The sequence below is a fragment of the Ruminococcus sp. MSJ-25 genome (genome assembly GCF_018917825.1).
Taxonomy (GTDB): Bacteria; Bacillota; Clostridia; order Oscillospirales; family Ruminococcaceae; genus Hominimerdicola; species Hominimerdicola aceti.
On the sequence record NZ_JAHLPI010000012.1, the window covers coordinates 57,672 to 115,342 of the forward strand.

45 protein-coding genes and 1 pseudogene (2 of these 46 cut by a window edge) are annotated in these 57,671 nt (G+C 42.3%); 33 read left to right on the forward strand and 13 right to left on the reverse strand.

Features of this window, described 5'->3' with window-relative positions; translation table 11 throughout:
• Positions 1-325, reverse strand: partial view of an NAD(P)/FAD-dependent oxidoreductase gene (locus KQH97_RS03625; RefSeq protein WP_117897044.1) — the start only. Its footprint begins 1,055 nt before the window's first position; only the first 325 of its 1,380 coding nucleotides appear in the window; it begins with the start codon at positions 323-325; its stop codon lies off the left edge, out of view.
• Positions 326-430: 105 nt separating this feature from the next.
• Positions 431-1,798 (reverse strand): magnesium transporter, encoded by a 1,368-nt coding sequence (mgtE, locus tag KQH97_RS03630; protein WP_215649257.1) that lies wholly within the window; start codon positions 1,796-1,798, stop codon positions 431-433.
• 434 nt (positions 1,799-2,232) lie between these two features.
• Here mgtE and KQH97_RS03635 point away from each other — a divergent pair, with 434 nt between their 5' ends.
• The gene (locus KQH97_RS03635; RefSeq protein ID WP_216552776.1) at positions 2,233-3,477 is read left to right on the forward strand and encodes an adenosylhomocysteinase; all 1,245 of its coding nucleotides are present in this window, start codon (positions 2,233-2,235) and stop codon (positions 3,475-3,477) included.
• Positions 3,478-3,630: 153 nt separating this feature from the next.
• Positions 3,631-4,077, forward strand: a complete 447-nt coding sequence (locus KQH97_RS03640) for a putative ABC transporter permease (protein WP_242988920.1) — start codon at positions 3,631-3,633, stop codon at positions 4,075-4,077.
• A gap of 186 nt (positions 4,078-4,263) precedes the next feature.
• On the opposite strand, the gene KQH97_RS03645 is transcribed toward KQH97_RS03640, so the two are convergent.
• Entirely contained in the window at positions 4,264-5,232 is a 969-nt protein-coding gene (locus KQH97_RS03645; RefSeq protein WP_216552778.1) for a hypothetical protein, read from the reverse strand.
• A 3-nt stretch (positions 5,233-5,235) separates the two neighbouring features.
• Positions 5,236-6,087 (reverse strand): putative RNA methyltransferase, encoded by an 852-nt coding sequence (locus tag KQH97_RS03650; RefSeq protein ID WP_253286357.1) that lies wholly within the window; start codon positions 6,085-6,087, stop codon positions 5,236-5,238.
• Positions 6,088-6,113: 26 nt separating this feature from the next.
• Between KQH97_RS03650 and KQH97_RS03655 the strand changes: the two genes are divergently transcribed.
• The 10 genes from KQH97_RS03655 to KQH97_RS03700 all read left to right on the forward strand — a co-directional run bounded on the left by KQH97_RS03655 (position 6,114) and on the right by KQH97_RS03700 (position 18,145).
• On the forward strand, positions 6,114-6,416 hold the full coding sequence (locus KQH97_RS03655) for a hypothetical protein (protein WP_216552780.1): 303 nt from the start codon (positions 6,114-6,116) through the stop codon (positions 6,414-6,416).
• 24 nt (positions 6,417-6,440) lie between these two features.
• Positions 6,441-9,098 carry an alanine--tRNA ligase gene (gene alaS / locus KQH97_RS03660; protein WP_216552782.1) on the forward strand — a complete coding sequence of 886 codons (2,658 nt, stop codon included), beginning with the start codon at positions 6,441-6,443 and terminating at the stop codon, positions 9,096-9,098.
• A gap of 72 nt (positions 9,099-9,170) precedes the next feature.
• Positions 9,171-9,512: a histidine triad nucleotide-binding protein gene (locus tag KQH97_RS03665; protein ID WP_022286776.1), complete on the forward strand. Its 342-nt coding sequence runs from the start codon at positions 9,171-9,173 to the stop codon at positions 9,510-9,512.
• Between the two features lie 60 nt (positions 9,513-9,572).
• Entirely contained in the window at positions 9,573-11,573 is a 2,001-nt protein-coding gene (locus KQH97_RS03670) for a ComEC/Rec2 family competence protein (RefSeq protein ID WP_216552784.1), read from the forward strand.
• Positions 11,542-12,600, forward strand: a complete 1,059-nt coding sequence (gene holA, locus KQH97_RS03675) for a DNA polymerase III subunit delta (RefSeq protein WP_041337271.1) — start codon at positions 11,542-11,544, stop codon at positions 12,598-12,600. The genes KQH97_RS03670 and holA overlap by 32 nt, the downstream gene beginning before the upstream one ends.
• Before the next feature lie 3 nt (positions 12,601-12,603).
• Positions 12,604-13,227, forward strand: a complete 624-nt coding sequence (locus tag KQH97_RS03680; RefSeq protein WP_117891662.1) for a toprim domain-containing protein — start codon at positions 12,604-12,606, stop codon at positions 13,225-13,227.
• Positions 13,220-14,608 (forward strand): MBOAT family O-acyltransferase, encoded by a 1,389-nt coding sequence (locus tag KQH97_RS03685; RefSeq protein ID WP_216552786.1) that lies wholly within the window; start codon positions 13,220-13,222, stop codon positions 14,606-14,608. Before KQH97_RS03680 ends, KQH97_RS03685 begins: the two co-directional genes overlap by 8 nt.
• 20 nt (positions 14,609-14,628) lie before the next feature.
• Positions 14,629-15,726, forward strand: coding sequence for a DHHW family protein (locus KQH97_RS03690; protein WP_216552788.1), 1,098 nt, complete (start codon positions 14,629-14,631; stop codon positions 15,724-15,726).
• 109 nt (positions 15,727-15,835) lie between these two features.
• On the forward strand, positions 15,836-16,924 hold the full coding sequence (pyrB, locus tag KQH97_RS03695; RefSeq protein ID WP_041337276.1) for an aspartate carbamoyltransferase: 1,089 nt from the start codon (positions 15,836-15,838) through the stop codon (positions 16,922-16,924).
• A gap of 210 nt (positions 16,925-17,134) precedes the next feature.
• Positions 17,135-18,145 (forward strand): N-acetylmuramoyl-L-alanine amidase, encoded by a 1,011-nt coding sequence (locus KQH97_RS03700; RefSeq protein ID WP_216552790.1) that lies wholly within the window; start codon positions 17,135-17,137, stop codon positions 18,143-18,145.
• Positions 18,146-18,214: 69 nt separating this feature from the next.
• Here the strand turns inward: KQH97_RS03700 and KQH97_RS03705 are convergent, their stop codons facing one another.
• The gene (locus KQH97_RS03705) at positions 18,215-18,496 is read right to left on the reverse strand and encodes a hypothetical protein (protein WP_022286784.1); all 282 of its coding nucleotides are present in this window, start codon (positions 18,494-18,496) and stop codon (positions 18,215-18,217) included.
• A gap of 212 nt (positions 18,497-18,708) precedes the next feature.
• On the opposite strand from KQH97_RS03705, the gene KQH97_RS03710 reads away from it, so the two are divergent.
• The 10 genes and pseudogenes from KQH97_RS03710 (at position 18,709) to KQH97_RS03760 (ending at position 29,789) form a co-directional block, all read left to right on the forward strand.
• Complete coding sequence (locus tag KQH97_RS03710; RefSeq protein WP_118123662.1) at positions 18,709-19,704, forward strand: LacI family DNA-binding transcriptional regulator; 996 nt, start codon at positions 18,709-18,711, stop codon at positions 19,702-19,704.
• An 87-nt stretch (positions 19,705-19,791) separates the two neighbouring features.
• Positions 19,792-21,252, forward strand: coding sequence for a sodium:alanine symporter family protein (locus KQH97_RS03715; protein ID WP_216552792.1), 1,461 nt, complete (start codon positions 19,792-19,794; stop codon positions 21,250-21,252).
• Between the two features lie 236 nt (positions 21,253-21,488).
• On the forward strand, positions 21,489-22,916 hold the full coding sequence (locus KQH97_RS03720; protein ID WP_216552794.1) for an ABC transporter substrate-binding protein: 1,428 nt from the start codon (positions 21,489-21,491) through the stop codon (positions 22,914-22,916).
• A 176-nt stretch (positions 22,917-23,092) separates the two neighbouring features.
• A complete protein-coding gene (locus tag KQH97_RS03725; protein ID WP_216552796.1) occupies positions 23,093-23,800 on the forward strand; it encodes a response regulator transcription factor in 708 nt (235 codons plus the stop codon).
• Positions 23,775-26,243 carry a sensor histidine kinase KdpD gene (locus tag KQH97_RS03730; protein WP_216552798.1) on the forward strand — a complete coding sequence of 823 codons (2,469 nt, stop codon included), beginning with the start codon at positions 23,775-23,777 and terminating at the stop codon, positions 26,241-26,243. The genes KQH97_RS03725 and KQH97_RS03730 overlap by 26 nt, the downstream gene beginning before the upstream one ends.
• Positions 26,244-26,411: 168 nt before the next feature.
• Positions 26,412-27,560 (forward strand): CRISPR-associated endonuclease Cas3'', encoded by a 1,149-nt coding sequence (locus KQH97_RS03735; RefSeq protein WP_216552800.1) that lies wholly within the window; start codon positions 26,412-26,414, stop codon positions 27,558-27,560.
• 8 nt (positions 27,561-27,568) lie between these two features.
• Positions 27,569-28,192, forward strand: a pseudogene (gene cas6e, locus KQH97_RS03745) (type I-E CRISPR-associated protein Cas6/Cse3/CasE).
• 260 nt (positions 28,193-28,452) lie between these two features.
• Positions 28,453-28,872 carry a hypothetical protein gene (locus KQH97_RS03750; protein WP_216552805.1) on the forward strand — a complete coding sequence of 140 codons (420 nt, stop codon included), beginning with the start codon at positions 28,453-28,455 and terminating at the stop codon, positions 28,870-28,872.
• Between the two features lie 33 nt (positions 28,873-28,905).
• Positions 28,906-29,352 carry a DUF4869 domain-containing protein gene (locus KQH97_RS03755; protein ID WP_117897024.1) on the forward strand — a complete coding sequence of 149 codons (447 nt, stop codon included), beginning with the start codon at positions 28,906-28,908 and terminating at the stop codon, positions 29,350-29,352.
• Entirely contained in the window at positions 29,352-29,789 is a 438-nt protein-coding gene (locus tag KQH97_RS03760) for a hypothetical protein (protein WP_118159797.1), read from the forward strand. Before KQH97_RS03755 ends, KQH97_RS03760 begins: the two co-directional genes overlap by 1 nt.
• A gap of 420 nt (positions 29,790-30,209) precedes the next feature.
• Here the strand turns inward: KQH97_RS03760 and KQH97_RS03765 are convergent, their stop codons facing one another.
• From KQH97_RS03765 to KQH97_RS03775, 3 genes are all read right to left on the reverse strand, one after another.
• Positions 30,210-32,732 carry a heavy metal translocating P-type ATPase gene (locus KQH97_RS03765; protein ID WP_216552807.1) on the reverse strand — a complete coding sequence of 841 codons (2,523 nt, stop codon included), beginning with the start codon at positions 32,730-32,732 and terminating at the stop codon, positions 30,210-30,212.
• 14 nt (positions 32,733-32,746) lie between these two features.
• On the reverse strand, positions 32,747-33,076 hold the full coding sequence (locus KQH97_RS03770; RefSeq protein WP_138338925.1) for a metal-sensing transcriptional repressor: 330 nt from the start codon (positions 33,074-33,076) through the stop codon (positions 32,747-32,749).
• A 163-nt stretch (positions 33,077-33,239) separates the two neighbouring features.
• Entirely contained in the window at positions 33,240-34,622 is a 1,383-nt protein-coding gene (locus KQH97_RS03775) for an LCP family protein (protein ID WP_051706880.1), read from the reverse strand.
• 364 nt (positions 34,623-34,986) lie between these two features.
• Here KQH97_RS03775 and KQH97_RS03780 point away from each other — a divergent pair, with 364 nt between their 5' ends.
• The 9 genes from KQH97_RS03780 to KQH97_RS03820 all read left to right on the forward strand — a co-directional run bounded on the left by KQH97_RS03780 (position 34,987) and on the right by KQH97_RS03820 (position 48,344).
• A complete protein-coding gene (locus KQH97_RS03780; RefSeq protein ID WP_216552809.1) occupies positions 34,987-36,615 on the forward strand; it encodes a CTP synthase in 1,629 nt (542 codons plus the stop codon).
• A 181-nt stretch (positions 36,616-36,796) separates the two neighbouring features.
• Entirely contained in the window at positions 36,797-38,833 is a 2,037-nt protein-coding gene (gene recG, locus KQH97_RS03785) for an ATP-dependent DNA helicase RecG (protein ID WP_216552811.1), read from the forward strand.
• Between the two features lie 88 nt (positions 38,834-38,921).
• On the forward strand, positions 38,922-39,488 hold the full coding sequence (locus tag KQH97_RS03790) for a hypothetical protein (protein ID WP_216552813.1): 567 nt from the start codon (positions 38,922-38,924) through the stop codon (positions 39,486-39,488).
• A 287-nt stretch (positions 39,489-39,775) separates the two neighbouring features.
• Positions 39,776-40,972: a type II secretion system F family protein gene (locus KQH97_RS03795; protein ID WP_046441446.1), complete on the forward strand. Its 1,197-nt coding sequence runs from the start codon at positions 39,776-39,778 to the stop codon at positions 40,970-40,972.
• Between the two features lie 102 nt (positions 40,973-41,074).
• Entirely contained in the window at positions 41,075-42,559 is a 1,485-nt protein-coding gene (gene pilM, locus KQH97_RS03800) for a pilus assembly protein PilM (protein WP_117876524.1), read from the forward strand.
• 2 nt (positions 42,560-42,561) lie between these two features.
• Positions 42,562-43,278 carry a type II secretion system protein GspM gene (gene gspM, locus KQH97_RS03805; protein WP_118123669.1) on the forward strand — a complete coding sequence of 239 codons (717 nt, stop codon included), beginning with the start codon at positions 42,562-42,564 and terminating at the stop codon, positions 43,276-43,278.
• Positions 43,279-43,425: 147 nt separating this feature from the next.
• Positions 43,426-45,630 carry a hypothetical protein gene (locus KQH97_RS03810; RefSeq protein WP_216552815.1) on the forward strand — a complete coding sequence of 735 codons (2,205 nt, stop codon included), beginning with the start codon at positions 43,426-43,428 and terminating at the stop codon, positions 45,628-45,630.
• Between the two features lie 17 nt (positions 45,631-45,647).
• A complete protein-coding gene (locus tag KQH97_RS03815) occupies positions 45,648-46,457 on the forward strand; it encodes a type II secretion system protein (RefSeq protein WP_216552817.1) in 810 nt (269 codons plus the stop codon).
• 18 nt (positions 46,458-46,475) lie between these two features.
• Entirely contained in the window at positions 46,476-48,344 is a 1,869-nt protein-coding gene (locus KQH97_RS03820; protein WP_216552819.1) for a type II secretion system protein, read from the forward strand.
• A gap of 125 nt (positions 48,345-48,469) precedes the next feature.
• On the opposite strand, the gene KQH97_RS03825 is transcribed toward KQH97_RS03820, so the two are convergent.
• Positions 48,470-49,294 carry an A24 family peptidase gene (locus KQH97_RS03825; RefSeq protein ID WP_216552821.1) on the reverse strand — a complete coding sequence of 275 codons (825 nt, stop codon included), beginning with the start codon at positions 49,292-49,294 and terminating at the stop codon, positions 48,470-48,472.
• A 335-nt stretch (positions 49,295-49,629) separates the two neighbouring features.
• On the opposite strand from KQH97_RS03825, the gene KQH97_RS03830 reads away from it, so the two are divergent.
• Together KQH97_RS03830 and KQH97_RS03835 are read left to right on the forward strand one after the other, a co-directional pair.
• Positions 49,630-51,309, forward strand: coding sequence for a GspE/PulE family protein (locus KQH97_RS03830; protein ID WP_117904380.1), 1,680 nt, complete (start codon positions 49,630-49,632; stop codon positions 51,307-51,309).
• Between the two features lie 27 nt (positions 51,310-51,336).
• Positions 51,337-52,407, forward strand: a complete 1,071-nt coding sequence (locus tag KQH97_RS03835) for a type IV pilus twitching motility protein PilT (RefSeq protein ID WP_022286804.1) — start codon at positions 51,337-51,339, stop codon at positions 52,405-52,407.
• Between the two features lie 69 nt (positions 52,408-52,476).
• Here the strand turns inward: KQH97_RS03835 and KQH97_RS03840 are convergent, their stop codons facing one another.
• From KQH97_RS03840 to KQH97_RS03855, 4 genes are all read right to left on the reverse strand, one after another.
• Positions 52,477-53,358: a DMT family transporter gene (locus KQH97_RS03840; RefSeq protein ID WP_216552823.1), complete on the reverse strand. Its 882-nt coding sequence runs from the start codon at positions 53,356-53,358 to the stop codon at positions 52,477-52,479.
• A complete protein-coding gene (locus KQH97_RS03845) occupies positions 53,348-53,752 on the reverse strand; it encodes a DUF3783 domain-containing protein (RefSeq protein WP_216552825.1) in 405 nt (134 codons plus the stop codon). The genes KQH97_RS03840 and KQH97_RS03845 overlap by 11 nt, the downstream gene beginning before the upstream one ends.
• 157 nt (positions 53,753-53,909) lie before the next feature.
• A complete protein-coding gene (gene yicI, locus KQH97_RS03850; protein WP_216552827.1) occupies positions 53,910-56,252 on the reverse strand; it encodes an alpha-xylosidase in 2,343 nt (780 codons plus the stop codon).
• Between the two features lie 348 nt (positions 56,253-56,600).
• Positions 56,601-57,671 carry the 3' portion of a CapA family protein gene (locus KQH97_RS03855; protein WP_253286358.1) on the reverse strand. It continues 177 nt past the right edge of the window, so 1,071 of the gene's 1,248 nt are visible here — the last part of the coding sequence; its start codon lies beyond the right edge, outside the window; the stop codon is at positions 56,601-56,603.

Below are 57,671 nucleotides of genomic sequence, written 5' to 3' on the forward strand. Positions count from 1 at the left end.
TTATCTTGTCAACATACTGCATAAGCTCGATAGCCTTTTCCTTGCCGGTAAAAGTGTAAAGGTCACCGCCGAAATTGTTTGTGATGTTATATTTGCCGTCCGACATTCCGCCTGCACCGCCGAAGCCGTGCATAATGGAGCATACCTTGCAGTGAATGCAGGACTTAACTTTTTTGCCATCTATAGGACACTTACGCTTGCTGACAGGTCCGCCCTGATCAATAATGCAAACTCTTATGTTTTTGTCAAGCTTGACAAATTCGTATGCCATGAATACGCCGGCTGCACCTGCACCGACAACAACTACGTCATAATTCTGAGCCATAACTATTTCCTTTCAAATCAAAATCCAATTTATTTTTTTCCATAAAACGGGCGGCCGCACCTTTGCAGAAGATAGCCTGAAAGGAGATAACCGCCATATTTTTTTCTATTTTATATCAAATACGATAGTAGCCAATGTGAAGAATATCAGTGTTGAGCAAGTGTCAACGATAGTGGTGATAAGCGGGGCAGCCATGATAGCAGGGTCAAGATGAAGCTTCTTGGCAGCCATTGGGAGCATACAGGCGATGAGCTTTGAAAGCACAACAGTTGCCATGATAGCCATACTTACCGTGAACGCAAGCTTGTAGCAATCCACAGATGTGTCACCGTGATACACCAGAACTATTCTTATAGCATTGACTATAGCGAGGATAACGCTGCAAAGAAGCGCGACTCTGAACTCTTTCCACATGACCTTGAAAAAGTCTTTCATTCTTATCTCACCAAGCGCCATGCCTCTTATAACAAGGGTCGAGGTCTGAGAACCGCAGTTTCCGCCTGTGCCACTAAGCATTGACAGGAACGATACCAAAACAGGAACAGCCGCAAAAGCAGACTGATATTTGTTTACGATAGCACCCGTAAGGGTAGCCGACAGCATAAGTATCAAAAGCCATGCTATTCTGTTTTTCGCATGAGTGAAAACAGAGGTCTTGAAATATGAATCGTCACTTGGCGCAACGGCAGCCATTTTCGAGAAGTCCTCAGTGGTCTCCTCCTCGATAACGTCCATAGCGTCGTCGAATGTAACGATACCGACCATGCGGTTTTCTCTGTCAACAACAGGCAGAGAAAGAAAGTCATATTTTGAGAACATGGAAGCAACATACTCTTTATCCTCAAGAGTATCAACGGAAATAACGTTGTCCTCCATTATGTCCTCTATTTTATCGTTATCATCAGCAGTTACGATATCAAGCAGTGAAAGCACGCCCACGAGCTTTCTGTTTTCAGTGACATAAAGTGTATTTACAGTTTCCTTGACCATACCAACGTGTCTTATCCAATCCAAAGCTTCCTTGGCAGTGTAGCTTCTGTGAAGATAAACATACTCGGTGGTCATAATAGAGCCTGCGCTGTCTTTAGGATATTTGAGTATCTGATTTATCTGCTTTCTCGTTTCAGTGTCAGCAGACTTGATTATCCTTGCAACAACATTTGCAGGCATTTCCTCGATAATATCTACCGTATCATCAAGATAAAGGTCGTCAACGATCTCCTGAAGCTCCCTATCCGTAAAGGCATTGATAAGCATCATTTGTGTATCGCTGTCCATGTAAGCGAAAACGTCAGCCGCAACGTCCTTGTTCAAAAGACGGAACAGCAACGGAAGCTCGTATTTCTCGACCTCGTGATCGTCATAAAACTGTTGCAAAAGAGCAGCCACGTCGGCTTCGTTCATATCCATAAATATTTCACGGATAGCCTTGTAGTTTCTGCTTTTGAGCAACTCCAATACTGTGTTAAACATTATATTCCCCCTAACAGCAGCGGTAATAAGCACAACAGTACAAATAATTGTACTTATACCAACTCTGTACAAATATAAGGATCTACCAAAACACAGATCGTCCTATTCAATTAAAATTGATATTTAGATCACAAAAAGGCTGCCACAAACGGGCGAGCCGCTCTGCAATCGAGGGGCGATCGTATTCTGACTGGCGTCGTCCATTTGTACACACTCCTTAAAAATCATGATTTATGCACGTTTTTACTATTCGCACACATAATATTATTATACGCTTACCTTGTTTTTTTGTCAAGAAATTGTTTAATTTAATTTTATGAACGTGCTGTAAATTTGCGAAGTATAATGAATTGCTTTTGACCTCTTGCCAAATGGGGAGAAATAGGGTATAATTATTATATGGATCGAATAATAAACCGAAAGGAATTGATAAAATGAGCGAAATAAGAGATGAAAGCTTGTGGGAAAGCGGTAAAAGAAAGATAGAATGGGTAAGACAGAATATGTCATTGCTCAGAAGCGTCGAGGAAGATTTCAAGAGAGATCAGCCTTTTAAGGGGCTGAAAGTTGCACTTTCTATCCACCTTGAAGCTAAGACCGCTTATCTTTGCAAAGTCCTTGCAGCAGGCGGTGCTGAAATGTACATCACAGGAAGCAATCCGCTGTCTACTCAGGACGATGTTGCGGCAGGTCTTGTGCATGACGGCTTGAACGTTTTTGCATGGCATGGTGCAACTGACGAGGAGTATCACAGACATATATCCGAGGTAGTCAAGGTAGGTCCAAACATTATTATAGATGACGGCGGCGACCTTGTAAACCTTATCCACAATGAATACCCTGAGCTGATACCGAACGTTATCGGTGGCTGTGAGGAAACTACTACGGGCATTATCCGTCTTATTGCAATGAACAAGGACGGTCAGCTCAAATTCCCTATGATGCTTGTAAACAATGCAAAGTGCAAGTATCTTTTTGATAACAGATACGGCACAGGTCAGTCTGTATGGGACGGAATAAACAGAACAACTAACCTTATCGTTGCAGGCAAGAACGTTGTTGTTGCAGGCTATGGCTGGTGTGGCAAGGGCGTTGCGATGAGAGCAAAGGGTCTTGGTGCAAGCGTTATCGTCTGCGAAGTCGACCCGATAAAGGCTATGGAGGCTGTTATGGACGGCTTCAAGGTAATGAAAATGGTTGACGCCGCTAAGGTGGGCGACTTCTTTGTTACTGTAACAGGCTGTAAGGACGTTATTACTGAGAAAGCTTTCATGAACATGAAAGATGGTGCTATACTCTGTAACGCAGGTCACTTTGATTGCGAGGTAGACGTGGCTGGACTTAAAAAGCTGTCTGTTGAAAGCAAGCTTGCAAGAAACAATATTGACGGTTATAAGCTTCCAAACGGTAATTGGCTGTATGTTATCGGCGAGGGCAGACTTGTAAACCTTGCCGCAGGCGACGGTCACCCTGCCGAGATAATGGATATGTCCTTTGCTATCCAAGCCCTTTCTGCGGCTTATCTTGTTAAAAACAAAGACAAGCTTACAGACAAGATAGTTTATGTTCCTGATGAGATAGACAAGGAAGTTGCAAACAGAAAGCTTAAATTCTGGGAGCTTGAGATAGATAAGCTTACACCTGATCAGGAGAAATATCTTAACAGCTGGCAGGTATAAAATATCATATTAGTACAATAAAACGGACAGCTTGAGTTGTCCGTTTTTTTGTATCTTGAAATTGCCATAAATTTATTTTGTCTTCAAGGTTTTAAATCACTGATTTCTGTACATTTTAATATTAGGGCGATAAAAAAACAGGGCGGTGAGAATGTGGCGGCAAAGATGTATAAGATACTTACGCTTTTTTCAGTGGGCGCAATATGCTATGGCTTCATGGAAATACTTAACAGGGGATATTCTCATATCACAATGGGGGTGCTTGGGGGAACTTCAATGCTGGTTATCCATATCATGAATGGCGAGCGCAGGCGAGGAGTGAGCCTGCTGTCTGTGCTTGCAGTGTCGGCAGCATTTATCACTGCCATAGAATTTCTTGCAGGGGAGTATCTCAACCGCTATCTCGGCATGGGCATATGGAGCTATGAGGAAGTGCCGCTGAATTTTGACGGACAGATATGCCTGCCATTTGCTTTTCTGTGGTTTGGGTTATCCTATATTGGTGTGCTTGCGGATAATTTTATACGCAGACATATTTTCAAGGAATACCCTGTCATTGTTAAACGAGGAAAAGAAAAAATACCTGCGGCGGTTGGATAAGAGTACGATTATTTGTACTGCTTAGTATGTAAAAAATATAATTAACCGGAGACCTCAGGTCGCCCCTACGCAAAAATCGTAAATATAGGGGACGGCGACACGCTTACATTCGCCCGTCATTCACCAACGCATATAAAACAAACGGACTGTCTATCCAATGATAAACAGTCCGTATTTTTGTACATATCAATCTTTTGTGTACCACTTTTTCAGCACTTCTTCGCCAAGTTTGCCGTAAACTGTGAAGTCACGGTTTTCTTTGGCTTTCTCTATTGGCGGCAGGATAGCTTTCCAATCCCACCAGAAATAGCCGCAGAACCAATCCAGATCCCAAGTTGCTTCCATTGCAGTGTCGTAGAAATCTGCCTGCTCCTGCTCGTCAAGTGGCTTGTCAAGTCTGTCATGGAAATCCCAAGGGTACTGTGTGCAGCCCTCCTCGTTTCGCACGCCTATTTCAGCGAACATTATAGGCTTGTTGAAATGCTTGTGAGCCTTTTCAAGGAAGCCGACAACTTCATGCCAACGGCTGAGCATGTGCTTCTTATCCCTGTTCACGCCGTCTGTAACAGGGTAGTAGCCTGAGATGCCAATGATATCCACGTCGCTGAGCCAATCAAAACGCTGTTCGTCGCCGTGATTGATGTTGTGCATAACGATACCGCTGTAGACCTCTCTCACCTGTGCGATAAGCTTTCTGCATCTGTCTGACTGCTTGTCCATTCCTGCCATTTCACAGCCTGTGCAGAGCATTTCACAGCCGAGCTTTTCTGCAAGCTTTGCATAGTGAAGCATGAAAGCTGTGTATGACTTGAACCACTTGTCCCAATATTCAGGGTTCTCAGGCGGGAAGTCTATCCTTGCACGCCATGAATGGTCAAGGCAATCAACCATAGGCTTAAGACAGACCTTAAGTCCCAGTGACTTTGCTTTTTTTATAGCGAAGGCAATGTCCTCGTCAGATTGTGTTCTCTCATAATCACTGAAAACTCTTGTGCTTGCAAAGCTCTCCTGCAATGCGTTTACAGGGATACATATCCAGTTCAAGCCGTTTGAAGCAAGCCTTTCCATTGACTTTTCTGCCGCTTCCGTCTGAAAATCACCTCTCTTGGAGAAAAATCCCCAAGTATATCCTTTGCAGAAAATATCTTTATTCATGTATCAAAAACCTCTCTTTTTCGTAAATGTCCTGATAGAAAAGCCACAGGTAAGTTCAAGCCTGTTCACATTTTTAAGCTTCTCCACCGCCTCGGCAGATGTTTTGTAGTAATACGGAGTCATTGTAAAAAGATTGAAAATATCCTCCTGACTTTCAAGCACCACAGGGTATTCAAAAATCATCTCCTCTGACTCGTCAAATTTATTAAGTCCGTATACATTGGGCTTGTTTTCGTAAGGCTTCTCATAAAGCACTTCTTTAAGCTCAAACAGATGTCTTGGGGACGGAGAAACTACCACAAGCTTTCCGCCGTCTTTCAGCACCCTTGCGTATTCGTCATTTGAAACAGGTGCAAATGTGCATACGATAAGGTCTGCAAACTTGTCTATGAACGGAAGCTGAAATGACGATGCCACTGCAAATTCGCAATTTGTGATATTTTCGCAATGTATCCTCGTCATGCAGTGGGCAACTGCCGCCTTTGATATGTCAATGCCGTAAAACTTTGCCTTTGGCAGTGCCTTGGCATAGTTCACAGTGTAAAAACCCTCACCGCAGCCGCTGTCGATAATATAAGGCTGTTTCACATTTTCAAGCAGACCGCCCATTACCTCAGCCGTTTTCTTCGCAAGCGGCTGATAATAGTCACGGTCAAGGAAATCCGTTCTCGCCTTTACCATTTCCGCATTATCCCCTGCGTTCTTAGGGTTTCTGCCCTTTGTGGTAAGCAGATTTACATATCCTTTTCTCGCAATATCAAAGCTGTGACCGTTCTGACAGTGCCATACGTTGTCAAGCTTTCTGAGCCGTTTTTTGCATATCGGACAAACATACATATAAATCACCCTGAACATTATAGCATTTCCCTCTGCTTTTAGCAATGGATATTTTATTAATAAAAAAGTGCTTGACAATCGTCGGGTTATGCTTTATAATATCAATATATGCAAAATGCGGTGACGGAATTATCCGAAACAGTGTCGGTAAAGAGAAAAGGCGGTGGGTGAAAGCCTTTGCGGCAAGTTCGGTGGCTAACCTGAGCGGTGCTGAAAACAGCAACGTATGCTCTGCGTTAAAGGGCTTCGAGTGGTCGGGCGATGAGTTCGGCAATTTGGGTGGTAACACGGAACTGTCGGTTTCGTCCCATGTTCAGGGACGAGCCGTTTTTTTATTTTGCGAATAATTTCATTTGGAAGGATCTGAATTTATGGAATGGACAGGACTTAATGAACTGCGTGAATCTTATCTGAAATTTTTTGAGAGCAAGGGCTGCTTGAGACACAAGAGCTACCCTCTCGTACCTCAGAACGATAACAGCCTGCTGCTTATCGTTGCAGGTATGGCGCCTCTGAAGCCTTACTTCACAGGTCAGGAAACACCTCCGAGAACAAGAATGACAACTTGTCAGAAGTGTATCAGAACAGGCGATATCGAAAACGTTGGTAAGACGGCAAGACATGGCACATATTTTGAAATGCTTGGCAACTTCTCATTCGGCGATTACTTCAAGAAGGAAGCCATTGCATGGGCTTGGGAGTATGTTACACAGGTGCTCAAACTGCCAAAGGACAGACTTTATATCTCTGTTTATGAGGACGATGACGAGGCTGAGAAGATATGGCATGAGGACGCTGGCGTTCCAATGGATCATATCGTAAGAATGGGCAAGGAAGACAACTTCTGGGAGGCTGGAACAGACGGCCCTTGCGGTCCATGCTCTGAGATATATTTCGACAGAGGAGAGAAGTATGGCTGTGGCAAGCCTGATTGTAAAGTCGGCTGCGACTGCGACAGATATATGGAGTTCTGGAACCTTGTGTTCACACAGTTTGAAAGACATGAGGACGGCACTTATACTCCACTTAAACAGAAAAATATCGACACAGGTATGGGTCTTGAAAGACTTGCTTCTATTATGCAGGACGTTGACTCTATCTTTGACGTTGATACAGTAAAGGCTATCAGAGATCATGTTTGTAAGATAGCAGGCTGTGAGTACGGCAAGGAGTACAAAAAGGACGTTTCTATCAGAGTTATCACAGATCATATCCGTTCTGTAACATTCATGGCATCAGACGGAATTTTGCCGTCAAACGAGGGCAGAGGATACGTTATGAGACGTTTGCTCAGAAGAGCCGTTCGTCACGGAAAGCTTCTCGGCATAAACGGACTTTTCCTCAAAGACCTTGTAAAAACTGTTGTTGACTGCAACAAGTGTGAGTATAACGAGCTTGAAGAAAAGTATGACTATATCGTAAAGGTGCTCACAACTGAGGAGCAGAACTTCAATGCCACTATCGACAGAGGTATGAAGATACTTTACGATCTTATCGCACAGATGCAGAAAGACGGCAAGACGGAGCTTGACGGTGAGAGCTGCTTCAAGCTTTCCGACACATACGGTTTCCCTATCGACCTTACAAGAGAGATCCTTGAAGAAAAGGGCATGACCTGTGATGAAGAGGGCTTTGCTGAGTGCTATGCAAAGCAGAGAGAAACAGCCAAGAACGCTCATGCTGCAACAAAGTATATGGGTGCAGACGAAACTGTTTTCCATAAGATAGACAAGGATTTCCACACAGAGTTCATCGGCTATGACAAGCTCGAGGGCGACAGCGAGATATCATTCATCACAACTGATGATGAGCTTATCGAAAACGCAAAGGCTGGCGATGAAGTATATATCGTATCTTCACAGACGCCATTCTATGCAGAGAGCGGCGGACAGGTGGGCGATATTGGTACTATCGTTACAGAAAGCGGTAAGTGCAGAGTCGTTGACACACAGAAGGTCGTTGCAGGCAAGTTCGCTCATAAGGCAGTTGTTGAAGAGGGCGAGATAGCTGTAGGTCAGAAGGCTCACTTCACTGTTGACAGAAAGACACGTTACGCTGTTATGAGAAACCATAGCTGCGCACATCTGCTTCAGGCTGCACTGAGAAAAGTTCTCGGTGAACACGTTCATCAGGCAGGTCAGCTCGTTGACGCTCACAGACTTAGATTTGACTTCTCACACTTCAATGCAATGACAGCAGAGGAGAAGCTCAAGGTCGAAGCACTTGTAAACAAGTATATCCTTGAAGCTCTTGATATAAAAATGGAAGAAATGCCTATCGCAGAAGCTCAGAAGCTTGGCGCTATGGCTCTGTTCGGCGAGAAATATGGTGAAACTGTAAGGGTAGTAACAATGGGTGACGGTGACGAAACAGCTTCTATCGAGTTCTGTGGCGGTACACATCTTGACAATACTTCAAGAATAGGTCTGTTCAAGATAATCTCCGAAAGCTCTGTAGCTTCAGGCGTAAGACGTATCGAAGCCGTAACAGGCAGAGGCGTTCTGGAGCTTGTTGAGGAAAGAGCCGCAACTATCCAGCAGGCGGCTGAAAGCCTTAAGCTTGCAAATCCACTTGACATCGTAAAGAGATGCCACACTATCATGCAGGAAGTCAAGGATCTTGAAAAGGAAAGAGACGCTTTGCAGGCAGAGATAACAAATCTCAAAACAAAGTCGCTGTTCGATAACCCATATGAGGTCAACGGCGTTAAGGTAGTTACTGCAATGCTCACCAACACAAGACCTGATATGCTCAGAAAAATGGGCGACGAGCTTAAAGCAAGAGAAGCTGACGCAGTTGCAGTTGTTGCAGGCGTTGACGGTGAAAAGGCAAATCTTGTTGTAGTTTGCGGCAAGAATGCTGTTGCAAAGGGCGCACACGCAGGCAAGATAGCAGGCAAGGTAGCAGCACTCACAGGCGGCAAGGGCGGCGGACGTCCTGACTCTGCTATGGCTGGTATAGGCGATAGATTTAAGATAGACGAAGCTCTCGATAAGGTAAACGAGATCGTGGGCGAGTTCGTAAAATAAAAATTGCTTGGCAGACGGCGCAGATACCCTCTGCGCTGTGCTGTTATAAATAATAGAAAGGCGGAGAGATAAATGGAAGATTGTCTTTTTTGTAAAATTATTTCCGGGGAAATACCCTCAAAGAAAATATACGAGGACGAGCTGACATACGTTTTTGAGGACATTGCTCCTACAGCTCCGATTCATTATCTTGTTATCCCTAAGCAGCATATTTCAAAGCTTGACGAGATAACCCCTGAGAACAGTGCAGTTATCGCACATATCTATGAAGTTATCGCAAAGCTTGCCAAAGACCTCGACCTTAAGGACGGTTTCAGAGTTGTTTCCAACTGCGGCGAGCAGGCAGGACAGAGTGTTTTCCACATTCATTTTCATCTTCTTGCAGGCAGACCACTTGCTTGGCCAGCCGGTTAAAGAAATAAAATGGGCGGGTAAATTTCTTATCCGCCCTTAGTTTTAAGGGGGACGGCGGCAATGGTGAGAAAAAGCTGTTATATCGGCTTTTCGTATTTTGCAGGACTTTTTCTCTGTACCATTGGTTGGGGCAGGAACAACGCAGTTTTTGCACTTGCGTCAGCGTGTGTAGCCATTACAGCCTTTGCGCTTTTTAAGAGATACCGAAAGCATATAGCTCTCTGCTTTGTTTCGTTCCTGATAGCGGTGGGAGTCAATACCGCTTATACTCACATTTTCTATGATAAACTGACAGCTTTAGACGGAAAGACCGTCACAGTTAAAGGCGAGATAACCGACATAAGCTATATAGGCTCTGACACCTGTCGGCTAAGTGTCAATGGTATCGTTGGGGGAGTAAAAGGCAGGCTGACCTTTTATGCAGATGACATTGAATATGATTACTATGACAATATCGTGGCGACAGTAAAGGTCAGCAGGATAAAAGACAGCATCAATTTCAAATCAGAGCAGTATGACCGGCCTAAGGGCATTTTTCTCCAAGGTTCGACCGCTGAAAGCATAGAAGTCACAGGCGGTGGAAACACCATTTTACGCAGTATAATGCACTATCGTGACAAGATGTTCATGCTGATAAACGATATCATAGGCGGAGATGAGGGCGGTTTTGCCGCTGCAATGCTCTGCGGAGATAAAACTGAGCTTTCAAAGCAAACGAAGCTCACGGTCTATCGTAGTGGCATAGGTCATATATTTTCCGTGTCGGGAACTCATGTGGTCATAATAAGCGCCATGATAGGCTGGCTCATGCAGAAACTCAGCAAGGATAAGCGTGTGATATTTGCCGTCCAAACTGTGGCAGTGTGGGCGTTTGCGGTCTTTGCAGGATTTTCAGTATCCGTTGTGAGGGCGGCTGTTATGCTGTCTTTGGTCACTGCCGCACCGCTTTTTTACCGCAGACCAGACCCAGCAAATACTCTCTGCCTTTGCGCTGTTGTAATACTCACTCTTTCGCCCTATGCGGCGGCGGACTGCTCATTCCTGCTGTCATTCACAGCTGCGTTTGTTATAAGCGTTGTATGCCCGAAAGCAGTGGCACTTGTAAAGGACGAAGGCATTTTGTACAGCCTTGAACGGCAGGCGGTAAATGCGGTGACGATACTTCTTTGCACAATGCCTGTTCAGCTAATGTTTTTCAGTGAAATATCTCTTGTTGCACCACTATCAAATATCCTGCTGGTGCCTGTCTGTACCCTTGCTCTGGGTCTGACAGCTATAACTGCGGTAACAGGCGGTTCGGCAATAATAGCCTATCCTGTGCTGACGGTGGTAAAGTATCTTCTGAAAGTCGTTCTGTTTCTTGCTGAGCTGTTTTCAAAATTCAGCTTTGCCTATCTTCCTCGTGGAGTAAGACCACTTGGTCTTGTAATGCTTGTTACCTGCCTTGTGCCTGTGGCGGTCATGTTTCTGAGAAAGTCAGTGAAGCTTGGGGCTTTTTGCACTGCTCTAATGCTTGTATGTTGGACAGCGGTGTATAATTTTTCTCTTGCTTTTGGAGGCTCGGTAAAGATAGTTGTAATGCCAAAAGGAAATGCTGTGCAGGCTGTGCTGTATGATAAAACAAAAGGTATGGTTTTCGATATGGGCAGTAAGGGCAAGCTCAACAGCGGTATGGAAAGCTTTTTGGAGCTTTACGGCATAAAAGAGCTAAAAGGCGCATTTATAGAAAGCGAACAGTATTACACTATAACGAAATATAACGAGCAGATGACTATACGACCTGACAGATTTTATATAAATGGCGAGCCTGATAATGACAGCGAACTGCAGTTCATAACAGGCGCACAGCTTGATTGGAACGGTGTTAAGATAGAAGCACTGGAGGACGGCTATAAAATTACCACCGAGGGCTGTGTGGTCACTATAGAAAAAGGTTCTGTCACCATAAACGGCAGAAACCTTGACACAACAGATGAAGAATACCCATTGATGATAGATATGAAAAATTCGCAGATAAGGAGGACGGACTATGGCTTTGCTTACGGCTTCGGCTCTTGGTAAAACGATAAGAGAGAATGATATCGACAGCCTTTATTATTTTTACGGACATGATACAGCGGCACTTGAAAGCTTTACAAAAAGGCTTGTGAACAAGCTTTGCCCTGCTGACGCTCAGGTAATGAACTTTCATAAGCTTGACGGCAAAAATCTTGATTTTCCAATGCTTACAGACGCTTGCGAAGCTCTGCCTTTTATGGCAGAACGTGTGGTGGTGACTATAAACGACCTTAATATAGACGCAGTGACTAAGGACGATCTGGACGACCTGAAAAAGATCCTAGGCTCTCTTGGCGAAACCACCACAGTGATAATCTATGCCACAGGAGTTGACCTTTTCAAGAACAAAAAGTATCTTACAGACAAAAACAAGCGCTTTGCAGATTTCTGCGAAAAGCACGGCACTGTCTGCAATTTTGAATACAAAAGGGCTTCCGACCTTGGAAAGTCTATATCCACCTATCTTGCAAAAAGCGGCTGTACCATAACAAAAAGCAACGCAGAGTATCTTGCAAACCTCTGTTTGTGCGACACTGCATTTATCAGCAAGGAGCTTGAAAAGCTTTCGGCTTATGCAGAGGGCAGGGAGGTAACAAGAGAGGATATCGACTTGCTTTGTATCAGGCGTATCGAGTCGGACGGATATTCTCTTGCAATAAATATCCTCAGAGGCAATGCGGCAATGGTCTTCACACGTTTGCGTGAACTCGATGTGCAGAATTATGAGCCATATGCTATCATAGGAATAATCGGCTTTTCCCTTGCGGATATCTACAGGGCGAAGCTCGCACGTTCCTCTGGCAGGAGCGTTGCAGACGTGGCTAAAGATTTTTCCTATGCGAAAAACAGAGAGTTTGCAGTAAAAAACGCCTATTCCGAGTGCGGAAATATCTCTGCGGAGCGTATAAGAAAAACGCTTGAGATACTTTCTGAAACTGACCTTATGCTCAAAACAAGGTCACGGGGAAAAGACGGAGATATGCTCACCCTCGAGCAGGGACTTGCAAGGTCAATGGCGTTAAGGTGTTAGTAAATGGAAAAACTTAAAATATCAAGGGCAATAATCGTTGAGGGAAAATATGATAAGATAAAGCTTTCGTCCATAGTTGACGGCGTTATAATTGTCACTAACGGCTTTCGTATCTATAAAGACCCTGACAAGGCAGCGCTTATAAGATACTATGCTCAGCATGGCGGAATAGCAATTCTTACAGACTCTGACACAGCAGGCTTTCGCATAAGAGGGCATATAAAGGGTATCGTCCCCAAAGGCGATATTGTGAACGTGTATGTTCCTGAGATATTCGGCAAAGAAAAGCGCAAGACAGAGCCGTCAAAAGAGGGCTTGTTAGGGGTCGAGGGCGTTCCTGCGGATATTATCAGGGAAGCCTTTGAAAAAGCAGGCATTATAGGCGAAAAGGTCGCAGACAGAGAACTCATGACCAAGCTTGACTTTTATGAGCTAGGTCTAAGCGGCAGACCCGACAGCAGCAGGCTCAGACAGCTTGTGTGCGAAAAGCTGTCGCTGCCCAAAAAGCTCACTGCAAACGCACTGCTTGAAGTGGTGAACACAATGCTCGATAAAGAAAGCTTGCAAGCACTCATAGAGGAATTGACCTCAGAAAACAATAAAGACAAGGAGAATAGCGTTGGTTAGTCTTGAATTTTTATATTTCTTTCTTCCTGTTTTTATGGGAGTATACGCTTTGTCAGGGGTGCGTTTCAGAAAAGCCGTGTTCCTGCTTGGAACAGTTGTGCTGTGTCTGTGGGTGTCCACCTGGGGGATAATACCAATGGCGGTGTGTGCTGTTGTATCATACTTTTGCGGCAGGCTTATCCACCGCTTTGCGGACAAAAAAGGACTTAAAAGGCTATGGCTCATATTATCGGTGGTAGTAAATATGGCAGTGCTTCTTGTATTCATAAGAAGCGGTCACAGCAGCTATGACGTGACGTCTATATTCACTGGCAAGGGAGCAATGCTAAAGCTTTTCCCTGTGTGGGGAGCGGGCGTTTTCACTCTCCATGGCATTTCCTACTGCATGGATATCTATAGGAAAGAAATAGAGCCTGAAAAGAATTTTCTTTTGGTATCTCAATATATATGCTTTTTCCCATGCTTTAGCTGTGGACCGATACTCAGATTTTCGGATATGAGCGAACAGCTTAGAAAACCTGTCATAACCTCTGGAAAGCTTGCAGAGGGCATAAAGCTTATGCTTATAGGCTTTGCGGAGAAGCTTTTTCTGTCGGATCCTATGTACGAGATGTGGCAGCACATAAGGGGAGTAAGTACAGATTCGCTCTCCGCCGCTTGTGCATGGCTTGGGATAATAGCTTTCTCCTTTGCGTTCTACTATGAGCTTAGAGCTTATTCGCATATTGCACAGGGTATTGGTTCAATGCTCGGCTTTGAACTTCCTGATAACTTTGATCTGCCGTTTATGTCAGCAGGCTTCAATGAGCTTATAAAACGATTTGCCTGCACCTTTTATAGTTGGGTGAGAGATTATTTCTACAGACCTATATGTAGAAATAAAGACAGCGTTTGCCTTTGGGCATTGATACTGTCTGTGCTTGCAGGCTCGGTTTGGTATGGCTACGGCAGACACACAATGCTGTGGGCAGCGTTTATTTGTGTTATGCTTGGCATAGAATATCTCTTGAAAAATATTCTTGCGGCTGTGCCGACAGGGGTAAGATGTGCAGTAATGAATGTTCTGTTTCTTATAGGTCTGCCGTTTCTTGCGATAGACAGCCTGCCTTCAGCCTGCGGATATGTTGCCGCAATGCTCGGCGGGGGAAGCTTTGCAGGAGATGTTCTTGCATCATATGTGATAAAAACAGGAGTTGTGATGTATCTTATCTGCGGCTTTTTTGCAACAGGTATCGGCAGATATCTCAAACGCAGGATAATGCAGCTCAATACTAATATAGTTTACATAATCGAGCCAATGCTCACTATAGGATTTCTGCTTATCAGTACAGCGTTTCTTGTGGGCGGAGGTAATTCGTCTATGAATTTATTCGTGAGATAAAATGGGAGGAGTGAACATTAATGAAAAAGGCTGCTGATTATATCGCAGTAAGCGCATTTTTTGTAATAGTCATAATGTTTGCGGCCTATACTCTCGTGATGGGCAGACATGGATCTGAAAGTGAAAAGGCAGACAGTTCAGATATAAGACATAACGTTCAGACCTATGTTAGCAGTAATTTTCCTCTAAGCTCAAATTGGAAGTCGCTCAGAACGACCATGTTTGTGATGACTGGTAAGAAAAATTTTGATAATATCTATATCCTTAAAAATCGTCTTGTAGAGATCGCAGATTTTGATAAGGACAGGCTTGATAAAAATATCTCGCAGATAAATGATTTTTCAGAAAACACAGATACACCTGTATATGTTATGTTAGCTCCGACTGCCGCAGGTATCTATTCTGCTAAGCTGCCTGCTTATACTTCAAACACAGACCAGCGTGAAATGATAGATAATATCTATTATGATCTGGACAGCAGGATAGACACCATAGATACGTTTTTTCCTATGTATTCTGCAAGAAATAATTACGTTTACTATCGTACAGATAGAAAGTGGACTTCCTTCGGGGCGTATTTTGCCTATGCAGACGGCATAAAAGAGCTGGGTTTTGAGCCGGTCGCTCTGTCCAATTACGATCAGGAATATACCTCAAATTCTTATTATGGGGGACTTTACAGTGAACTTTGCTATAACAGCATAGGCGCAGACAGAGTGAACATCTTCCGTTCAAAGTATAAGACTACTGTGGATTCTGTGGAGCTTTACAGAGGAGATCAGGTGCTTACCTCAAAATCTGTTTATTTTAGATCTGCACTGAAAACAGCAGATAAAACTGCTATCTTCCTGCAAGGTGACAACTTTACTAAGGCAACGGTCAAGACAACTGCAGAGGACGCACCAAAGCTTCTTATCATCAAAGGAAGCTATGCCAATACCCTTGTGCCGTTTCTTACCCCACACTACAGCGAGATAACCTTGGTAGATCCTGACAAGCTCAAAGAGGAGGGCAAGACCCTTTCTGACGTGGCAGATACGAGTGCATATGACCAGATATTATTTATGTATGACTGCAATCAGTTTGCAGATGAAACAAATTTTGACCTGCTCAAATAATATGGGCTATGTACTTGAAAAAATGGAGCAGGTGTGATATAATAAAGAAAATGCCGTACAAGGAATGTGCGGCATAATGTATGTCTGAATATTTGAGAGGGTGTTTGATGTGAGTGAGCAAAAAAACAGACTTGATCTTATTGATCTTAATGACTATCCCGTATCTTGGTGGCTGAAGCTTCTTGATCTCGGTCATAAGATAGTTCAGAACCCTGCCGCCTACAGCGAGGCTTGCAAGGGCAAGATAATGGGTACTCTTTTCTATGAGCCGTCAACAAGAACGCAGATGTCTTTCCAGACCGCTATGCTACGTCTTGGGGGAACGATAATAGGCTTTGACAATCCTGCCACTTCTTCCGTTGCAAAGGGAGAGAATATCAAGGATACCACAAAGATAGTTTCCGGCTATGCCGATATCATGGTAATGCGTCATCCTACCGCCGGCTCGGTAAAGGCTGCGGCACTCACTGCTGATTGCCCCGTTATCAACGCAGGCGACGGCGGACACCTCCACCCAACACAGACACTTACAGACCTGCTTACACTTAGAGAAGAAAAGGGCAGACTTGATAACCTGACCATAGGCTTCTGCGGTGACCTTAAAAACGGCAGAACAGTCCATTCCCTTATTAAAGCAATGGTATGTTTTCCAAACAATAAGTTCATATTAGTTTCAACTTCTGAGCTTGCTTTGCCTGTGTATGTAAAGGATATCCTTGAAGCGGCAGGCATGGAGTACAAAGAAGTTACCGACCTTGAAGAGGTTATCGGTGAGCTTGACGTGCTATATATGACAAGAATACAGAAAGAGCGTTTTGCTTCTGAGGAGGAGTATCAGTCTCAGAGCGGAAATTACATACTCGATACAAGAAAGCTTTCAATGGGAAAGCCTGACCTTATCGTGCTTCACCCTCTGCCAAGAGTGGACGAGATAGCTATCGAGGTGGACGACGACCCGAGAGCAATGTATTTCAAGCAGGCAAAATACGGTATGTATATCAGAATGGCACTCATACTTACAGTTATAAACGGCGATGGTGCTTCGCAGCCGCTTATGAAGGGCAGAGTGCATAAGCACATTGATTGTTCAAATCCTAACTGTATCACTCACCACGAAAAGTATCTGCCACATTGGTTCAAAGGCGACGGCACAACGCTTGTTTGCGAATATTGTGACGAGAGAACATTGGTGGAATAAAATAAGAGCTTAATGGGGTAAACAAAGGCTGTGTGTCAGTCTTTGCTTGCCCTTTTTTATTGTGCAGATAGCGTATATTAATAGCCTTGTGATATGCAAAATCGTTAAAAGTAACGAAATTCTTACAATATGGTAACAAACAGTCTTGAATTAACGTTGAGCGTGTGGTATAATTAAAATGGATAAATTTTTTACAGGAGCTTTGATCTAATGAATATACTTTCAGATGAGGAGTTTGAACAGATCTACGGACGAAAGCCTGTCAGAAGGGTGAAAAAGAAAAAAATATACTGGAACAGAATTATTATTGCATTGATAATACTTATCGGCATTGTGACTGGTCTGGTAAAGCTGACAGCCTTGGTAGTATCAAAGATCAAAGGAGACGATACGCAAAAAACAAACAAGGTATTGAATAATACATCTTCTGTCGCTGTGAAGGAGGACGCTTCTTCTGCTGAGGATAAAAAAGACGAGCCTGCGAAGTATTCAAATATGAACTTTACAGTGTGTGTTGACGCAGGTCACGGTGATTATGACGGCGGCACAACTGACGCCTCAGGAAAAAGATATGAAAAAGACGATAATTTAAAGGTCGCACTTGAGGTGCAGAAATATCTTGAAAAATACGGCGTCAATGTGGTGATGATAAGAGATGATGACTCTTTCCTTGAGCTTGACGAAAGATGTGCAAAGGCAAATAACGCCAAGGCTGATATGTATGTTTCACTTCACCGAAACAGCTATGACGGTGATATTTCGGGCGTTGAGGTTTGGGTGAACAATTCTGAGCCTGAATATGACACAAAGCTTGCACAGAATATACTTGATGGTCTTGAAAAGGTAGGTATATCTGAAAATAGAGGAGTACAGTATGGCTACGTTGGCCATTCCGGTGTAAACTACTACATAAATGCCGACACTGTTATGCCAAGCTGTCTTGTGGAGCTTGGATTTATAACCGAGGATATCGACAATAAGCTTTTTGACGAACACCTTACCGAGTATGGACAAGCTATTGCTGACGGTATAGTTCAGACAGCGGTTGATGTTGGTCTTGTTGATGAAAGCGGCAAAAGACTTATGTCTGAGCAGCTTATCTCACCTGAGAAGCCTGTGAACAATAAGGATTCTTCATCTGCGGCTGACGCTATGACAACGCCGATGCAGACGGACTCTTCTGCTGACATTTACAATACTCAGGAAAACGAGTGGTATTGATATTCAATAATAAAAGCGAACACAGTTCGTTTCTGCTAATGCAGAGAAACCGTGTTCGCCTTTTTGTTGCTAAAGCTCTTTTCTGATGAGTTTGAATTTCTCAAATTCTTTCGTCAGGTCTGCCAGAACGTTTTCAAGACCCTTTTCAGAGTATTCTTCGTGATATTCTGCCACAAAGTCTGTTACCTCTGTGACGCACTTTGTGCCGTACCATACTCTGACATAAAGCTCTTTTTCATCGCCGAGAATAGGGTCTATGCGGTAGCTGAAATTGGTGTAATTACTGCCAGACCAGGTGTTTTTTTCTTCAAAATAGTGAAATGTGGGTATATCAAAATAACCATGGAGCATTGCGTATTTTCCTTTCAAAAATCATTCGTTTATGATATTATAGCATATCACTGTTCCTTTTTCAAGCATTTAGTCTGCTTCTTAATTAAATTAACCTAAAAAACGTTTACAATTTTGTTAGGAATGTATATTGGAGAATTGTTCAAAATATGTTATAATTGATAACGGTATGACTATTTCAGCGGTATGCTGTCGCAGAAAGGATAAGATCTATGAGCATTACAATAAAAGATGTTGCCAAGGAAGCCGGTGTTTCAGTGGCGACAGTGTCAAGGGTTCTCAACGGAAGCTGTAACGTATCAGATGAGTCAACAAAAAAAGTCAATGAAACTATTGCAAGGCTCAACTATTCTCCGAATTTTCTGGGAAGAAATCTTAGAAAGTGCGAAACGAATGTTATTCTTGTAATTATGCCGACCTCTGAACATTCCCTTTATTCAAAGATAGTCATGGGTATGCAGGAATATGCAGGAAAAGTCGGATACGATATCATAACCGCAGTTTCCTATTCAACCTCGACCGCTGAAACAAGGCAGATGAATATGCTTTTTAACAGAACTGTTGACGGTGTTATCCTTCTTGGCACTCAGTATGACGCAGCTTCGCTTAATAAGCTCGCAGAGAATTATAACGTTGCTCTGTGCTGTGAGGGCGTGGAGGGCGCAAATGTGCTTACTGTCGCTGTTGACGATGAACAGGCTGCGTTTGACGCTGTCGCAGCTCTTATCAAAAAGGGTCATAAAAGGATAGGCTTTATCGGAACGAACTCTGCGGCTATCTCCTCCACTGCAAGAGAGAACGGCTATATAAGAGCATTAAAAGAATATGGCATAGAGATAAAGAATGAATATATCTATAAAGAGTCTTATGACTATGACTGCGGAGGCAGAGCGTTTGAATATTTCAATGCACTTGCTGAGAAGCCTACGGCGATTTTCGCTGTGTCAGACTTGCTTGCTATCTCTGCAATGCACAAGGCAATAGATATGGGCATTGATGTGGGCAAAGATGTCGCCATAATGGGATTTGACAATATATCCATGTGTGAGTGGATAATCCCTACACTTTCAACGGTTGAACAGCCTTGCTCAAAAATGGGCGAGCTTGTTGTGGCAAAGCTTATTGAAAACATGAATAAGACTACTAAGGATAATCATTATTATACTGTTGACCACAGGATAATTTTAAGAGAGTCCACAGGCGACTAATTACTTTCGTAAAAATAGATAGGGGAGAAATAAGGCAGTTTTTCCGTAAAAACTGCCTATTTTCTGTAAGAAAGGATTTTTTAGGGCATGGAGAAATTTACAAAAATACTTGAAACGATAGATGGCTATGTCTGGGGCATACCGCTTATCGTACTTATTATGGCTGTGGGAATATTCCTCACCTTTAGGCTAAGGCTTCTTCAGATATTCCACCTGCCAAAGGCTTTGAAATTTATGTTTCAGAACGAAAATGGTGGCAAAGGCGAGATATCGAGCTTTGCGGCACTTTGCACCGCACTTTCCGCAACCATAGGTACGGGAAATATCGTCGGTGTTGCAACAGCCATTGGTGTGCTTTCAGGCGGACCTGGAGCGCTCCTTTGGATGTGGATAGCGGCACTCCTTGGTATGGCGACAAAGTATTCCGAGGGTTTTCTTGCTATCAAATACAGACGTATGGACGCTGACGGACACGTTTGCGGCGGACCATTCTATTACATAGAATACGGCATGGGTAAGAAGTGGAAGTGGCTTGCAAAGGTATTTGCGTTCTTTGGTGCTTGCGTTGGACTTTTTGGTATCGGAACTTTCTCTCAGGTGAATGGTATCTCATCGGCAGTTCAGGCTTTCTTTGATCCTAAAAAGGAACATACAGTGAATATTTTGGGTGCTGACTATACATTGGCTGTTATAATCTCTGGACTTTTGATAACTGTTTTTGCCGCACTTGTTATTATCGGAGGCATAAAGAGGATCTCAAGTGTTTCTCAGGTAGTTGTGCCGTTTATGGCGGTCGTTTATATAGTTGCCTGTCTTTCACTTATTGTTATAAACATTCAGAGGCTCCCTCACGCTGTCGCTCTTATTTTTGAACAGGCATTCAGCTTCAAGGCTGTCGCAGGCGGATCTCTTCCTACAATATTCATTGCTATACAAAAGGGTGTTGCAAGAGGAATTTTCTCAAATGAGTCAGGTCTTGGTTCGGCACCTATCGCAGCCGCAGCCGCTCAGACAAAAGAGCCGGTAAGACAAGGTCTTGTTTCTATGTGTGGTACATTTATCGACACTATCGTTGTATGTACTATGACAGGTCTTGCTATCGTAATGATGGGAAGCTACGAGGCTATCAACCCAGTAACAGGCAAGCCTTTTGAGGGCGTTGAGGTCACAAATCACGCTTTCCAGACCGGCTTCTCGTTCCTGCCGTCAATGATACCTGCATTTATTCTTATGGTCTGTCTTGTGTTCTTTGCTTTCACAACTATCCTTGGCTGGAACTATTACGGTGAAAGGTGTATGGAATATCTTTTTAACAGCAACATGAAGGTGGTCATGGTCTACAGATATCTCTATATCCTCGCTGTATTTATCGGACCATATATGACGGTTTCTGCCGTTTGGACGATCGCTGATATCTTCAATGGACTTATGGCACTGCCAAACCTTATAGCGTTGCTTGCTCTCAGCGGTGTTATCAGTAAGGATACAAGGCGTTATGTGGCGAAGTATTCCAGAGCAAAACGAATCAATAAGCTGGTAAGAGCGTAGATATCGTATTTTATATGAAGCGGAAACGGCTGAATGTTGTTTCCGCTTTCTTTATGCTGTAGGCTTAATCACCAAAAAAATGAATGGTTATTTGTTGAAATCACCAAAAGTATTTAAAAGAATGTAACAGTGATTGTAACTTTGTTGACAACGATTACATTCAGTGATATAATAGCTTTGTAAGAATCAAGGAAACGTTTTCTAATGAAAACGATCCGTTACGGAGGTTATATATAATGAAAAATTCCAAGCGTGTTATTGCCGGTGCAATGGCTCTCTTGTCAGCAGTGAGCGTAGCTTCATGCGGTAGCTCATCAGGCAGCGATTCAAGCAGCTCTTATGTTGATAAGGTAAAGGTAGCAAGCACCGACGATATTGCTACTATCCCTGATGGTTCGGAAAAGGAGTTGGAGTGGCTTTCTTATTTTGACATAAACCCAACTAAGAAAGAGCCGGAAAAGAGAACCGACCTTACTCTTTTTGAGAAAAAGGGCGGTAAGATCAAGTATTCTCAGACTTCATCAATGAACAAGTATGATAAGCTCGCAGCAAGACTTATGTCTAACGATCCACCGGATATGTTCTGGTATGAGCAGTCTATGACATTCCCTGCAAACTGTATCAAGGAAATGTTCCAGCCTGTTGATGATATCGTTGATTTCGATAGTGCTATGTGGAGCGATGTCAAAAATGTTGCAGAGCAGTTCACTCTCAACGGCAAACACTTTGTTGCACCTATCAACTTCCTGCCAGGTTCTGTTATCACATATGATAAATCTATGATCGACGCTGCCGGTCTTGATGATCCATACGAGCTTTATCAGAACGGCGAGTGGGATTGGAACGCATGGTATGACATGATGTCAGAATATGTTGAGGGCGCTGCTGCTGACGAGGAGAGATACGGCATAAACGGTTGGTTCGCACCATTTATCTTCCAGTCAACAGGTAAGACTCTTATCACATATGACGCTGATAAGGACGAGTATGTTTCAAATCTTAACGACGCTGACTTTGTAAGAGCATCTGATATGCTTTATGATATCGCAAAGAATGGTATGTACTATCCTGATTGGGTAGGACAGGCAGGCGACGCATTCAAGAAGAATATCCTCTTCTATGCAATGGGTCCATGGGCTTCTACCGGTACACATTCACCAAAGGACGGCGACAATTGGGGCGTAGTTCCAATGCCAAAGGATCCTAACTCTGATACGCTTTATACAACTATCGACATGAATGCGTATATGTGGGTAAAGGGTTCGACAAAGAATGACGCTATGAAGTGCTGGCTCGAGTGTGCAAAGATAGTTTATACTCAGGATACATATAAGGATATCGAGAAGGAGAAGTTCTTTGTAAACAATCCTAACTGGACAGAAGATATGTATAACGTAGCTTACGTTGACCTTGTTACAGACAAGTTCACTAAGATATTTGACCCTGGTTATGGTATCTCCACAACTCTGTCAGATAATGACGCTGCAACAAATGATACTAAGGAAGCTGTTATTCCTTATCTGTATACTTCAGTTATGAAGACAGACGAGAATGGCTCACAGTATACATGGACACAGCTCAAAGAGCAGTATAAGGGTACTGTCGATTCAGAACTTAAAACTCTCAACGAGCAGTATCACGCATATTTGGAAAAGAATAAGTAATATAACTTGCCATATAAAGACGGACGGAATTTATTTCGCCCGTCTTTTTTGTTGTAATGTCAGAAAAAATGTGATATAATCATAGAGTACATTAAGATTTAATTAAGAATTATGTTGAGCTGTTTTTAAAGAATGTGGCTTATAATAATAAACGTAAAAGAAAGGATCGTGCCGATATGGAGATAAAGGAGCCTGTAATCCTTGTTGTAGATGATGATAAAGATATAGTGGGAGCTATCGCAAAGCTGCTTGAAATGGAGGGCTATAAGGTAATAAAAGCCTATGACGGTCTTGAGGCTTTGGAGAAGCTCACTGAGAACAGCATACAGCTTATACTCATTGACGTCATGATGCCTAAGCTGGACGGACTTTCTACAATGATGAAAATAAGGGCAACGGAGAATATCCCTATACTTGTGCTTTCTGCAAAATCTGAGGATACAGATAAGGTGCTTGGACTTTCAATGGGCGCTGACGATTACATAACAAAGCCTTACAACCCTATGGAGCTTGTGGCAAGGGTAAGAAGCAACCTGAGAAGATATATGCAGCTTGGCGCTATCGACACGGCAAACAAAACGGATATTATAGAAATAGGCGGTCTGGAGCTTGACACTAAGGCAAAAAGCTTAAAGGTTGACGGAGAACCTGTCAAGCTCACCGCCACGGAGCTTAAAATTCTTGAGCTTCTTATGGAAAACGCAGGCAGGATATTTTCTGCCGAGGAGATCTATTCTAAAGTGTGGAACGAGGACGCATATGCCGTTGAAAACACGGTAATGGTACATATTCGTCACATCAGAGAGAAAATTGAGATAAACCCTAGAGAGCCGAAATACTTGAAGGTGGTGTGGGGAATTGGCTATAAAATCGAGAAAATTTGAGAAGGCAGAATGGTTTAAGATATTCTCAGCAAAAAAGACGAGAATTATTGCATTTATCGTTGCCTGTGTTATTGCAGGCGGCTTTTGCTTATCTTTTGTGTTGTATGCTAACAGCCATGCTGACAGCAGCAGTAAGTCTTATCTTAAATCAGAAAGCTACAAGCTGGCTTCCAATGAAATGTATGAGGAACTGTGCGTTACAGCTTCGGCTTATCTCAGATATGTTGATGAGGATCAGAATTACACTCAGCCTAGACACCTGCTCAATGACTATCTGAATTATCTTGATTACAACCGCTATAAATACAAAAAGACAGAAGACGGTATACGGCTTGTAGACAGTCAGTTTGATTACTATGTGGGGATTACTCAAAATGGCGAAACAAGATATCTGTCAAATATAAAAGATATAGAAAATTATTACAGTGAAACGGATAAGATAAAAGCTTTTAAATCGTCGCACAAAAACTATATACTCCGCCGTGATAACGAGGTCATGAGCGACAGAACTTCATCAGGACAGATAGTTGACTACTATTACAATACAGCGGAGTATCAGGATAACGTGACAGAAGAGTTTTATGCCGACAATCTTGTGCCCGTAGGAGGAAGTTATTATGATAACTACGGCAGATATTTTTACAATTACGGCAATTATGAGCCAATAGCTTTCTATAATGTAGACTCAAGATATAATGTTATTAAAGGTCTTGATTTGAAAGACGGTCTGAAATATTCCGACAGGCTTGAAGATGAAGAAATTGGTGACGATTATGACACTGATGACGGCAATGAATACTATGACTATGACAACGGCAGATATTATTATGAGGACGATTACGGAAACGCATGGGCAAAATGTGAAAACCTCTATGACCTGCCTGATTACAAAGCGACAGACAATGACGATTCAGGTATAACGGTATTCTTTGCACCGAAAGCTGAAAAGCTTACGGCAATGGAAAAGGAATACACCGAGGCTTTGAATGATATGTATCGTGCAAAGCTTTTTGTGATTGTTTTAGGCGTTATTGAATTTATGCTTGTGTGCTATCTGCTCCTGATCTGTGCATATAATGCAGAGCCTGAGAGCGTTGAACGCTGGAAGCAAGGCAATTTTCTAAAAAAAGTGCCTACGGAAGTTTACCTTATCCTAATGGTATTGGCTATTACATTTGCTTTTGTATTTGGCGCCTGCTGGAATTATTATGTGAGCATCACAAAAAATATTTTTGACAATGCTTTGGCTAATTCCGTTTTCAGAAATATCCTTGCTGTAGCGTTGTTTGCATTGGCATATTTTGCAGGCTTCGGCTCGCTTATGGAGTTTGTTGGCAAGATAAAGACAAGAAGCATATTCAAAGAAAGCCTTATTTGCAGATTATGTAAGTTCCTATGGCGCAAGTATAAGGAAACCTCCCTCTATCACTATTTTCATGGACTTCCGCTTGGAATAAAGCTTACTTGGAAGTTCATACTTATATTCGTTGGAATTTTTGTTGTGATGTCTAGTCGATTGACGATGTTAATTTTGTTGGCGGTAGAAATTGTTCTGTGTATATCAATGCTTCGTGACTTCTCACAGCTTTCAAAGCTCAGCAAACAGATAGACAGCCTTGGAGAAGAAAAGCCTTATGAGGGCAAGATAAGAAAAACTTCGCCGGTTTATGCTGAATCTGAAAAACTCAACTCAGTTCAGGATAAGGTGAGAGAGTCAGTGGAGCAGCAAATACAATCGGAGCGTTTGAAAATAGAGCTTGTGACAAACGTTTCCCACGACCTGAAAACACCGCTGACTTCCATTATCAGCTATATCGACCTGCTTAAGAAAATGGATCTTGACGATGAAGCTTCGAGCTATGTGAAGATACTTGATAAAAAGGCGCAGAAGCTCAAAGGCATTGTGTCTGACGTTTTCAGCATAGCAAAAGCCACAAGCGGCGTTGATGTAAACCTAACAAAGCTTGATTTTGTGATGCTGTTAAATCAGTGCATCGCAGACGCAGAGGACAAGATAGCTGACAGTGGCAAGATAGTAAAGATAAACATAAATGCCGACAGCGCAATGGTAATGGGCGACGGCGACAAGCTTTACAGAGTGTTCCAAAACATTGTTGACAACGCTCTGAATTACTCTATGGACGGCACAAGGATATTCCTTGATGTGTACAAAAAAGCGGACAGAATAGTATTTGCCGAGAAGAACATTTCGGCAACGCCGATAAACTTCACAGAGGAAGAGATACTTGAAAGATTTGTGCGAGGGGATAAGTCACGAACAGACGGCGGAAGCGGTTTGGGATTATCCATATCAAAGAGCTTCACGGAAGCTTGCGGTGGTATCTTCAATATCGAAATAGACGGAGATATGTTCAAGGCGATAGTCGAAATGCCGATAATTCAGGAGGATACGGCAGAGAAAACCGATGACAAAACGGAATAGTGTGAATAAAAATAGCGGTGCTTTGAGTTGCACCGCTATTTTTAATGTCGGAAAATGTAGATAAAAAATTAAAATATACCTATATTGTTTTGACAATTTGTTGAAATTTATATACTAATATGTTATAATATAGAAGTAAGGTGATTTTAGCGGACGGGAAGTGACATAATGAACTTTACAGAACAGATACTGTATTCGCTAATGGCGAAAACAGGCAAAAATTCGTCTGGATGGCTGCCACTTTTGCAGCATTTGCAGGATACGGCAGATATCATGAGCTGTCTGTGTGATGAATTTCTGTCGCCGTCATTTGCAAAGGCTTGCGGATTAGAGGAGAACGAGTTCAAAAAGCTAGCTGTTTTTTTAGCAGCAGTTCACGATATCGGCAAAGCGACAGTTATTTTTCAATATAAGATAGGAAAAAATCTACCTGAAAGAAGATCAGCACTGGAATTAGCTGGCATTGTATTCCCTGACTACTACGTTAAGGAAAATGCAGTTAAAACTCCTCATGCTCTAGCAGGTGAGGAGATCCTTAATTTGTTGGGTTGCCCTGAATGTGTAAGCACTGTTGTTGGCTCTCATCATGGTGTACCTGCTGAGAGCGTACAGGATTTGTCATGGCCGCAAGAGGATATAGCTTTCTATGAAAACTATTATGGACGTGACAAAGAAAATATTGAAGTTTTGCAGGATATTTGGCAGACGATATTTTATATGGCACTTGATTATGCAGGCTTTTTAGATGTTAGTGAGTTGCCGGATATAGACCGTTCGTCGCAAATGCTTCTGAGTGGTATGTTAATAATGGCGGATTGGCTTGCAAGCAACACTGAGCTTTTTCCTCTTTTGTCAGTGGAGGACCTCAAACCTGACGACAAGCTGAGGGCTGAACGCGCTTGGGCAAAGCTCGATTTTCCGCAGATGTGGAATCCTGAGAGATCGGTAATATTTAATGAGGACTTTAAAGAAACTTTTGGTTTTGAACCACGTTCGGTGCAGTCAGAGGTGCTGAAAATAGTTGAAAACACTGCCAAGCCCGGCATATACATATTTGAAGCGCCAATGGGCTGTGGTAAAACAGAAACATCACTTGCGGCAAGCGAGATATTGGCATCAAAGTGCGGCAAAAATGGCGTGTTTTTTGGACTTCCAACTCAGGCAACTGCAAACGGCATTTTCCCAAGAATACTCAGTTGGGCTGAAAAGCAATCTACAGAATTTTATCATTCTGTTCAGCTCAATCGGCGAATGAAACGTGAAGAATTTCTTGCTGTGGATAGCAACCCAGAGCATGACGCCTTTTCTGAATTGTGAGGTGCAGTATGTATTTAACAAGAATAAAATTAGATATGACAAAAACAAATACAATGAAGGCATTGGTATGCCCAAGCAGATTTCATGGAGCTATCGAAAGTGCTGAGTCTGACGGCAGAACAAGGAAGCTTTGGAGAATAGACGAGCTTGGCGGTGAGAAGTATTTGCTCATATTATCAGAAAAAGAACTTGATTTTTCAAATGTTTCAGATCAATTCGGAGCAGAAAGACCTTAAACTAAATGTTATGATACATTACTTGACAGAGTTAAAAATAGCAGTAAGTGGCAGTTTCGTTTGAAAGCAAATCCTGTTATACATAAGAAAGATACTAATTCTCACAGAGGTCGCCCTGTCGGACTTATAGGAAATAAACAGCAGGAAGAATGGCTGAAAAAGCAGGCTTTGAAAAACGGCTTTTCTCTAGAGGACGGAATGTGGCTGGTAACAGAGTTTAAGTGGTATGATTTTAAAAAGGGCGAGCGTAGAAACCATGTGAGAATACTTTCTGTAACATATGAGGGCGTGCTTACAGTAACAGACGAGGAACTTCTTAAAGTTGCACTTACTAATGGTATCGGCCGTGAAAAGGCTTATGGTCTTGGAATGCTGACGATCGTCGGAATAAGATAATGGCACAACAAAATGGGATAGAGAAGCCAGATCTCCATGCACTGCCCACAATAAGCGACAGAATGACGTTTATTTATCTTGAACATTGCAAGGTAAGCCGTGAAAACGGTGCAGTCACCGCCACAGATCTTGACGGAACAGTGTATATCCCTGCGACAGCCATAACAGTGCTGCTGTTGGGACCCGGCACTCTTTTCCCCGCATACGCGGGGGTGATCCTGACTAATACTTTTAGTACACTAATTAGGTGAGGTATCATTATGAATGAAAAACAGAAATTATATATTGACGAACTGGCAGAAAGCCAAGGGGTAGCATTCTCAATGGCAGTTGAGCAAGGTTTTGACCTGTGTTCATTTGCAAATATGTTTATGCTATCAGATGCAAGGAACCATATGGACAACGGTTCTGCATACTGGATGACAATGACACAAGATATAATGATTGATAAGCTTAGTATGAACTCTGTAGACAAGGCTACTATGAACTACAGTAAAACAATGGCTGAGTGGCTTGGTGAATTTTATGCAAGATACCAGTACTATACAAATATACCAAGTTCAAAAATAGTAAAAATCATAACACCAGAATTTATATGTAAAAGGTACAATGTACTGCATGATTTAGATATGGGCGTTGCAGTTAAGAACTTATCAAAATCATTTGATAAACAGATATAATCATATAAAAATAAGTAACTGGAGGTAGGTAATATGCCATTAAACTTATATATTAAGAAAGAGGACGTTAATAAAACAGGTTTAAAACTAGAGGAAAGAAATGATGCATTCTTCAATTTGCATATAGGTACTACTAAAATATCGGATACAATAAAAAGTCTAATACTGAACATCGATCACTCAACATACTCATCAGGGTCTGATATTAGAACAAAATATGGTAGACTTGTGGACATCAGAAAAATTAGTACTGGCTGTAAAACAGCAATAAATATATACAGTAATCCGGATAAACTGTTCAATTGTGTTGAGGCTGGAGACAATGCACTGAGGTGCATATTGATGTTTAACAGAGGAAACGCATATATGCCATTACTGCCAAGCATCATAAATAATTTTAGTGTTGATGTTTTGCTGCACTATATGGGAAAAAAGATACACTGTACAAATGCATTACAAATACTGGAGGTGCTAGACTAATGGCAAAGCTACTTCATAAGAGGATAAAAGTTACAGACGGAGTATATTCATTCGATTTCTCATTTCACTCACCTGTTACAGTGATATTTGGCAACAGCGGAATAGGTAAGTCTTTGTTTTATGACATATTTTCTGCATATTGTTCCAATATTAATGCAAAAGGCGTTGTATTCATAAACAGTTTGACATCTGCTGATATGGTTGAGTCTGCTCTTAAAACAGTTAAAGACAGTCTATTCATAATAGATAATGCAGATATAGTTATGGCGAATAAGACAAGAGATTTTTATGACATGGATAAGAGTAACCAATATATAGTATTTGGCAGAGTGACTGATAGGTATACACTCGATGATAAAAGTGAGGCTACAATAGTTGAACCACAGCTTGGGAAGTTTAACTTAGTCTATCCAAGTTTAAAAGGACGTGAACTATAATGATAAACATACTTATAGAAGGAACAGGCTCTGAAAGAGTATTCTGGAATCAATTACTAAGTCTTGTTGACAGGTCTAAGTTTAGGCTTATACCATATGGTGGTATACGTAATCTAATTACTGTGTACAGTAATAATTATAATGAGCAAGATGTATTCATAATTAGTGCAGATGACCCTGAAGATAATCAAATGGTACATTCTATATTACGAGCCTTTAAGGCTGATACATACAGTATAAAAAATGTATTTGTTCTCATTTCACTCACAAGTTACAGTGATATTTGGCAACAGCGGAATAGGTAACTTTTCCCCGCATACGCGGGGGTGATTCCGTCACTGTCACATTCAGCACTGCTGCCGCCATCTTTTCCCCGCATACGCAGGGCTACACAATTTTTTCAAAATATACAGCTAAAACCTACTTTATCCCCTTTACCTTATACCCTGCGTCCGTCACCGCCTTAGAAAGCACCTCGTCAGCCACGTCCTTGTCAAGTGTGATGTAAGCACACTTGTCCTCAAGGGAAACATCTGCTGTAACGCCGTCTATCGCATTAAGCACCTTCGTTACTGTGCCTGTGCAGTGTGAACACATCATGCCGTCGATCTTCATTACCTTTTTCATTTTTTCGTCCTCCGTTTTAGTATTTATTTCAGCCTTTGCGGCTTTGTTTTCTCTGCCACTTTTAAAAAGATTGAGCCTTAACGCATTGGTCACAACGCAAACTGAGCTTAAACTCATTGCCGCTGCACCGAACATAGGATTGAGCTTCCAGCCAAGCAAGCCGTAGAATACTCCTGCCGCCAGCGGAATACCAAGTGAGTTGTAAATAAGCGCCCAGAAAAGGTTTTCCTTGATGTTCTTCATAACGCTCCTGCTGAGCTTGACAGCCGTAACAGCATCATTCAGATCGCTTTTCATTAGCACGATATCAGCCGACTCGATAGCAATATCCTGTCCTGCACCGATAGCTATTCCAACATCTGCCGTTGTAAGGGCAGGTGCGTCGTTTATTCCGTCGCCTATCATGGCTACCTTTTTGCCCTGCTCCTGCAATTCTTTGATTATCGTAGCCTTGTCCTCAGGCATAAGCTGTGATCTTACCTGTGAAATGCCAAGCTTTTTCTGTATTGCTCTAGCTGTTTTCTCGTTGTCCCCTGTGAGCATTACAGTTTCAATGCCTGCCTTTTTGAAGCCCTCTATAGCCTCTGCACTTGTCTCTTTTATCTTGTCTGCAATGAACAGAATGCCTGCAAGTTTGTTGTCGATCGCTACATAAAGTGGTATCTCACCATTGTCAGCGTGAGCATGAGCCGTCTCCTCAACCATCGATATGTCAACTTCACTGTTATCCATAAGCCGCTTGTTACCGATAAGAACATTTCTGCCCTCAACAACAGCCGATATACCACCGCCTGCTGTTTCTGTGTAGCTTTCAGCAGGGGAGAGTTCAATGCCATTTGTTTTGCAGTGGCCTGTAACAGCCTTTGCAAGTGGGTGCGATGAACCGCTTTCTGCCGAGCCACAAAGCTTTTTAAGCTCTGAAACATCAAAATCACCAAACGCTTGCGCTGAAATAAGCTCAGGCTTGCCTTCTGTGCAAGTTCCTGTTTTGTCAAGAACAACAGTGTCAATGCTGTGAGCAGTTTCAAGGCTTTCAGCGGATTTTATTAGGATACCGAACTGTGCCGCTTTACCCGTTCCTACCATTATTGCAGTGGGCGTTGCAAGTCCCAATGAGCATGGGCAGGATATAACAAGCACTGATATTGCCATGTTAAGAGCAAATGCGAAGCTATAGCCAAGCAGCAGCCATACTATCAGTGAAATAAGAGCTATCGTTATTACTATAGGCACGAACACAGCGCTTATCTTGTCTGCAAGCCTTGCTACAGGCGCTTTTGAAGCGGAAGCGTCCTCAACGAGTGCGATTATCTGTGAAAGTGTTGAGTCTTTAGCTTGCTTCTCACACCTTACCTTAGCAAAACCGCCAGCCGATACGCTTGCACTCATAACTCTGTCACCCACTGCCTTGTCTACAGGTATGCTCTCGCCTGTGAGTGCAGATTGGTCAACAGTGCAGTTTCCATCAATAAGAACTCCGTCACATGGCACAGACCAGCCGGCTTTGAGCAAGAATACATCTCCCACCATTACGTTTTCCGCAGGAACTTCCACCTCCTCGCTGTCACGGATAACAACTGCCGTCTTAGGCGCAAGGCTCACAAGCTTGTTTACAGCATTAGCCGTCTTGTCTTTTGAGCGAGCCTCAAGATATTTTCCCACAGTGATAAGTGTGAGTATCATGCCGCATGACTCGTAATATAGATTCATCATATACTCATGTGCCGAGCCAAGGTCGCCCCTGCCCATAAAGTAAGCCATTCTGTAAGTGCCGTAAACACTGTATATGAATGAAGCCGCCGCACCAAGAGCTATAAGGCTGTCCATGTTAGGGGAGCGGTGGATAAGATTTTTGAAGCCGTTTGAAAAATAGTGAAAGTTTATTGCAATGATAGGCACTGTGAGCAAAAGCTGAGTGAGTGTATATATCATCATGTTTTTGTGCCCTGCAAAAATAGGGGGGATAGGTATGTTCGCCATGTGTCCCATGCAAATATAGAACAGCGGTATCAAAAATCCCACAGACCACCATAGGCGTTTCTTCATCTTTTTACTTTCGTCCTGAGCCGCCGCAACAGGTGATGCAGTTTTGTTTTCTTTGTCGCCTATCTCGCTTGCTCCATATCCTGCACTTTCAACAGCATTTATGACCGCCTGAGCGTTAGTTACACCCTCGTCAAGATCCACCGTCATTTTGTTTGCAAGCAAGTTCACGTTCACGTCCATTACGCCCTCCACCTTGCTCACAGCCTTTTCCACATGAGCCTGACACGCCGCACAGCTCATGCCCGTTACATTGAATTTTAACTTTTTCATAGATATTTGCCTTTCTATTTAAGCTTTTTCATAAGCTCTAATACTTCATCGACAACTTCAGTGTTGCCACTTTGTACCTCCTCTGTCATGCAGGTCTTCATGTGTTCCTGCAAAATAAGATAACCGAAGCTTTGCATTGCACTTTCAACCGCTGCAACCTGAATGAGTATATCTCCGCAGTAGCGGTTATCGTCAAGCATTTTGATAATGCCGTTTATTTGTCCCGAAACTCTGCTTAGCCTATTCTTTAGCTGTTTTATTTCCTTATCATCACGGGGAGTGTGCTTGTGCCTGCAAGTATCACAGCAGCCGCATGACAGTTCTTTATCATTTCTATTGTCCATTTTTTCCTCCTTACTATATCAAATACCCTTATGGGGTATCTTTTGCTGCATATATATTATATACCCCTTATGGGTATTTGTCAACCGTATTTTTATATTATTTTTACAGAAAGCCAAAAAAATATCCGCCCTCCCAAAAGGAAAGCGGATATCAATTATTCAGTTAGTAGCCGTAATACCCAGTGTCATAGCTGTAGTTGTAAGCATTTTCTTCCTGATACTGCTTGATAGCTTCGTCAATGTTTTTACAACTGCCGTAAACTATATATTGAATGAACGCAGAGTTTGCGGCAAAGTCCGGATTAAGCACGTCCATGCTATAGATGACTTCGTTTGTGAAATAGCCGTCAGCAGGTATTCTAAGCTGCTGGATATCATATTTCATATAATCAAAAGCATTGAGGAGCAGATTTGCGATCTCACCATCAGTAAGGTCTGTGTTTATCTCAGGAAGGACTTTGTTCAGAAGCTTGTCAAGCTGAACAAGACTGAGCTTCTTGGATTCGGTTATGATCTCTGAGATAACACGTCTTTGACGTTCGGTACGCTCATAGTCGGAATTTCCTACATATCTAAGTCTTGCAAACGCAAGTGCCTGATTTCCGTTAAGATGAAGCTTTACCTTATCCTCATCACTCTTGCCCGCAAATATGTCGTTGCTTATATAGTCAGTGCCTTTCTTATTTTTAAGGTATTTGTTCTGTTCGGCCATCGGCTTCTTCATGCCCTCGGCTTCAGCCTTAGAAACTTCCATGTCGATACCACCTACGGTCTCAACTATATCTATAAACGAGTAGAAATTCACTCTTGCGTATCTGTCTATCTGGATACCGAAATAATCCTCAATACACTGTTCAAGATACTCACAGCCACCGTGCCAGTAAGCGCTGTTGAGCCTGTTGCCCTCGTCAAACTGCGCCATGTAAATGTACATATCACGCATAAGGGAGGTCATTGTAATAGTCTTGTTCTTGGTGTTTATGGAAATTATCATCATAACATCAGTATTTCCACGGCTCTCCTCTTCTGTATCACGGATATCCTCACCAATGAGCAGAATGTTCGTTACGTCCTCGCTGGATATCTTGGAGGACTGCTTTTGTAGCTGAGCCTTAAGCTCGTCCTCTTTTTCCTTTGCGTCAAATGTATCCGCCTCACTTGTAAGCTCGCTGGAATTTATAGGCGCTTTGCCTGAATTTATCTTAGTGTCTTTAGTTCTGTCAAGCATTCCTGTGTAGTGGAAAAACAAACCTACGATAATGGCAATTATAATAATGAATACTACAAATATTATTCCAAGAGCAATACCCGTCTTTTTCTTCTTGCTCCAGCCTTTTTTCTTTTTTGGCGTCTTATCCTGCTTTGGATCAGACTCATGTATCGGATCAGCTTTCTGCTGTTCCTTTGAGGGGATAGGTATGACCCCCGTAGGTCCGTTTGAGTTTGAAGCATCAAGTATCTTTCTGTTTTCTATTGCATTGGATATTAGCGACTGTAAATCCTTATCTCCCTGAGTGTTGGAGGTGTTCTTGTTGTCGTTGTCCATAAAATAAACCTCGTTTCCGATTAAAGTCAGCAAGCCGGAAGTCTATAGCTCGTTTAAGCACAATACAATAATAGTATATACTATTTTACTTCAAATTACAACATAAATTTCGTACGAATTTGACTTTAAAATTACATCAATTTTTATAAAATCAAATAAAACCGCTTTAATTTATAACAATTTTACAAGAGATTATTGCAGCTATTTGATAATTTATAAAAAATTCAGAGAAAAATAGAAAAAACACTTGCCTTTTGTATAAAAATTTGTTATGATATTAGTAAGAGCGAAAAGGTGAGTTGTGTCCACATGATCTCACCTGATTTTTTTGTGTTTTATTTTTGATATATGGAGGAAAAATGATATGCCTACAAAATATGTCTTTGTAACAGGCGGTGTAGTATCAGGTCTTGGAAAGGGCATAACCGCTGCGTCACTGGGAAGATTGTTAAAAGCAAGGGGCTACAGCGTTACCATTCAGAAATTTGACCCGTATATAAATGTCGATCCAGGCACAATGTCACCTTATCAGCATGGTGAGGTTTTCGTAACTGACGATGGTGCGGAAACTGACCTTGATCTTGGTCACTATGAGAGATTTATCGACGAAAATCTTTCTATCAATTCAAATGTTACCACAGGTAAGATATACTGGACAGTTCTTAATAAGGAGAGAAGAGGAGATTATCTTGGCGGCACGGTTCAGGTCGTTCCTCATATCACCAACGAGATAAAGGATCGTCTTTACAGAGTAGGCAAATCAACTGACACAGATATAGTTATCACAGAGATCGGCGGAACAGTTGGCGATATCGAGTCCACACCATTCCTCGAGGCTATCAGACAGGCTTCTATCGAGCTTGGAAGAGAAAATTCTGTGTTTATCCATGTGTGCCTGTTGCCTTATATCTCAGGCTCAAAGGAGCTTAAATCAAAGCCTACACAGCATTCCGTAAAGGAATTGCTTTCTATCGGTATCCAGCCTAATATCCTTGTTCTTCGTTCTGAAATGGAGATACCTGAGGATATGAAGCAAAAGATAGGTCTTTTCTGCAACGTAAGAGCAGAGGACGTTATACAGAATCTTACAGCACCATCACTTTATGAAGTGCCTCTCTGGCTTGAAAAAGAGGGCCTTGCAGATGTTGTTTGTCATCATCTTAAGCTTGAGTGCAGACAGCCAGACCTTAAAGAGTGGCAGGAAATGATAGGCAGAGTTCACAGCTGTAACAAGAAAGTAACTATCGGTCTTGTTGGCAAGTATGTTGAGCTTGAGGACGCTTATCTTTCCGTAGCAGAAGCTCTCCGTCACGGCGGTTTTGAGAACAGCGCAGAAGTTGATATCAAGTGGATACAGTCTGAAAATCTCAATGAGAACACTGTAGCTGAAATGCTCCACGGCTGCGACGGCATAATCGTACCGGGCGGCTTTGGTGACAGAGGAATCGAGGGCATGATCGAAGCTATCAAATATGCAAGAGAACATAAGATACCAATGTTCGGTATCTGCCTCGGTATGCAGATGTCTGTTGTTGAGTTCGCAAGACACATTGCAGGACTGGAAGGGGCAAATTCCTCCGAGTTTGGTGACACTCCATATCCTGTTATAGATATAATGGATTCACAGAAGGATATCACAGAAAAGGGCGGCACTATGCGACTTGGCCTTTATCCATGCAAGCTTGCAGACAATTCAAGATGTGCTGAGATCTATTCAGCACCACAGAATCTTATCCGTGAGCGTCATCGTCACCGTTGGGAGTTCAATAATGAATACAGAAAGCTTCTTGAAGATAAGGGTCTTATGCTTGCAGGCCTTTCACCTGACGAAAAGCTTGTTGAGATAGTAGAGCTTCCAAAGAATGTACACCCATGGTTCGTTGGTGTTCAGTTCCACCCAGAGTTCAAGTCAAGACCAAACAGAGCGCACCCTCTGTTCAGAGATTTCATCAGAGCTTCTATCGAGTATTCTGAGTTTGGCGAGAAAATATAATAACATATAGTTTTTATCAAGGACAGATGATTTTTTCATCTGTTCTTTTTTTGTGCAAAAATGCAAAACGTTCAGAGAAAATGGCGTAAATATGTATGATTTGAATAAAAGTCATTGACCTTTTATGTGATGTATGATATAATCGTATTAAGTGGAGTAAAAGCTGACAGGTGGTGAGGGTTTGTTAAAAGATCTTGAGAAACCAATAGAGTATCTAAAGGGCGTTGGCGAAAAGCGTGCCGAGTGCTATGAAAAGCTTGGCGTGAAAACAGTCTATGACCTGCTTTGTCATTATCCAAGAAGTTATATTGACTATACTTCGCCTGTCCCCATAGCCGACGCACCAACTAACGAGCCTTGCATAGTAAAGGGCAGAGTAGTTAAAAAGCTCCCCGAAGCCCGTATTAGAAAAGGTCTGTCAGTGTACAAAGTCATTTTTACCGATGACGTCACTGACCTTGTAATAGTTATCTATAACAGCGAGTATATGTATAAACAGCTTGAAGTGGATAAAGAGTATTACCTCTGCGGCAGGATAACAGGAAACCTTGTGCGAAAAGAGATAAATTCTCCTGTGATACTTTCTGCCGATACGGAAGATAAAGTCCAGCCTGTCTATCACCTCACAGAGGGTCTTAGTCAGCAAATGCTCAGAAAAACAGTAAGGCTCGCCCTGAATGTTTTTAATAAGAATATCTATGAGCCGCTGCCAAAAAGCATAATGCAAAGGTATAATTTCTGTTCTCTTGAATATGCTTTGGAGAATATACATTTTCCAAAAGATATGCACATCTGCGAGCTTGCGAAAAATCGCCTTGTCTTTGACGAGCTTCTTGTTTTGCAGCTTGGTATGCAGCTTATGAAAAGCCGAAGCCGTGAAAAAAGCGGCTGTGTGCTGAAAATACAGGATATGGACAGCTTTTATAACGCTCTGCCATTTATCCTTACAAACAGCCAGCAAACCGCCATAGAGGATTGTATCAGAGATATGCAGAAAGAACAGCCTATGAACAGACTCGTTCAGGGCGACGTTGGCTCGGGTAAGACCGCAGTTGCGGCAGGAGCGGCATATTTTGTGTATAAAAATGGCTGCCAGACTGCACTAATGGCTCCTACTGAGATTCTTGCCGAGCAGCATTACGAGACACTCAAAGGCTTTCTTGAACCGCTTGGCGTAAAGGTGGCACTGCTCACAGGCTCTATGACCGCAAAACAGAAAAAGCTTGTGAAAGAGGGGCTTGAAAACGGTGAATACGCCGTTGCAGTGGGAACACACGCTCTTGTTCAGCAGACAACGAAGTTCAAAAAGCTTGCCCTTGTCATAACAGATGAGCAGCACCGCTTTGGCGTTGAACAGCGTGCGGCACTTGCTTCAAAGGGTGAAAATCCCCATAAGCTTGTTATGTCAGCCACGCCTATCCCTAGAACTCTTGCCCTTATGATATACGGCGACCTTGATATTTCTGTACTGAAAGAGCTTCCTAAGGGCAGACAGCCCGTTGAAACATATGCCGTTACAGGAAAGCTTCGCGAGCGTGCTTTTAACTATGTGAAAAAATATCTTGACGAGGGTAGACAGGGTTATATAGTCTGTCCAATGATAGAGGAAAGTGATATGGACTTGCAGGACGTTAAGACCTATGCTAAAAAGCTTTCTCAGGGTACGTTTAAAGATTACACTGTGGGACTTCTTCATGGCAGAATGAGCGGCGCTCAGAAAGAACAGGTAATGAACGACTTCAAGGAGCATAAAATAGACCTGCTCGTTTCCACAACAGTTGTGGAGGTAGGAGTTGACGTGCCTAATGCGGCAATAATGGTAATAGAAAATGCTGACAGATTTGGTCTTTCCCAGCTTCACCAGCTTCGTGGTCGTGTGGGAAGAGGTAAATATAAATCAAGTTGTATCCTCATTACAGACAACGTGAATGAGGAAAGCGTGAAAAGGCTTAAAATTTTGGGCAAGACTAACGACGGCTTTAAGATATCTGAGGAAGATCTTAAACTCAGAGGTCCTGGTGACTTTTTCGGAAGCAGACAGCATGGCCTTCCTGCATTGAAGATAGCGGATATGTCACAGGATATGGATATACTAAGAAAAGCACAGGAAGCCGCACAGCTTATCAGAAACGCAGACCCTAAACTTGAGCGTACAGAAAATATATATCTAAGAGAGCTTGTGGATAAACTCTTTGATAAAACTATGTCAGATAATTGAAAGATGTAAAGTCTGAAAACTTTATCGTGTAAGATGATGCGTAAAGCAAAAAGACTTTACGAAGCAAAAGAGTAAAATGGAGGTAATTATGGAGGCAATAAAATTTTTAAAGTACATTCTGTCGAGAATTGGGATAATGATCGTTCTTACACTGTTTTCAGCCTTTGCAGGCATTGTGCTGATACCGGCTCTGGTTACGGTCTTTCCGTCAAGCACATCTGCTTTCAAGAGCTTTATGACAAATAGTAATGTAGACTCATTTATAGGCTTTGCGGTCATGCTTATATTTTTCCTAAGACTTTTTTATGACGACGGCAAACGCCATGCCGCATATGAAAATTGGAGCTGGGTCAATATTACAATAGTGTATCTTCTTATGCTTCTAGTGTATTTTATTCCTGCAATATTCAGGGATTCATTCAGTCAGGAGGGCAAGGGAGATATCTTCTATAAGGTGCTTTATTATCCGTGTATATGGCTGAATGAAGGCGTGGGCATGAACTACCTTGTAAGCGTGATCATCGGCATAGGACTTCTTCTTGCAGCGTCCTATTGTATCTATCTGATAGCTTATAAAGTGTATGTTCATAAGCATCCTGTCATTCTCAAAAGTATGAAATCTTTTAGTACGGGCAAGACGGATAATAAAGTATAAATTGTATTATTTGAACATAAATAAGAGTATTTACTATCAGAAATCTGTATGAACTCGCTTTAAATGTTAAATATAATTTAAAATGTTAGTTTAATTATTCTATTTGTACAAATTCGATAAATTTGTGAAGATTATTTTGTAAATAAATTAACGCTTAAAAAGCACTCAATCACTTGCGAAAAGATGAAAATAATGTTATAATTATAAAAATGCGTTTTGTGTATTTTTAAAGTTTTTTGTTATGAATGCACAAAATGTATAAATAAGTGGAGGTGTATCTACATATTATGAAGAAATTTTCCTATGTTGCTAAGGATACCTCGGGAAAAACCATAAAGGGTATCTATGAGGCTGAGGATGCACAGGAAGTACTGGACAAGATCCACGAACAAGGTCTTTTCTGTATAAGTTATACAGAAGCATTGGGCGGTGCAGGCAAACAATCTGTGCACAAGTTCAATACTAAGGAACTTGCTTTCTGCTGCCGTCAGCTTGCGGCAATGATGACATCGGGTCTTACCATTGTTAAAGCGCTCGACATTCTCTATAAGGAAGAGGAGAATAAGGGTGCAAAGGATGTTTGGAGAAGCGTTTATGACGATGTTCAGAAAGGTCAGAGCTTTACCGAGGCCCTCGATACAAGAAGAGGAAGCTTTCCGGACTTTTTCATCTCAATGGTAGACGCAGGTGAGACCTCAGGTACGCTCGATATGACAATGCAGCGTCTGAGCGATTACTATGCAAACTCAAACAAGTTGAATAATAAGGTAAAGAGTGCGATGACTTATCCTATCATACTTGGCGTTCTTTGTATCGTCATGGTAATCGGTATGTTTACGTTCATCATGCCTATATTTGCAGGTCTTATGCCAGAGGATCAGATGCCTGCACTTTCTAAGGCTCTCTTCTCGTTCAGTGACTTTTTCAAGGCAAAATGGTATATCATTCTTATCGTGGTCGTTGTTTTGATATTCGGTTGGATATATGCCTTGAAAGTACCGTCAGTCAGACTTAAATTTGACTATATCAAGATAAAGATGCCTGCCGCCGGAAAGCTTATGGTAAAGATCTATGAGGGTCGTTTCGCAAGAACTCTTTCATCACTTTATTCAAGCGGTATCCCAATGGTAGAGTGTCTTGAACGTTCGTCAAGAATACTTGGAAATGCTTATGTTGATAAGATGTTCATCCAGGTAGTTGATGAAGTTAAGCAGGGCGCACCGCTTTCAGCGTCACTTGCAAAAACAGAGATATTTGAAGGAATGTTTACTTCCATCATCTATGTCGGTGAGGAATCAGGTGCTCTCGATGAGATCCTTGAGAAAACTGCTGACTACTATGAGGAAGAAGCAGACGCAGCCGTTACAAGACTTGTAGGACTTATGGAACCATTGCTCATCGTATTCATGGGTGTTGCGATCGGTCTTTGCCTTGCGGGTATCTTCCCACTGCTCTACGGTTCATTGTCAGGTCTGGAAAACTAAGGGTCTGCATTTTATGTTTGTTAATTTTAAATATCTCCTCTCCTTTAAAACGGAGAGGAAAGATATTTGTTTTGAAAAATAATTTAAGAGGTGAAGGAATAAATGCTATCATTTGATATTTCTGATAGACAAATCAACATTGTTAAAGGTGATAACTCCTCTAACAAGATAAGGATCGAAAGATCTTTGCAGGTAGACGTTCCTGAGGATATGATCCTTAACGGTGAGGTCATCAACCTTTCAGGTCTGTCCGAGTTACTGCTCACTCAGATCAAGGCTGAGGATATGATGGATAAGGACGCTATCGTTACTTTTTCATCGAGCAACATCGTATTCAAGGAGCTTGTAGTTCCAAAGGCAAAGGGTAATGAGTTCCTGCTTATGGTACAGAACCATATGAGCCAGGAAATGGGTATCACAGATGAGTATTCTATCTCATATACAGTAGTAGGTGAAGCAGGCGAGGATAATCCTGGCGCAGTGAAGGTACTTGCAACAGCTTGCCCTAGTACGATAGTTGAAAGCTACAGAAAGCTTTATAACATTATGGGCATGAACCTCAGATCTGTTAACATCGGATGTAACTCTATCGCAAGAATCGTTCTTGCTGACAAGTCCAACATGGAGAAAATGCCACTGTTGGTTTGCCAGATCGATAAGAACTTCCTTGGTCTTACACTTTTTGAGAATGGACAGATGGCATTCGCCAGATACGTTCCTATCTCAGAAGATGATTATGATTCTGACGATTATATCACTGAGGCTCTTAACGAGAACATCTTCAGAATGGAGCAGTTCAATAAGGCAAGAGGCGGTTCAGGACTTGAAAATGTTATTCTCTATGGCTTTATCGAGGATTACATCAAACTCGTTGACGCTCTTGACGGTCTTGATATAAAGGCTTCCGTTCTCGGTGTGCCTGCTCAGATCACAGGTTTTGAGAACTTCGAGTTTACAGTATTCGCTAATGCTATCGGTGCTCTCTATAAGAGAAACAAGGCAACAGAGAAGATCAACCTCCTCGAAGTCGATCAGTCCACAGGTAAGGGCGGCAACAGCGGAATGGGTTCGCTGCTCATGACAGGCGGTATCTTCGCTGCGGCAGCCGCAGTGCTTATCGCAGGTGCAACACTTGTTATTAATCTCAGGAAGAGTTCTATCGAGAAAGATATAGACAAGACTAATGATAAGATAGCTGTTTGCAATGAGAAGATCGCCCAGAACCAGATACTTCACAATAAGATGAAGATCATGCAGGATTATTCAAACTATGTTACATCAGCAAATGCAGCTCTTGAAACACTTCCGGTCGTGTCAAGTGAGATGTTTGACGATATCAAGGAAGCTCTTGGTTCTTTCAAGTATGAAGGCTTTACATATAACCTTGAAGCTGGTACAGTAACACTTACTAAGGTTGAGCTTGATGATCAGTCAGATGTAAAAACAGCAATCGATGCCCTTGTAGGTACAGGACTCTTCCAGGAAGATGTAGGATACAACGGATATTCGATCGGTGAAGAAGGCAGCTCAGGCGTAACGCTTGATTCGCTGACACTTTATCTTAAAGAAGAGGGCGAGGGTGAATAATTATGAAGTTGAATTATCGTGATAAAATGATTTTGATAGTAGTATTCGTACTGCTTATAATTGTTGCAGGTTTTATGCTTTTTATTAAGCCTGCCATTGATGAGTGTAGTCAGGCAAGCAGTGATCTGGAATCAGCAAAGGTACAGCTCAGCGAGCTTGAAGATCAGGTAGACAAGGATAAGAACCTTGCCGCTGAGATTCAGACACTTTATACAAGCACCTCACAGGTCGCAGCTAACTTCTATGATTATCAGGTAGCATACAAGGCTACTGATAAGGTTCGTGAGCTTTTTAATGTTGATGATGTAAAGATCAAAAACTCCAATATGACTATTTCATCATACGGCAGCACAGTTCTTTCGCCTTTTGCTTATGAGTCAACAGCAACAGCTACTGATTTTGACACTAAGGTAGATGAATACAATAATGCAAGCACAACTGATTCATCAGCCGCAGACGCTAATGCAGATGCAAATGCAGCTGCAGAAGATCCTAATGCAGCTGCTGGACAGACAATAGGTTACTATAGCCTTAACATTCAGTTCAAAAGCTCACTTTCAGGTTTCAAGAATTTTGCTGATAACCTGACGACGAACAATGAAAAGAGCATGGTGATCGAGAATGTTAACATTGAGAATGTCAATGAGAGCGAGATCTCAGGCTCTATGACACTGAATATGTACGTTCTGAAGAAGCTTGCCGATCCTTCTGCCAGCTAAGAGAAAACTATTTGGTAGGATAAGGAATATTTCTTGTCCTGCCAATTAGTGCTATATAATGATTAAAAATTTTATATAAGTAATCAACTTGTGTAAAATGAAAAAAGTATAGCATAAATGATAATAAAACTAAGAAAGGTGGTTAATATGGAGAATACTCCGAAGAGGAAACAAAGAAACAAACCCGGAGTCGTGCTTTTCACAGCGGTTGCTGTCATGCTCATGCTGTCAATACTTTTGACTGCAACTGTTTCTTTTGTTTCGGTAAATAGGACAAAAACAAATGATAACTATAAGAGCAAACAGGCTTATCTGACAGCTTCATCTACTCTTGAAAGCTTTATTAATCAGATACAAACTGATACTGCTCCTACCAATGACCCTACTGCAAAGGCTCAGCAGAAAAAGGCCATAGATAACCTTAAAAAGCTGGCAAGTGCTAATAGCGGAAAGGGTACAACTACTAATGTCAGCTATAATGGATCAAATGGTAAAAGCGATAATATCGGTACCACAAAGATAACTGTAGCACAGGAGGGTACAAGTGTTGCAAATATCGTTGTTACCTGTGAAACTACTTATCTGGGAAAAACTGAAAAGGTAGCAGCTCATATTTCCACGCAGTCAGTTACAAAGCCTGCCGAATATACAAATACTATCGAGCTTGTTGGTAACGGCGGCGCAGGTTACGATAACCTTAACGTTATCGGTGATATGGCTGGTATCAATAATACCACTGGTAAGGTCTATAGATTTACAAACAATACCAGTATCTATGGTTCTTATCTTATGTATGGTTCTTTGGAGGTTTCAACTCAGCCTCTTATCATGCTCAAGCCTAGTCTTGTAGATGAAAAGCAGGGTTCAACTGTTACAATTTCTGAAAACCTTGATGTTTCAAATGAATTCCACATCAACTCAACAATGGCAAGAGCAGACGGATATAACTATGTTAATATCGGTCAGAAGCTTTCCACTTCAAACCATATGGACGTTGGTTCATCAGGTTTTGATGTCGATTTGTTCTGTTGTGAAGCTAACATTGGCGGAAATGACTATACACAGTATGGTAACTTCTACGTTTATAAGGGCGCAGGTGCTTATAATGGCGATGCAACATTTGGTGCAAATGGTCAGACGATCAATGGCTCTCTCTATGTCGAGGGTGATCTTAATGTCACAAAGTCACTTAAGGTAACAGGCTCTGTTTATGTTACCGGCACTATCACGGGTAAAGATAAGATCGTCTGCCAGGCTTCAAATATTCATGAAGGAGCTGTTCTTAGCAAAGCAGGTCGTGACGCAAAGCCACAGATACCTGTATCTGCTGATGCATATGTATATTATCCGGAAGATTTCTTCATGAGCAATGATACTAATGTGACAACGATCTCTGATGAATATCAGGCTTTCTATGATGGCTCAAACACTAAAACTTTCAATACCTTTGCAAGCGATCCAAGCTATTGGAATAATGTTGACTACACGCTTACTGAGCCAATAGACCTTACAGGAACAGGAGCTAAGACTCCAGTTACAAGCCGCTACAAATTGAGAATAACATCAAGCTGTACATGGGCATCTGATCTTTCGTTCAATGATTATGGCAATGGTTCAAGGATCCTCGTTGATGTTTCTGATTCTTCAGGCGATATTGTTATAAGACTTCAAAATGGTCTTAGTCTTGATTCAAGCTGGTCTCCAACTATAGTTGTCAGAAATCGTTCAACTATAATTGATACAACTACAGGTGACAGAAAATACAACTGCTATTTTGTTTCAGACTCAGGCAGTGCTATTACACTTAATGGTATCGACTCAGTAACAGGCAAGTCCAAGCATTCGGGTTCAAGCGCATGTAACTATAACTTTAGTGGCTTGAAAATATTTGATTATGACACTTATGTTCGTATGTATGACTCTGATACACTTAATAATACTAAGGGTAATCCTGGTGCTCCACAGAGCAGTTTCGTCCTTAATCCAACATCAGTGGACGTTGCAGGCTCTTACAGACCATCAAACAGCAGTATCATTTTCTTATTTGCTGAGAACACAACACTTAGCGCCACAAACAACAGTTTCTTCCAGGGTTCATTCTACTCACCGGAAGCAATGGTTAATATAGCAACAAGTGGTCTTAGTGGACTTAATGTTACAGACTCAGCTGGCGGAATAATGACCGTTCAGTGCTGTGCAGTCGGTGTAGTTATCGCAAACAGCTTTGGTAACGCCAATACAGCGTTCTATGTATACACTAAGCCTTCAACTACTTCTGTAATGCAGAATGCAAAGGGCGGCAAGGACGATTCAGCATTCGGATATACTCTTGACAGATATGATCATTACTAATTGAAAGGAGTATACTCATGAAAAAGAACAGCAAAAATAAAAAGGGTATGACTCTTGTAGAGGTCATCATAGCAATGGCACTTTTGTCAGGTATGTCAGCTATGCTTGTTACAGTTGCTGTTGCGGCAAAAAAACAGAATCTTGAAAACTACTACCGCAACAATGAAATGTATACTCAGGCAGTAAATGCCGAGCAGTATAATGATAACAAGACCGTCAATATGAACGAGTTGAAGGTAAACAAGTTTTCTTCAAGCGGCAAAACTACAAATGAGTTTGCCCTTGAGGCAGACTTTGGAAGCGGCATAAAGTTCAATACTACAGCCTATGGCTTTAAAGCAAAGCTTAATAATATTGATGAAGACGCAGGCTATCAGCTTAAATTTCTTCAAGGTAAGGACGTAAACATTACACCTAATCCTGAAAAGAGTGTTTACTGGGTAAAATTTTACAACAATTCAGGGGCAGATATGAATTTCTATGCTCTTACGCCTGAGCTTACAGGCGGAAAGTTCTTTGATGTAAATAATAACTCATCAGGAAATTCACTTCTTATCCCTATCGGCGACGGTGGAAATCAGCAGTTTGGCGTTGTGCTTTCAGGCGTAACAGGAAGCGATTATTTCGGCTTCTCACAGTCATCTGATCTTTACAGCAGCACTCCAACGGCCGATGCGGCTGCATTTAAGATCACAGATGCGACCTTTGACCATTATCTTGAAAAAGATGCGTCAGGTAAAGCTACAGGTTATGTAGTTATCCATTATATGGGCGGTTCTGATTACAAAAACCAGGCTGACTATGACGATGCACAATCAACACCATAAGGAGGGAGGATCTTGAAAATGAATAAAAACCGCAAGGGTTTTACCCTTGTTGAGCTTATCGTTGTGGTAACGATTTTCGGCGTGATCCTCGGAGCTATCCTTAATATGATCAAACCTGCAAATAACGTTTATCATGACGCTGATGCAACAATGGAAAGCAATATCATAGGTTCAGGTCTTATAGACTATCTTGATGATGAGCTTAGATATTCGACCAATGTTCTTGTGCTTAAAGATTATATTGGTGTGCCTGATGTTTCAACCTCTGGTACTATCGGTGCAAGCGGTGTGACCTATTCAAACTGTATCGTTATTGACAATAATAATCTTCGTGGCTATAGTCTGAAAAACTATTCAGGCAGCGACACGGATACAGCCGCAAAGAGAATGGGTGCAAAAGGCTGTATCCTCAATGTAGGTAAGGTAAATACAGAGGGCTTAAACTTTAATAATTCTGCTGTTGCAAGAGGCGTTGATTTTTACGACAATTATAAGTTTGATATCAGTGCAAGTATCAGCAAAATTGAGGAAATGTATACTCTCGACGTTTCTCTTACAGCCTATCAGCCAACATATGAGAACGGAAGCTATACTTTTACGAAAACAAAGTATAAAAAGGACGCAGCAGTAAATCTCACAAATATTAACATAGATGAAGGCGATTCATACAATGTTAATGACTATAAAGATTTCTCTGTAGCTCCTGATTATGTCACATATCCTCGGGCAACCACTGCTCCTGCAGGTTGCACAGCTCAGCAGGAAAAGTATTACAGCCTTGACGCTTCAAACACATATACTTATATTTTCTATGATAAGACAACAGTTTCAAGTTCAAAAACATACAGTGTAAAGTTTATCTACTCTGCAAGCGACCCTGAACCAACGCTTCGTGGTAAACAGATAGATACTAAGTCTGTCAAGGCGGGTACAGTTTATAAAGCTCCACCTTCTATGTCATCAAGAACAGGTTATGGCACGCCTTATTGGGTAGACAGCAAGAATAACGTTGCTGATTTTACAACAGGTGTAACGATAAACAAGGATATGGTATTCTCATGTGTTTATCCGCCTGTTGCACCGAAAACCCAGTTTACAGTAACGTTTGAGAATATCAACGGTTCTACATTTAAAACAACAAGTGTCTATGATGGCGACTTTGCAAATGACCCTGGAATTCCAAGTGACATGGATACTATAAAACAAGATTTTGTTAAGTGGGTATACAAATCTGATACGTCAAAAGGTCTTACTGATATAACCATAACTGATAATTCAACAGTTTTTGTTCCGGTTGTACAGAACAAGCATAAGGTTGAGTTTAAATTAAACGGTTCTTTAATAAATACCTCAACTATTTATGTTTCTGATGGACAGTATGCAAGTTATCCAGGTGCTACCCCTGTTTCGTCGGACGCTGATAAGATATTTGGCGGTTGGGTCGTAGAAGGAACAAATGATGATATATCTACTAAGGTTATAACATCAGATACTGTTTTTGAGGCAACCTTCATTTCAAAACCGACAAATGATTTGTACGTTATCAGCAGTATCGCAAGAAAAATCAATGATGGTGAGATAGACTATGATATAACAATACAGAATAATGGTTCTGATGTTGTAAAGATCTGGTCTTTAAGTGCTAATGTTGGTTTTGCATTTGATCAGATGCAGGCGGATTGGAGATTGAAAATTCCAAATGATAAGGTTTGTGGATTTACAACGAACAACGATTTGAATAACCCATCAAACTGTGTATTTATTCCAGCGGGTGGAACCGTCACAGTTACGTTGTATTTTAAGAAGTACAACGATCCAAAGTATACTGAGGATCTTTCAAAGTATTCACTTAACCCATCTGATATTACAGTATCTAAGGTACAGTAATTTCTTTTCTCAATCAGACCCCTCCATGGGTCTGATTGCTGAAAAAATCCCCTTAACAGAAAACTTCTATTAAGAGGATTTTTTGAGCAAAAAAATTCCGCAGTATCAAACTGCGGAATTTGCAATTATCTTATTATCAGCATTGCTTCGTTCATCATCTCGTTAAGACCAGTAAAGTCCATGTACCATGAACCAATCTGCTCTGAGTACAAGGCTGCAACAGCAATTCCTATGGAGAGATATGGACCAAATGCAAATACTGAATCACCGCTGCGGTGCTTCTGGATAAGTCCGCCGATCGAACCTGTTATCAGTCCGATAAGAAGCGCTACCAAAGCACCCTGCATTCCGAGAAACAACCCTGCGGCTGCCATGAGATATACATCTCCCATGCCCATTGCTTTCTCATGTGTGATAAGACAAATAATAAGCAAAGGCACGCTCACAATGAAAAATCCGATCAAGTGTGATTTAAGCGTAAGTCCCGTCTGATCTTTGCAGAAGATGTATTCCGCAACACCAAGCAAACCTATGAATATCACCACATATGTGTTGATAAGCTGAGTGTCCCAGTCCATGAAGAATACAACGATAAGAGCAGAGAATAACAGACAGACAAGTGCTGCACGAAGCGGATTGAAAATTCCATTGAAGTGATAGAATACCCATAAGTAAAGCAGTGCGTTCAGCGTTTCAACTATAGTGTATCTTGCCGATATCTTTGCACCGCAGCTTCGACACTTTCCATGAAGTATGCACCAGCTTACTATCGGTATCAGGTCACGCCGTTTGATTGGCTCACCGCAGGTCATACAGTGAGAATTTCGCTTGATAAGACTCTCATTTTTCGGCAATCGGTATATGCAGACGTTAAGAAAACTGCCTATGCACGCTCCGAAAATGAACACAAATACATAAATGATTATGTATGATAAGGTTAAATTATCCACAGTGATCCTCCTTTGGATTCATTAGTTAAGGCAATACCGCACAAGGCACGCCTAGCGGCTTTGCACGCAATCTGCTTGCAGATTTTCCGTTATCTTGCACAGATACTCCTTGAAATACGAAAGTATTCCTGTGTCGTTTCTATACAAGCTAACGAAAAATCTGACTACGCATCTTACGCACAATCCTTGTGCAGTATTGCCTTAGTACATTAATTTTATCATACTTTCATGAAGATTACAATAGATAATATGATTTTTTTGCGGTTTTTGCACCGCAGCAGACGTTTCCGCAGCGTCGGATCCCTAAATCAATGCGGAGGATTGGAGTAATATATATGAGAAACGGCCCTATCGGTCAGTATCTGGTACAGAAAGGTCTTATAACTGAAGAACAGCTTCAGGAAGTCCTTGCCAAACAGAAGGAGCAAAAGGGAAGACTTTTTGGTGATGTCATTATTGACATGAAGCTCGTTACCGATGTTCAGTTCTGTCAGGTCCTCGCCGAGCGACTGAATGTGTCCTATATCGACCTTGATAATACTGAGCTTATGCCTGATATAGTCAAGAAGATACCTGAGGCAACTGCAAGAAAGTATAACGTCATCGCAGTCAGCAAAATAGGCAAGCGTATGACCGTTGCAACTAATGACCCTATCAACTTCTATATTTTCGAGGATCTCCGTGTTATCACAGGCTGCAGCATAACACCTGTCCTTGCCACAAAGTCATCTATCAACCGTGCAATCGGTAAGATGTACTCAGAAGGTCAGGTTAACTCCGTTGTTGACGAAGCTACAAAGCAAAAAGAGGAAGAGCTTAACCTTGAAGAACTCAAGGATATCTCCGAGGAGAGAATTGAGAACGCTCCTATCGTTAAACTTGCTACCGCTATCGTCGAGAACGCCCAGCGTCAGGACGCAACGGATATACATATCGAGCCATTCAAGGATAAAACCGTTATCCGTATCCGTGTAAACGGCGACCTTATCGAGCTTATGACTCTTTCCGCCGCACTTCATACTTCGCTTGTTACCCGTTTCAAGATCTTGAGCGGTATGAATATCGCCGAGAAACGTGTCCCACAGGACGGCCGTATGTCGCAGGTCGTTGACGGCACAACACTTGACCTCCGTGTATCTAACCTTCCAATGGTGTACGGTGAGAAAGTCGTTCTCCGTATCCTCGCAACAGGCGATATGTCCCTTAGAAAAATAACCGACCTGGGTATGACCGAGTATAACTATAAGAGATTTGAGTCTTGCCTTAAAGTGCCACAGGGTGTTGTCCTTGTAACAGGCCCTACAGGTTCAGGTAAATCTACCACACTTTACGCCGCACTTGGCGAAATATCTAAACCAAGCAACAACGTTATCACTGTCGAAGACCCAGTCGAGAAAAAGATCGACGGCATAAACCAGTGCCAGATAAACGAAAAGGCAGGCATGACATTCGGTGCAGCCCTTCGTTCTATCCTCCGTCAGGACCCTGACATCATAATGGTCGGAGAAATGCGTGATGCTGAAACTGCCGAGATCGCTATTCGTGCCGCTATCACAGGACACCTTGTTCTGTCAACACTTCATACCAATGACGCCGCTTCTACTGTAACAAGACTTGTGGATATGGGCGTTGAGGCATACATGGTCGCAACCTCACTTATCGGTATCGTTGCTCAGCGTCTTACAAAGGTGCTTTGCCCTGAGTGCAAAAAGCCTAGAATGTCAACTGAGGAAGAAAATGAGCTTATGGGTCTTGACCATTCAGTACAGGTGTACGACCCATGTGGCTGTCCAAAGTGCAATAACACAGGATATAAGGGAAGAACCGCTATCCATGAGATCCTTCTCGCAACACCGTCTATGCAGGCTCTTATCACAAGGGGAGCAAAAGCTGACGAAATTCAGGAGCTTGCAAAGAAAGAGGGCTGTCACCTGCTTCGTGACAACGTTTCAGAGCTTGTTCAGCAAGGCAAGACCTCAATGGACGAACTTATCCGTGTAACATATGCTGTATAAAAAAGAAATATATGGAGGTAAATTCTAATGGCAATCGACATTAACAAAATTCTTGATGAAGCAAGAGCCCTTGGCTGTTCCGACCTGCACTTCACCGTAGGTATTCCGCCGATAGTTAGACAGGGCGGTAACTTGAGAAAGCTTTCCTCATATCCTGATATGACTGAGATCGAAATTCTCAAAATATGCGAGGATATGTGTACAGATAAGCAGCGTCAGTCTATCAAAGATCATATTGATACAGACTTTACATATGTATCATCAAGAGGTTTCCGTCACCGTGTAAACGTGTATCGTCAGAGAGGAAACACGGCAATCGCTCTCCGTCTTTTGAGAAACGATATCCCGACCCTTACCGACCTTGACCTGCCACCTATCCTTGCAGAGTTCTCAATGAGACCTCGTGGACTTGTGCTTGTAACAGGCCCTACCGGTTCAGGTAAGTCAACAACTCTTGCCGCAATGATCGACCATGTAAATATCCATAAATCAGCTCATATCATCACAATTGAGGACCCTATCGAGTATATGCACGCTCATAAGAGATGTATGGTAAACCAGAGAGAGATCGGACCTGACGTACCGAGCTTCTCACTTGCTCTCCGTGCTGCTCTCCGTGAGGACCCGGACATTATCCTCGTAGGAGAAATGCGTGACTTCGAGACTATCGAAGCTGCTGTTACCGCCGCTGAAACAGGACACCTTGTTATGAGTACACTTCATACAACGTCCGCACCGTCAACTATCGACCGTATCATCGACGTTTTCCCTGCTCACCAGCAGCATCAGATCAGAACTCAGCTTGCTTCCGTTCTTGTAGGTATCTGTACTCAGACACTTTGCCGTACATTCGACGGCACAAGCCGTGTAGCTTGCTGTGAGATTCTTAATGCAACAGACTCTATCAAAGCTATGATCCGTGACGATAAGGTGCATCTTATCGGTTCAGCAATGCAGACAGGTAAAGCAACAGGAATGCAGACCATGGATCAGGAGCTTGCAAAGCTCGTTCGTTCAAGAACTATTTCTATGGACGTTGCGCTTGAAAAGTGCGTAAACCCACAGGATCTCAAGAGATTTATCGCAGGCGGAGCTTAAACTACAATATTAATAATAAAGAGCGTTTTTACCGAGAAAGTAAAAACGCTCTTTTTGTTTACCATTTTGTCAGCCCTTGACCTCGCTGTCATTGTGCCATACGTTGTTGTAAAGAAAAACAAGCACAGCCATTGCAATGATAATGAAATATCCAAGAAAGCTCCAGCCGTCAGGAATGTCGCCAAATAGGAAATATCCAAGGATAGTTGTGAATATCAACTGCGAGTAATCATAAACCGATATCTCCCTTGCAGGAGCGTGAGTGTAAGCCGCAGTTATAGCGAACTGTCCGCCTGCCGCACCTGCGCCAGCTCCCAATAAACAAAGTATTTGAAAAATCGTCATAGGGTGGAAATCTAATATTAGAAATGGCAGGGTAAACAAGCAGGAAAATCCCGAGAAGTATGCAACTATCACCGCACCATTTACTCCATGCTGTCCTAAGTATCTTACGCAAGCGTAAGCAAGTCCCGCTCCCATTCCTCCTAGAAAACCGATAAGGGCAGGGAAGAAGTCCACATTCTGAAAACTCGGCTTGATGATAAACAAGCTTCCTATAAATGCACAAATTACAGTGAAACCCTGAAAGAAAGTCAGCCGCTCTTTAAGGAAAATAAAAGAGAAAATGATTACGAAAAACGGTGACATTTTGTTTAGCATGGAAGCGTCAGACAGCACAAGATGATCTATGGCATAGAAGTTTCCAAGCATTCCTAGCGTGCCAGCAAACGCCCTCACAAAAATGACCGCATTGTTCTTTTTGCCATCAATATGAAAGCGTATGTGATTTTTCTTTAGCACGCCGATAGCAAAAAACAACGCCACAAAATTTCTGAAAAACGTCTTTTGCACCGTCGGTAATTCTCCCGAAAGCCGTACAAATGCGAACATAAATGCAAACGAAAACGCTGACAAAATAATGTAAATAATAGCCTTGTATTTACTTTTCATCTCTGTCACCTCCGTTCATGTAAATGTGTTCACGCCTCAACTCCTTTATAAGCTCGCCAACGTTCCAACTTTGATTGTGTGCCGTGACAATGGCTTTTAGCTCCACCGCCGCACCTTTCTCCCTGAGTTTTTTCAGTATAGGGTCAAGGCTCCTGCCGTCAATGCCTGAAAAAATAAGGCACTCATCCGTGATTTCCTCGCCCTCTTTTTCAGACCTTTCAAAGCCCTTGAAACCGCAAAGATATCCCACCTGCTGTCCCATTACCTCATTGCCAAAGAAAACAGCCTCCGCATTTTCGCTTTTAGCAATATCTTCAATGATATCACGCTTTTGCGAACTGATATTTATGCCGATTATCTTTTTCGGTATAGCACTTCTTATTCTTGACTTCATAAAATTACTCCTCAAATCGTACTATCTATATTATACCCCAATCTCATATTTTCTTCAAGAGCAAATATACAGAATTTTTACCCTCATTTCCCCCGATTTTATGTGTGAACGCAAAAAAATCGCCCCGATCTCTCGGAGCGATGATTTTATTTAGTCATTAGAGTTCAATAATTACCTTGCCACTGAAGTTAGGAGCAATTTCAACAGTCTTGTCTGTGTTAGCCACAGCGATCTTGAAGCTTGCCTTTGTGTCAGTGTATTCGCACTCGATCTTGTTGCCGTGTCTTGTAGCAGTCAGCTCGAATACCTTGTTTGCCTCAGTGTCATAAATAGGGCAAACTGCACTCTTGCCGTCCTCAAGCTCGTAGATAGTGAATGTTGTACCCTCAAGATAATCATACTCTATCTGTCTTTCAAAGTTACCGTATGCAATAATGCTGTTTGGCTTAGCAAGAGCAGGTATCTCAAAGTATGAGCATTTGTGCTTATACCACTTGCCGCCCTCAAGAACCTTGCCGGTGATAATATCTGTCCACTTGCCCTCTGGAACGTAGTATTCAGCGATACCCTCGTCATTAAGGATAGGAGCAACAAGAATGTTGTCGCCGAACATATACTGTCTGTCAAGCGTCAGGCAAGTTGGGTCGTCAGCAAAGTCGATGACCATTGCTCTCATTACAGGTACGCCGACCTCGTGTGTCTTGATAGCCTGAGCCCACAGATAAGGCATGAGCTTGCCCTTGAGCTTTGTGAAGAAGCGCAGAACGTCGCAGGATTCCTCATCAAAGAGCCATGGCACTCTGTATGACTGGTTACCATGCAGTCTTGAATGTGATGAGAACATACCGAACGCAGCCCATCTCTTGTAAATGTCAGGTGTAGCAGTGGCTTCAAAGCCTGCCATGTCATGTGAAGTGTAACCAAAGCCTGAGATACAAAGTGACAGACAGCCTCTTACAACCTCAGCCATTGAGTTGTAGTTGCCTGAGCAATCTCCGCCCCAGTGAACAGGGAACTTCTGACCGCCTGCTGTAGCAGAACGTGCAAACAAGCAAGCCTTGTTTTCTCCAAAATATTCTTTCAGTACGTTGAATACGCACTCGTTATAAAGATATGTGTAGAAGTTGTGCATCTTGATAGGGTCAGAGCCGTCATAGTAAACAACATCTCTTGTAGGTATTCTCTCACCGAAGTCTGTCTTGAATGTGTCAACACCCATTTCGCAGAGCTTTCTCAGATATCCTGCATACCATTTGCAAGCCTCAGGATTAGTGAAGTCAACAATAGCCATACCAGGCTGCCACTCATCGCACTGGAATACAGAGCCGTCAGTTTTCTTGATGAAGTAGCCGTTCTTCATACCCTCGTCAAAGAGCTTTGAACGCTGACCAACATATGGGTTGATCCATACGCAAGTTTTCAGACCCTTGTTTTCGTGCAGTCTCTTGAGCATTGCAGGTGGGTCAGGGAACTGTGACTTGTCCCACTCAAAGTTACACCACTCAAAGCCCTTCATCCAGAAGCAGTCAAAGTGGAATACCTGAAGAGGAATATCTCTCTCAGCCATGCCATCGATAAATGATGTGATAGTCTCCTCATCATAAGTTGTTGTAAATGAAGTTGTGAGCCACAGACCAAATGAGAATGCAGGCGGCAGTGAAGGCTTGCCTGTAAGGTCAGTGTAGCCCTTGAGTACGTCAGTGAGGTTAGCACCGCCGAATACATAGTATTCAAGGCTCTCACCAGGAACTGTCATGGATACCTTAGAAACAGTGTCAGAGCAAACCTCATATGAAACCTTGTCAGTGCTGTTTACGAATACACCGTAGCCCTTTGAAGAAAGATAGAATGGGATAGACTTGTAAGACTGATCGGAACAAGTGCCTCCGTCAGCGTTCCATATCTCAACGTTCTGACCGTTCTTAGTGAATGTTGTGAATTTCTCGCCGAAGCCGTAGAAATATTCGCCAACAGAAGTGTCAAACTGCTCTCTGATGTATGTTCTTGTAGGATCGGCAGGGTAGCTCCAGAATGTGTCATCGAGCTGTGTCTGAAGTCTTGCCTGCTGCTTGTAAGCACTCTCGAAAATAACGCCTGTCGATCTCCAGCCACCACTTGTGAGTTTCTTATCCTTATAATAGTATGTGAAGCTCCAGTTTTCCTTAGAAACAACGAGCTTTGTGTCGCCTGTAACAAGTACGGCTTCCTTGTCTGTAACAGTTACCTGTGGCTTGAAGCCCTTGTTCTCGAGAACAAAGTGCGGACCATTGTCAACATGACCCTTGTGATGTGTGATGCTTACCTTTACGCAGTTCTCCTGAGTTGAAGTGTAAGCGATCTCAAGGTTAGCACTTCCGAGCATCATAGCTCTGTTGTATACAACGAAAGGTGTTGCCACAACGAGGAATCCGTTTTCGATCTCTTCGATCTCGAAAGCCTGATTTGCATAGTTTACTTCGTAGCCTCTCTGGTTGAGCCAGAAACCGTCAGCAAATTTCATGTAATAAACCCTCCTGTAAATTTAAAATAGTTTTCAGAATATAAAAAAATGAAAATTTTATCGGGAAGTCCGTTCCTCCCCTTATATGTATATTTTATAGCATATTTGCCTAAATTGCAATAGTAAAAAAGTGATTTGTGCGAGTATTTTAATGGATTGAGCATATTTTAATGTAAACATTTCATGAATTGATATTTACATTATATAAATTTATTAAGATATATGTAAACCTTTACATGATACCCCAAAAAAAGCGGACGGCATAAAAGTCGTCCGCAGAAACATCATATTCTTAATTAACTTTGCAAATGGGACGTCGAGGGCGCCGTCCACTACATATTGCCCCGACTACTCAATACTAAGAAACTCATCAGGTATATAAGACAAGCATTGCTCCACACTCTCACGAGTGAAGCCCTCAACATAATTCTTGGCAAACAGCTCGTCAGTGTATTCCGCATAAGGATAAACAGTGCAGTTGTACCAATCGCCATAGTATGAATCACCCTCAAAGTGCGATATTATCGGTATCGCCTTAACGTTCTCGAATGTCACCTCATTGGTGTCAGGGTCTTTAACAACATTGAGCTTGCCAATAAGTCCCACTAGCGACTTTGTGTCATACATAGTCGAAATAAAGTTGCCCAAACCATAGTAAACGAACGCCTGTCCGCCCTCAGGCTTGTCAAGATATCCGCAAGTGCTGATAGTGTGCGCCTGCGTGCCTATTATCAGGTCAGCACCCCACTCCACAAGCTTAGGCGTTATCTCTGTCTGCTGTTCGTTAAGCTCGTTCTGTATCTCTGTGCCGTAATGACATGAAACCACAACAACGTCCGCCATTTTGTCAGCCTCTTCTATCTGAGCCTTTATCTTGTCCTCTTCATCAAGATATATCACCTGAGCACCATCACCGCTGAGATAATTGCCGTTGGTGTGCTCCATGTATCCCAGAAAAGCGAACTTTATTCCGTTGACTTCCATGGTCTTGATAGTGTCAGCGTCCTCCTGCGAACGATAAGCACCGTAATGCACAATGCCCTTTGTGTCCCAGTAATCAAGAGAGCTTATAAGCCCCTCTTCACCCTGGTCAAGAACATGATTGTTTGACATAGAAACCACATTGAACCCCATGTCAACTATCTTGTCGCCCACAGCCGTTGGTGATGCGAACATAGGATAGCTTTGTGGTTCAACGCTATCTGTTACAAGCGTTTCCTGATTGATTATAGCCACATCAGTGCCTTCTATGTACTTTGTAACGTGTTCATAAGCCTGCGTGAAATCATATTTTTCACCACCGCCAAGCTTTAGCGCCTCATTATAAATGTTGTCGTGTATAAGGTTGTCGCCCACGCAAACCAGCGAGCAGGTGTAGCTTGGATGTTCCTTTTCTTCTTCCTTCACCTTGACCTCTTT

Excerpts from the sequence above, each read along its gene's own strand:
- KQH97_RS03775 (WP_051706880.1), bottom strand. The coding sequence starts at position 34,622 with ATGGACAACGACAACAAGAACACCTCCAACACTCAGGGAGATAAGGAT.
- KQH97_RS03650 (WP_253286357.1), bottom strand. The coding sequence starts at position 6,087 with ATGTTCAGGGTGATTTATATGTATGTTTGTCCGATATGCAAAAAACGG.
- KQH97_RS03705 (WP_022286784.1), bottom strand. The coding sequence starts at position 18,496 with ATGCTCCATGGTTATTTTGATATACCCACATTTCACTATTTTGAAGAA.
- KQH97_RS03795 (WP_046441446.1), top strand. The coding sequence starts at position 39,776 with ATGAAGAAATTTTCCTATGTTGCTAAGGATACCTCGGGAAAAACCATA.
- pilM (WP_117876524.1), top strand. The coding sequence starts at position 41,075 with ATGCTATCATTTGATATTTCTGATAGACAAATCAACATTGTTAAAGGT.
- KQH97_RS03710 (WP_118123662.1), top strand. The coding sequence starts at position 18,709 with ATGAGCATTACAATAAAAGATGTTGCCAAGGAAGCCGGTGTTTCAGTG.
- KQH97_RS03770 (WP_138338925.1), bottom strand. The coding sequence starts at position 33,076 with ATGGACAATAGAAATGATAAAGAACTGTCATGCGGCTGCTGTGATACT.
- KQH97_RS03750 (WP_216552805.1), top strand. The coding sequence starts at position 28,453 with ATGAATGAAAAACAGAAATTATATATTGACGAACTGGCAGAAAGCCAA.
- KQH97_RS03835 (WP_022286804.1), top strand. The coding sequence starts at position 51,337 with ATGGCAATCGACATTAACAAAATTCTTGATGAAGCAAGAGCCCTTGGC.
- alaS (WP_216552782.1), top strand. The coding sequence starts at position 6,441 with ATGGAATGGACAGGACTTAATGAACTGCGTGAATCTTATCTGAAATTT.
- KQH97_RS03715 (WP_216552792.1), top strand. The coding sequence starts at position 19,792 with ATGGAGAAATTTACAAAAATACTTGAAACGATAGATGGCTATGTCTGG.
- KQH97_RS03665 (WP_022286776.1), top strand. The coding sequence starts at position 9,171 with ATGGAAGATTGTCTTTTTTGTAAAATTATTTCCGGGGAAATACCCTCA.
- KQH97_RS03755 (WP_117897024.1), top strand. The coding sequence starts at position 28,906 with ATGCCATTAAACTTATATATTAAGAAAGAGGACGTTAATAAAACAGGT.
- KQH97_RS03690 (WP_216552788.1), top strand. The coding sequence starts at position 14,629 with ATGAAAAAGGCTGCTGATTATATCGCAGTAAGCGCATTTTTTGTAATA.
- KQH97_RS03810 (WP_216552815.1), top strand. The coding sequence starts at position 43,426 with ATGGAGAATACTCCGAAGAGGAAACAAAGAAACAAACCCGGAGTCGTG.
- KQH97_RS03735 (WP_216552800.1), top strand. The coding sequence starts at position 26,412 with ATGAACTTTACAGAACAGATACTGTATTCGCTAATGGCGAAAACAGGC.
- KQH97_RS03760 (WP_118159797.1), top strand. The coding sequence starts at position 29,352 with ATGGCAAAGCTACTTCATAAGAGGATAAAAGTTACAGACGGAGTATAT.
- KQH97_RS03670 (WP_216552784.1), top strand. The coding sequence starts at position 9,573 with ATGGTGAGAAAAAGCTGTTATATCGGCTTTTCGTATTTTGCAGGACTT.
- KQH97_RS03765 (WP_216552807.1), bottom strand. The coding sequence starts at position 32,732 with ATGAAAAAGTTAAAATTCAATGTAACGGGCATGAGCTGTGCGGCGTGT.
- KQH97_RS03780 (WP_216552809.1), top strand. The coding sequence starts at position 34,987 with ATGCCTACAAAATATGTCTTTGTAACAGGCGGTGTAGTATCAGGTCTT.
- KQH97_RS03720 (WP_216552794.1), top strand. The coding sequence starts at position 21,489 with ATGAAAAATTCCAAGCGTGTTATTGCCGGTGCAATGGCTCTCTTGTCA.
- KQH97_RS03725 (WP_216552796.1), top strand. The coding sequence starts at position 23,093 with ATGGAGATAAAGGAGCCTGTAATCCTTGTTGTAGATGATGATAAAGAT.
- KQH97_RS03815 (WP_216552817.1), top strand. The coding sequence starts at position 45,648 with ATGAAAAAGAACAGCAAAAATAAAAAGGGTATGACTCTTGTAGAGGTC.
- KQH97_RS03655 (WP_216552780.1), top strand. The coding sequence starts at position 6,114 with ATGGATATTTTATTAATAAAAAAGTGCTTGACAATCGTCGGGTTATGC.
- KQH97_RS03680 (WP_117891662.1), top strand. The coding sequence starts at position 12,604 with ATGGAAAAACTTAAAATATCAAGGGCAATAATCGTTGAGGGAAAATAT.
- KQH97_RS03820 (WP_216552819.1), top strand. The coding sequence starts at position 46,476 with ATGAATAAAAACCGCAAGGGTTTTACCCTTGTTGAGCTTATCGTTGTG.
- KQH97_RS03635 (WP_216552776.1), top strand. The coding sequence starts at position 2,233 with ATGAGCGAAATAAGAGATGAAAGCTTGTGGGAAAGCGGTAAAAGAAAG.
- mgtE (WP_215649257.1), bottom strand. The coding sequence starts at position 1,798 with ATGTTTAACACAGTATTGGAGTTGCTCAAAAGCAGAAACTACAAGGCT.
- KQH97_RS03830 (WP_117904380.1), top strand. The coding sequence starts at position 49,630 with ATGAGAAACGGCCCTATCGGTCAGTATCTGGTACAGAAAGGTCTTATA.
- yicI (WP_216552827.1), bottom strand. The coding sequence starts at position 56,252 with ATGAAATTTGCTGACGGTTTCTGGCTCAACCAGAGAGGCTACGAAGTA.
- gspM (WP_118123669.1), top strand. The coding sequence starts at position 42,562 with ATGAAGTTGAATTATCGTGATAAAATGATTTTGATAGTAGTATTCGTA.
- KQH97_RS03700 (WP_216552790.1), top strand. The coding sequence starts at position 17,135 with ATGAATATACTTTCAGATGAGGAGTTTGAACAGATCTACGGACGAAAG.
- KQH97_RS03840 (WP_216552823.1), bottom strand. The coding sequence starts at position 53,358 with ATGAAAAGTAAATACAAGGCTATTATTTACATTATTTTGTCAGCGTTT.
- KQH97_RS03845 (WP_216552825.1), bottom strand. The coding sequence starts at position 53,752 with ATGAAGTCAAGAATAAGAAGTGCTATACCGAAAAAGATAATCGGCATA.
- KQH97_RS03645 (WP_216552778.1), bottom strand. The coding sequence starts at position 5,232 with ATGAATAAAGATATTTTCTGCAAAGGATATACTTGGGGATTTTTCTCC.
- holA (WP_041337271.1), top strand. The coding sequence starts at position 11,542 with ATGGCTTTGCTTACGGCTTCGGCTCTTGGTAAAACGATAAGAGAGAAT.
- KQH97_RS03790 (WP_216552813.1), top strand. The coding sequence starts at position 38,922 with ATGGAGGCAATAAAATTTTTAAAGTACATTCTGTCGAGAATTGGGATA.